Genomic DNA, 57,671 nt, shown 5'->3' with positions numbered 1-57,671 from the left:
TCCAATACTTCTTCTCTGTCTATCACAGAGATTGGCCATGGCATCAAGCATCCGGTTATTGGTATGCATTTCTTCAACCCGGCTCCTGTTATGAAGCTGGTCGAAGTTATTGCCGGCATCAACACCCCGGACGAGGTTGTCGAGAAGGTTAAGGCAATTTCCAAGGAAATTGGCAAGACTCCGGTACAGGTTAAGGAAGCTCCTGGCTTCGTTGTTAACCGTATCCTGGTCCCGATGATTAACGAAGGCATTGTTGTGCTGTCCGAGGGCACTGCTACTGCTGAGGATATTGATACCGCTATGAAGCTGGGTGCAAACCATCCGATGGGCCCGCTGGCTCTGTCCGACCTTATCGGCAACGATATCGTCCTCGATGTTATGGAAGTCCTGTACAACGAGACTGGCGATTCCAAGTATCGTCCGGCTCCGCTGTTGCGCAAGATGGTCCGTGGCGGCCTGCTTGGCAGAAAGTCCGGCAAGGGCTTCTACGACTACACGAAGTAAGTTTTACACGAAGCACTTTGTTTCCATGTAACGTGTAACGGAAATTTCCCCGTGCTGTTCTGGCGCTATGTGAAGTCGAGCATATCCATTAGGCATAAGTTTCTTCTCCTATATTCATCGGATTCATGCAATGAACACTTTCGCGGCAGGTATTGTCCCTGTCGGATTGTTCCAAGCTGCTGTTGACATACAGAAGACTTTTTGGTAGATGACGATGGGGCATCAAGCAGCTCCTACTGCTGCGGAAGAGAAATTCCTATAAAAATCCGGCTGTGAAGAGAAATCCTTGCAGCCGGATTTTTCTGTGTTATAATAAAAAATGAGAATAAAAAGGCAAGGGGTAAATGCAATGCTGGAAAATGACTGGGAAGAGAAACAGATTGACGTTGACGCAAAGCTGCTGGCAAAAATCATCTTCAATAAGGAAACACCCAATTATCTTCCGCTGGAGCATGAGCGGGATAAAAATGTGAATGCACTGTATGCGGAACTGAAAACACTGTGGCAGCAGAACCGGCTGAATGAGGCGGAGGACCTTCTGTACGAAAAAATGGATACCCGCAATTATCGATATCTGGAAATGGGTATTGACTTTTATATGAAGTTAAACCAAAAAACTGATGCAGAACTGGATGCGGCAGACTTTGAGAGGTCAGAAATCGCTGACGGTATGAAAGAGCTTGTTCATCGGTTCAACATTACATTGCCGGCATAAAAAATGACTCCCGAAACAGTCGCTTCGGGAGTCGTTTTTTATGAACAAATAAATGATTGGATGGCCTAATTAAATTTTATTGCTTCTGCGCCAGATGCCCTGTTTCTCAGCAGCTTTAATCAGCTGTTCACGGAAGTCCGGATGAGCAATGCTAATCAGTCTTTCAGCACGGCCCCAGGCGGAAACACCTTTCAGGTTAACCATGCCGAATTCTGTTACGACATACTGTGTGTTGGGACGTGTATCCGTTGTAATGGAGCCGGGCTCCAGTACCGGCAGGATACGAGAGTGAGCCTTGCCCTGTTTGTCCATGAAAGTGGAGGAGCAGCACAGGAAGCTTTTACCACCGTGGGAGAGATAAGCACCCAGTACGAAGTCGAGTTGTCCGCCGGCACCGGAAATCTGGCGGAAGCCGCTGGATTCACCGTTTGCCTGGCCATATAGGTCGATATTTACGATATTGTTAATGGAAATCATATTATCATGCTGACCGATGATACGGGGGTCATTGACATAGTCAACCGGCATTGCCATGCAGGAGGCGTTATCATCCAAATAGTCATACATTTCTTGATGACCGGAAGCAAATGCGTAGACCTGCATACCCGGGTTGACATTCTTTTTTCTGCCGTTGATGATGCCGCGCTCTGCCATTTTAACATAGGCATCAACATACATTTCTGTATGAACACCCAGGTCCTTCAGGTCAGACTCTGCCAGCAGGGAACCAACAGTGTTCGGCATGCCGCCAATACCCAGCTGCAGGCAGGCGCCGTTTGGAATCATCTTGACAATCTGTTTTGCCACGGCCAAATCCACTTCGGTGGAAGGCTTGGAGTCCGGCATACAGCGCACATATGGATCCTGCATTTCTACAATCGCGTCAACTTTGGAAATCGGAACACTTTCCTGATAACCGCCAAGGCAGCGCGGCAGCTTCGGGTTCACTTCCACGATGATGTGCTTTGCACGCTGGAAGACAGAGTATTGCATAGCACCGGAAGGACCAAAGCTGAAGTAGCCGTGTTTGTCCATGGGAGAAACCTGGCACATTGCTACATCGATGGGCGGCAGCTCATTGCGGTAGTAGCCGGGCATTTCAGAGAAGCGGTGCGGCACGGTGGTAATGAATCGTTTGGAAGCATAGTGACGCTCGGAACCTGTGTAGAACCAGGAATAAACGGAAAAGTGGTCCTGCGCGTCCGGAACATCAAAAATTTTCGGTGTTTCCATTTCAATGCCGACACGAACTTTTACGTCCTTCAGGTTTGGAATGTATTTTGCCAAAGCAATATCCAAATCGTGTACGGTACCGCAGTTAAAACCGTAGTCCACCCAGTCGCCGGATTTGACAGCCTGTACCGCTTTGTCAGCGGTCGTCAGTTTTTGTGCATATTCTTCTTGAAAACTCATGAATATCAACTGCCTTTCTTTTTTAAAGCAAAAATTGCGTTGCAGATGAACTGCGCTGCTTGTTAATAAAGTAACTATATTATAGCACTTTTTTACACAAAAGACAACAATCCGTTTATCGAATTGTTCTATATTTGTAAAAAAAGCACGACCTTTTTATACAAAAAAGCGAAGCTCTTTATGGCATTTTGTCGAACATATTTTTAGTCCTTGCACATGAATGCAGCGCTGCCGTACAATAAAAAGAGCAAACATTTATTTCCTGGAATAGGGTGAAAAATATGTCTTTGACAGAACGAAAAAATGAGCGGCTGCTGATAGTGCTGCAATTTTTAAGGCAGGAGGCTTCACCGGAACATCCACTGCCCATGCGTCGCATTCTGCTGGCACTGAAACGGAGGGGAATTGTCTGTGCAAGAAAAGCGGTTGGGCGGGATATAGCGGCTCTGCGCCGGTTTGGATACCCGATTGTGTTTACTCGTACACCGTACGCCGGCTATTATCTTACCTCCCGTGCGCTGAATACAGCCGAGGTGCGCATTCTGATTGATGCAGTGGATGCAGCCCCGTTTTTAACAGCGGATATGACAGAACAGCTTACCGAAAAATTACAGACATTGGTAAACCGGCGGGAACGTGCCGCACTGCAGAAACAAATCTATTATGACCCTAGCTGTAAACAGCAAAATACAGAAATCTGCTGCAGTATTGACGTTCTGCATCGGGCAATCGCGCAGGGAAGAAAAGTTTCCTTTTGGTACTACCACAGAACGCTGAAAAATAACCATATCCAGTTGAATGACGGGCGGCAGTTTGTCTTAAGTCCATATGCTCTTTTTTGGAAAAACGACCACTATTATTTGGCAGGCAATTACGAAAAATACAACACGGTCGGCAACTATCGGTTGGATCGCATGTACAAAGCCAAGATGCTGAAAAAGCCAGTCCGTCCTTTTTCAGAGGTTACCCCGTACCGTGAACGTTTCGATACAGCGGACTATCTGCACAGTGCGTTCTATTTGTATGGCGGCAAGGTGGAACAGCTGCTGCTGCGGTGTGACAGCAGTCTGTTGGACGTGCTGACAGACCGTTTTGGTTCGGAAGCAGAGGTGCTGGAAAGCAGCGGAGAAACATTCACCACACATGTACAGGTCCGTGTTAGTGAGGGTCTGTATGAATGGCTGCTGCAGTGCGGCGCGCGGCTGACAGTCTTGTCGCCGACTTATGTGCGGGACGAAATGCGCCACCGCATTCGTGATTTGTATAGCTTATATCGGCTTGCCGTGCCGGAAGAAGGCGGTGAGGAAGAGCCGCCGCAGGAAACGGACAGCTGAAACGCTTTACGAGAACCACATATGTTCTACAAAGATTTTGATGCCAATGCCAATCAGGACCAATCCACCGATAATCTGTGCTTTGCCTGTAAAGCGGTCACCGAATTTTTTGCCGATATATACACCGATATAGCATAAAACCAGTGTCACAACGCCAATTAAACAGACAGAAAGCAGCATCAACTGTGTGGTGGAGGCACCTACCGCACTGGGCAGCAGAATGCCGGTGGCCAGCGCGTCAATGCTGGTGGCTACCGCAAGCACCAGCAGCGTTCTGGTCGGAATGTTGTCCTGCAGACAGGCTTCACCGCCGTGACATTTGTGTGCCTCCCGCAGCATTTGAATGCCGATAATAGAAAGCAGAATCAGCGCAATCCAGTGGTCCACCGCATTGATGATGGAAGCGCCGGCCTTGCCAATCAGCCAGCCGATAATTGGCATTAGGGACTGAAACAGACCAAAGCATCCGGCAACTTTCAATGCAAAGGCGGGGCGCACTTTGCGGGTAACAGCGCCGTTTGCCAGGCTGACAGCAAAGGCGTCCATACTTAGCCCTACGGCAATGCCGATAAGGGAAACATAATCCATAAAAATCCTCCTTAAAAGGGACTTATTTCTTTATCATAGGAGGTGACATATCATTTGTCAATTCCTTTTATGTGGAAATTCGATATAGATATATATGTATAAAAGACAGCATACTTGAAAGCTTGTTTTTCGTCGTCGTCGGACAGTCAAAAATAGGGGAAGCAAATTGACTTTAGCACTGGAATATGCTAATCTATAGGACAATTAAAATGTTTGAATTAGAACAGGAGGCTTACCATGATAGCAGTCATTGATTATGGTGCGGGGAATCTGCAAAGTGTGCTGAAAGCCTTTCAGTACATTGGCAGCAGTGTACAAGTTACGGCAGACCCGGCTGTGCTGCGGATGGCGGATGCGGTAGTTTTGCCCGGTGTCGGTGCTTTTGCGGATGCCATGAGCCATTTGCGGGCGGCGGGACTGGTGGAAACCGTGCAGCAGCTGGCAGTTTCCGGCAAACCGTTCCTCGGCATCTGTCTTGGGCTGCAGCTGCTGTTTGAGAGCAGCGAAGAAGCACCGGGTGTGCCGGGATTGGGTATCCTGCGTGGGAAAATATGCCGCATTCCCGCCGGCCCGGGATTGAAAACGCCGCATATCGGTTGGAACAGCCTCCATGTATTGGATTGCTCCGGCATTTTTGCGGACCTGCCGAAAGAACCATATGTTTACTTTGTCCATTCTTATTATCTGAAAGCGGAGGACCGAAAAGTCGTGGCGGCCACTACACAGTATGGTGTGCGGATAGATGCGGCTGTACACAAGGGCAGCCTGTACGCGACACAGTTTCACCCGGAGAAAAGCGGCCGAGTAGGACTGCAAATGCTGCGGAACTTTGCGGCATTGGCAAAGGAGGGCAGATGAACGATGTATGCGAAACGAATTATTCCTTGTTTGGATGTGAAAGATGGACGAGTTGTAAAAGGCACTTCCTTTGTGCATCTGCGTGATGCGGGGGACCCAGTAGCGTGTGCGGCAGAATATGACCAGCAGGGAGCCGATGAGCTGGTTCTGTTGGACATTACTGCTTCGGCGCAGGCACGCGGCACACAGCTTTCTTATGTCAGCAGTGTAGCAAGCCAAATTTTTATTCCGTTTACGGTTGGCGGCGGTATCCGAACCGTGCAGGATTTTCAGGTTCTGCTGCGTGCCGGTGCTGACAAAGTGTCGGTCAACAGTGCCGCCGTACAGCATCCGGAGCTGATAACGGACGCGGCAGGGAAATTTGGCAGTCAGTGTGTGGTATGTGCCATCGATGCCAAGCGCAAGCCGGAGGGCGGTTGGTGTGTTTATATCAACGGCGGCCGCACACGCACCGATTTAGACGCCGTTGAATGGGCACAGAAGGCAGTTGCGCTGGGTGCGGGTGAGATTTTGCTGACCAGTATGGATGAGGACGGCGTGCAGCAGGGCTACGACCTGCCCCTGACCGCCGCAGTCAGTGAGCGGGTGCACGTGCCGGTGATTGCCTCCGGCGGTGCGGGAAAGCTGGAACACTTTTATGATGCCTTTACAAAAGGGAAGGCAGATGCGGTTCTGGCTGCCTCTCTGTTTCACTTTGGGGAAATCACCATTCCTCAGCTGAAGACGTATTTGAAGGAACGTGAAATTCCTGTGCGCATTTTGTAATTTATGCTTGCAACTTTTGTGCACTGTGCTATAATAAAATTCCGAAAGAGGAATAAGATGCGGCAGATGGTCTGACCACATCCTTTGCTTTACCCGGACATACGGGAATTTCTTCCCCGGTCAAATATTATATTATTCTGCACTGCATCTTTATAAAAGAGCGGTAGCAAGGAGGATTTTATGAAAAAGCAAAAAACGTTTCGTTTGACGCTGTTGGGACTCTTCAGCGCGCTCATCATTCTAATGGCATTTACTCCCATTGGGTATGTGTCTACCGGTGTTGTATCCATCACCATGGTACATATTCCGGTTATTTTGGGTGCTATTCTGCTTGGTTGGCAGGGCGGCGCCGTATTGGGTGCTGTTATGGGTGTGTCCAGTATGGTTCGTGCACTCATCGCGCCCGGCGGTGCCATGGATGTGTTCTTCCAGAACCCCATTGTCGCTATTCCGTCCCGTGTGGCGCTGGGAATTATCGTTGGTCTGCTGTATGCAGGACTTTCCAAGGCGATTCACGGCAAAGTGTCGCAGTCCGTCAGCATCGGTCTGGCGGCGGCGATTGGCAAACTGTGCAGTACGGTTCTGACACTGTCCATGCTGGTACTGGTGTACCACAATGAAATTGCAAAACTGACGCATGGCTCTGCCATTGCTTTCCTCATCGGCTCCATCATTACGGTGAATGGCCTGATTGAAATGGTCATTGGTGTTGTCATTGCCATTCCGGTGTGCGGGGCACTCTTTAAGGCGCGTCGTCAAATGGTTAGGGCCTAAACCGGTTAACAGGAACAAGGCAAAGAAAAAGGTTCGGCAGGTCGGAGAATTTCTCCGTCTGCCGAACCTTTTTGCTGTTTTCAGCGGTCCTCAAACTGCATGTTGTAGTATTTGGCGTACAGGCCATTCTTGGCCAACAGTTCCGCATGGGTACCGCGCTCACGAATGCCGTCGTTGTCAATGACAATGATTTCGTCGGCACTGCGGATAGTGGAAAGCCGGTGCGCAATGGTAATCGTTGTGCGGCCGTGGGCCAGCTTGTTCAAACTGTGCTGAATGTACCGTTCACTTTCGTTGTCCAGGGCGCTGGTGGCTTCGTCCAGAATCAAAATGGGTGGATTCTTCAGGAACACGCGGGCAATGGCAATACGCTGTTTCTGTCCGCCGGAAAGGCGTGTGCCGCGTTCGCCAACATAGGTGTCGTAGCCGTCCGGCAGTGACTTGATAAAGTCATGAATGTCCGCTTCCTTTGCGGCCTGCACGATTTCTTCCATGCCGGCTTTTGGTTTGCCGTAAGCAATGTTGTCTTTTACAGTGCCATCGAATAGGTAAACGTCCTGTTGTACAATGCCGATTGCACTGCGCAAACTTTTTTGTGTCAGTGTACGCACATCTTTGCCGTCAATGCACACGGCACCGCTGGTCACATCGTAAAAACGGGGAAGCAAGGAGCACAGTGTGGTTTTGCCGCCGCCGGATGGTCCAACCAATGCAACCGAACGGCCAGCGTCAACGTGAATGTTAATGTGTTCCAGAACGGATTCTTCGTCGTTGTACCGGAAAGTAACATTTTTAAAGTCCAGCGTGCCTTTTACATCGGTCAGTTCCTTTGCGTTTGGTGCATCCTGAATCTCCGGAACGGTGTCTAGCACTTCAGTTAGGCGGCGGAAACCGGAAACACCTTTTTGCAGCATTTCGGTAAATTCAATCAGTACCTCAATGGGGTGTACAAAAATATTGATGTACAGGGCATATACAGCGAGGTCTGCCGGAGAAAGAGAACCTTTCGCAATGAAAAAGCCGCCGGCGACCAGTACAGTTAGAAACAGCATTCCCTCGAAAAAGTTGTTGCCCGCGTGAAAAATGCCCATTCGCAGGTAGTTGCTTTCTTTGGAGTGCAGAAACTGCTGATTTCTCTTTCGAAACTTCTTCTGTTCCACATCTTCGTTGGCGAAGGACTTAACTACCCGAATGCCCGCCAAGCTGTCCTGCAAACTGGCATTTACATCGGCTATTTTGCGGCGGTTGTCCATAAAGGTACCCTGCATCTTTTTGTTTTGGTGAACGCTGAAAATGACCATGACCGCTACCACAGCGGAAAGAATGAGTGTCAGTGGTACATTTACCATCAGCAAAAGGATAAAGGAACCGATGATTTTAATGGCGGAGATAAACACGTTTTCCGGTCCATGGTGTGCCAGCTCGGAAATATCGAACAGGTCAGAAATCAGCTTGCTCATCATTTCACCGGTATTGCTGCGGTCGTAGTACGAAAAAGAAAAGCGTTCATATTGGTCAAACAGGTCCTGCCGCATATTGCTTTCCATCTTTGCGCCCATCACATGGCCCTGATAGGTGACATAAAAACGGCACAGCATACGAATGAAGTACATAAAAAATAGGGCAATGCCCAATTTTACAAGGCTGTTTAGGATAATGTCTGGCTGACGGGTAAAAAGTGTTTTTGTCAGGAAGCTTAGGATTTGCGGAAAGGCGAGGTCCACTGCGCTGACAATGAGGGCACAGAACATATCCATAAAGAATACCGCTTTGTAGGGCTTGTAGTACTGAATGAATTTTTTAAAAAGCCGCATAAAATCCTCCTCAATGGGTGGTTCCTGAAATTTGGCGTAAAAAAGCGGTGCAGCTTTTCCGGTGCACCGTTTTCCATATGTATCGCTTTAGCGATAGAGATGATAATTGCTTTTATAACGGGAACGGCGCTTGCTGTGATGTCCGCGCTTTGGCGAATAGCGTGTGGAACGGCGGTTCCAGCTGCGGCCGCCATATCCGCCGCCGCGGTGACCATGGCTGCGCAGAAAACGAATCAGCAGGAAGATAAGCACCGCTGCCGCCGCCACTATCACAATGATTGCCACAACCTTGAACCATGGCTGCAGATAAAACGGAATGTGGCGGGACACTTCCTGCGAAGCAACCAAGTCAACGTTTGCCATAGTCTGGCCATTGTACGAAACCGCAATCGTGCCGATTTTTTGTCCGGCTTTTACCGGGGCGGCAACGCTTTTCGGCAGGGAAACTTTCGTTGTAACTTTGCCGCCGTCTGTTGGCAGCATGGCACTGAAGTCCTGCGCTGGCATTACAGCAAGCTGCTGGCTGTGGTCCTTTGTCTGCTGTACGGTTACATTTGCGACCGATTTGGATTTTGACAGGACACTCTGTTTTTTCAGAGAGCTGAACGCCCAGTCGTACAGCTGACGGGAATCCTCGAAAGCACCGTTGGTAAGGACGCTTTTGCCGTTCTTTACACTAGGGGCACCCATGGCAACGCACAGGTAATTCATGCCGTTTTTGGAGGCAGTTGACGCCAGACAGTATCCCGCTTGGTCGGATGTGCCGGATTTGCCGCCGGTGCAGGAAGCGTCATAGTAGTTGCTGTTTTTAACCAGCAACTTGTTGGAGGCAGCTAGCTGGCGGGCTTTGCTGTAGTTGGTCGCCGGCACGGTGTAGGAAGCACAGGAGGCTATTTTCCGGAACAGCGGCAGGGAGTAGGCGTATTTATAAATTTTCTCCAGGTCATGTGCTGTGGTGTAGTGGTCCTTGTTGTAGTTGCCAAACACATTGGTGTAGTTGGTATTTGTACAGCCAAGTGCTTTGGCCTTTGCGTTCATCAGTTTGACAAACTGTGCCATGTTGCTGCCTGAGGCGGACTCTGCCAGCGCAATGGCGGCATCATTTCCGGAGGGAACCAGCATACAGTACATCAGGTTCAATGCGGAAATTTTTTCGCCGACCGCCAGCTGCACAGTGACAAAGGAGCGGTTCGGAAGCTGCTGTTGTACATCCGCAGAAATAGTTGCCATTGTGTTCGCCGGGTCGTGAATCAGTTCATTGGCAACGATAAATGTCATAACTTTCGTAGTAGAGGCCTGACTGACTTTTTTATCTGCATCTTTTGCATAAATCGTACCGCCGCTATCCAGGTCAATCAGCTCCAGGGCACTGCTCTGGGGAATAAAGCCGGGGTCCAGTCCAGTGGCTGCCTGTCCAGGTATGACCGCCGCGGCAGCGACCAGAACCGCCGCAAACGCGGCGCAGGCCCATCGCATTAGTTTCTTTTTCATCATGTTTCTCCTTCCAGCATATACACCTAATAATATACCACGGAAAGAAGAAAAGGTAAAGACACCATCGGGAAAAAGGAAGAAGCCGGCAGAAAGGGCCATCTAAAAGCAGATATCTGCCTTCTGCGGAATGGAAAACGCCTTGAAATACTGCTCTTCCAGCGGAATCCAGCGGTCGGCGAAAATCTGTGCCGCTTTGCTGCCGTTTCGTTTAAGGATACGCTGCATCTGTTCCTGCGGACCAATGTCAGAGAAAGCCAGCAGGTCCGCATAATCACCGAAAACAGGATGAAAGCTGTAGGCACCTTCCACAATCTGCCACTCACTTTCCGGTACAGTCCGTCGGCCGGAAAGACACATCTTTTGGCAGGAAAAGGCCGTGTAAGAAAACGCTTTCCGCAGACCAAGGTGCGGCAGTACCTCTTTTTGAAAGCGTTCATAATGAACGTTGCCGCCGGGCTGGGAAAGGCGGCTGTCTGTACGCAGCTGCGGAGGAAGAAAGAAATCGTCCATATGAATAACTGACGCACTGACAATTTGTTCCAACAGTGATGCAGCTGTGGTTTTGCCGGAGGCGGAGCGTCCATCTATGGCAAGAACACGGGTGCCATCCGTCTTTGGGAGGGCCGCCATTCTTTCAAGCAGCGGGAAAAGACGGACAAAGCGCTTCTGTACCAGCCGGTAAGACGGGTGTTCCTTTTCACGGTAAATGGAACTGTGATGTACCGGATGACAGCCGACGGTCCAGTACTGTGTCAGATACTGCTGCCACGCGGCGGGCGAAAAAGAAAGCCTGCCTGCGCTGACCAGTTTTCCCGCTGTTGAGAGAGCCTGTTCAAACAGCTGACGGTTGTTTGTCATTCTGTCGGCGGAGAGTACAAACAACGGAAACAGCCACTACGGCGGAAGCCCGTGTCCTTTCCATGAGGGAAGGCTGACACGACATATTTCCGGGGAAATCTCCTCATACAGCGCTGCATTTTCGGCAGGCACAGCGGAAAATTCACGCATCAGGTACGTTTGCGCGATGGCCTTGTCCTTCAGCAGATGTTCCCCGCCGAAAGCAGCCTGATAGCACAATTTGACCACGTCCTGCGGCTGAAGAGAGGGGTGGAGCTTGTTCTGCAGCAGTAGGGAATCCTGAACAGTCATACAATCATTCCTTTAAAAGTTTTTTGCCGGATACAAGTGTAAAAACGCACATTGGAACGGACAATGTCGGCTTTCATAGCAGGCGGGCGTCCCATGTTGGTACAAGATTCAAAAAAGAAAACTTTTGTTTTATCTATAATTTGAACTGCACCCCATTTGTTAGACAGTATGATATACTGAAAACAAATGGGGTGTTTTTTATGCCGTTAGGCCCGCTTTGGGTAGCGGGCAGGAATGAAGCGGGCCTTCTCGGGCGCAAATACGTATTATAATGGAATAAAAGCAATAAAAGTCATGCGAGATTTTTAATTTCGCGGATGGCATCCTGTACCAGCCGGCTCATCGGCATATCGCCAATTCCAGCAATCAGATTGTCGCAGTGGTTCACGGGAATCAGTACGCGGGTGGCACTGCTCTGCCCAACTGCCGACGCCATAGCAGGTGTGATTTCACCGAACAGGGAATCCGCAATGACAATGCCGATAGGGCCGGCAATAACGTCCGCTTTGCGGCAGGCAACAAGCACCGCGTTTTCGCCGGTGGCAGTGCAGTTTGCGCCGGCTTTGCGCATAGCGGCAGTAGCGGCACTGTTGGTGCCTACGGCATTTACAGAAGCCTGCGGCAGAGCAGATTTTATGGCGGTTACAAGCTGCTTTCCAATGCCGCCGCCCTGTCCATCTATAATCAAAATATTCATAAAATTACGACCTTTCCTGCAAAATTTTTCCGTCCGGTCCCTTCTGTTTTTCGTCGGATAAATTATAACATAGTGCATAAAAGCTGGCAACTGTTCCGCGATAGCGGGCCGTGGAAAGGTTGCATTTCCATGCGGTACAGCGTAAAATAAATACGGAGAAATTTGATCTGATTTTGTCACTGCCCAGGTCTGATGCGGGGCAGCTTGTAGGAGGGAATTTTTTGTATACACCATTTTCTTTAAAAGGTGTTTTGCTCGGCTGTTCCACTTCCGCTACACAAACAGAGGGCAGCCCAACCAGAAACAGCTGGTACGACTGGGCAGCAAAGCCGGGAAGAATGAAAGATCGTTCCAGTCCCTGCAATGCCAACCAGCACTGGCAGCGCTGGCGGGAGGACAATGTCCTCATTCAGCAGCTGGGCCTGCAGGTATACCGTATGGGTCTGGAGTGGAGCCGCATTGAACCAACGCCAGGCCGTTTTTGCCGGAAAGCAATGAACCGCTACCGGGAGGAGATACTGGACCTGCAAAAAAGAAACGTAAAAGTGCTGGTGACACTGCATCACTTTTCCAACCCAACTTGGTTTGAAAGTCAAGGCGGTTTTCTGCGTAAAGACAGCCCACAGATATTTCTGCGTTATGTCACCTATGTAGTGGAATCTATCGGGGATATTGTCAGCGATTATGTTACGCTGAACGAGCCAAACACTTATGTGACGCTCAGTTATTTTTTGGCACAGTGGCCGCCGGCAAAGCATAATCCGGCGATTTCTATCCGTGTCATGCGCAATCTGGTGTACTGCCATCTGGCATCCTATCGCCGTATTCACCGCATTCGGGAGGAGCGCGGATTCTCCGGCCGCACCATGGTTGGTTTTGCGGAACATATGCGGGTCTTTTCGGCGGCGCGTCCCAAGGACCGCCCGCTGGCCAGTGCCATGGACTATCTGTTTCAGGGCTTAACCAATGCTATGTACACAGGGCGGCTTACGGCTCCGCTGGGTGTAGAGGCGCCTTTTGGTGATGGCCGTTTCTATGATTATATTGGCATCAATTACTACACTCGTTTATGGGTAAGCGGCAAATATATTGGCAGCAAGCCGGACAGTGAGCAAACGGACCTTGGTTGGGAAGTTTATCCGGAGGGACTGAGCCTCCTTATGCGCCGGCGTTACCGCCACCTGTGTGCTCCTATTTGGATTACGGAAAACGGCATTGCCGCGCGGAACGACAAACAGCGCTGCCGCTTTATTTACGAACATCTGCGGCAGATTGCTATTAGCGGCCTGCCGGTGGAGCGGTACTATTATTGGACATTGATGGATAACTTTGAATGGGCGGAAGGCGAAACCGCTGCCTTTGGCCTGATAGGCTGCGATTTTAAAACGCAAAAGCGCTCCATTCGTCCCAGTGCGCACTTTTATCATGAGATTATTCAGAACGATGGCATTACACAGTCTATGATTGACCGTTACTTAAAATAGCAAAGCACTTTATACAATTCGCTTTACGTACCCCATACACCACACATTTTATTATTCAGTATTTGCTTTCGCACTGCAAAAAAACAAGAAAGAAACGGAAAAAATCCGCTTCTATTTCGGAACTGTGCGGAAGGTGGACTTTTTCCGGAATACATATCAAATAAAAAAACAGCGGACACTGTCAGTTATCCACACTGACAGTGTCCGCTTTCTATATTATTTTATTTGTTGTGCTTATAGTTTTGCACCGCCAAATTCACTTAGCTGCAGGCCGTGATTATGCTGCAGGGCCCATGTGATGTTCCACTCGCTGACAAAAATAAGCAGGTGGTTGCCCTTTAGGTCCTGAATGCAGCGCGTGTCGCTGGTAAGGTCCAGTGACTTGGGGTCGAGGCCCTCATTTTCAATCCAGCGGATATATTCGTGCGGCAGGTTTTCCATGCGGATGTCCACTTTGTATTCGTTTTCCAGCCGGTATTCCAGCACTTCAAACTGCAGCTGACCAACCGCACCAACGACAACTTCTTCCATGCTGCCGTTCAGTTCCTGAAAAATCTGGATAGCACCTTCCTGTGCAATCTGTGTCATGCCTTTTACAAACTGCTTGCGTTTCATGGTATCTTTTGGGGAAACACGGGCAAAGTGTTCCGGCGCAAAGGTGGGAATGCCGCCGAAACAGAACTTTTTATCGGAGGCACACAGGGTGTCGCCAATGGAAAAGACGCCTGGGTCAAAGACACCGATGATGTCACCCGCATAGGCATGGTCGATAATTTCCCGCTGCTCCGCCATCAGTTGCTGTGGCGCCATCAGTTTCATCTTGCGTCCGCCCTGCATATGCACAACTTCCATGCCACGGTCAAATTCACCGGAGCAAATGCGCAGAAATGCAACACGGTCGCGGTGGGCCTTGTTCATATTTGCCTGGATTTTAAAGACAAAAGCGGAGAAATGGGAATCCATCGGGTCAATTTCACCGATGTCCGCTTTGCGCGGCAGAGGTGTCGTAGTCATGCGCAGAAATTCCTGCAGGAATGGTTCTACGCCGAAGTTCGTCAGTGCAGAGCCGAAGAATACAGGTGAAAGCTTTCCTCGGCGCACATCTTCCAGTGAGAAGTCTGCACCGGCACCATCCAGCAGCTCCACATCGTCTTTTAAAGTAGAAAGCAGGTCTTCCCCCAGCAGGTCGGAAAGCTTCGGGTCTGACAGGTCACTGGCGGATTCTTCTATTTGATGTTTTCCGTTGGCGGTTTCCTCCGCCGTGAAAGTCAAAATCTTTTTTGCTGCACGGTCATACACGCCCTTAAATTCACGGCCGCTGCCAATTGGCCAGTTCATGGCATACGTTTTAATGCCCAGTTCCTGTTCAATTTGGTCCGTCAGGTCATAGGGACTGCGGGCATCGCGGTCCATTTTATTGATAAACGTAAAAATTGGAATATGGCGCAGTGTGCAAACCTTAAACAGCTTACGTGTCTGTTTTTCTACGCCCTTGGCGGCATCAATCACCATGACGGCGCTGTCCGCGGCCATCAGGGTACGGTAGGTATCCTCGGAAAAATCCGCATGCCCGGGGGTATCCAGGATATTGATACAATAATTGTTGTATTCAAACTGCATGACAGAAGAAGTGACCGAAATGCCACGCTGTTTTTCAATATCCATCCAGTCCGAAACTGCGTGGCGCATGTGGCGCTTGCCTTTAACCATACCGGCCTGCTGAATGGCACCGCCGTACAGCAGGAGCTTTTCCGTCAACGTTGTTTTGCCGGCGTCTGGGTGAGAGATGATTGCGAACGTGCGCCGGCGCTCAATTTCCTTTTTATAGTCTGCCATTTATGAAAGTCCTCCATTGGTATTTTATAAAAATGCGGTAATATATTCTGCTCTACAAGGGGGACCCTCCCATATTTCTAAATTTTACAGTATTCTATAGTATAACAAAAAAGCCGTCTTACTGCAAATTTTTTTGCATCTGTCAAAGGACTTGTGTTATAATCGTTTCTGTTTTTAGTTTTGCTGCGGCAAGCAGAAAGAAGAGTTTTTAAGAATGACAGCAACAGAGCAGAAAGCACTTGCTTTTTTGGAGCAGGACGCTTTAGAAAGCATAGATATGCAGGAGCCGCTGCGGCGCGGTTTTGCGCGGGTATTGTATGTTGGAAAAGACGGCGTACAGCTGGACGTGCACGGGACCATTATGCAGCGCGCGGCGAATGAACAGGCGGCCGACCGGCTGGTCCGGCGCCTGCAAAAGGCACCGAAACTGTTTACGGCGCACAAGCTGTGGGATAAAGCAGCCTTTGAAAAGTACTTTTGCGGAGCAGACACATTCGGCGGCCTTAGCTGCAACCCCTGCCGCTTTGCCGTCTATACGTCCAAAAAGCCGCTGCCGGTTTCTCCGGTGTTTTCAATTCGGCAGCTGACACTTCACTATGCGCCGGCAGTCAATCAGCAGTACCATTTGTTTAACGACTCGCCGTATATTGAAAAACTGGTGCGTGCGGGCGTCTTTTACGGCGCCTTTGTCGGGGAGGAGCTTGCGGGATTTATCGGGAAGCACGCAGAGGGTGCGCTGGGTATGCTGGAAGTATATCCAAAGTTCCGACGGCAGGGTGTCGGTATTGCCCTGGAAGCAGACGCGGTGAATCGCAGCCTTGCAAAAGGACAGGTCCCTTTCGGCGATGTGATTCTCGGCAATGACGCTTCTTTTGCTTTGCAGCGGTCCATGGGATTTTCCATTCCCACGGCGGAACATTACTGGCTGATGACGGAGCCAAAAAAATAGCCCGAATGCCGTTGCGTATGCGGAATTGTTGACTTTTTTTGTACCGCTGTCTATAATTGCAGGTAGAAAGCGGACAGCGGGGAGGTGTACCTATGGCAGACGAAATGCTGAAAGCCAAAGAACTGAAAACGACATGCCGGCGCGAGGCAATTTTGACGGTCCTGCGTACGGCGCAGAAGCCGCTGACAGCGGAAGAGGTTTATCTGGCGGTCCTGCCGAATATGCATATGAGTGTGTCAACCGCTTACCGCACGCTGGCAACTTTGTTCGAAAAGGAAATTGTCATGAAAGAAGTGGGACAGGACGGCAAGGCGTATTTTCGCCTGAATGACCACCGGCACTGTCACATTCTGCGGTGTACGGGGTGTGGGGAAGTGCTCGAACTTTCCGGCTGCCCGATAGAACCGCTGGAAAAACAATGGGCAGAAAAGACCGGCTATCAGATAACCGGCCACAGATTGGAGCTTTCGGGATTGTGCCCGAAATGCGCGGCAAAGAAGGATGAAAAACCAGATGATAAATGAATTTTCACGGACCGAGCTGCTTTTGGGGCGGCAGTCCATGCAGAAACTGGAGGATTGTTCCGTATTGTTGTTTGGCGTCGGCGGTGTTGGCGGATTTGCGGCTGAGGCACTGTGCCGCTGCGGCGTGGGCCAGTTTACACTGGTAGACAGTGACACCGTCAGCCTGACAAACCTGAACCGACAGGTCATTGCCCTGCACAGCACCATTGGGCAGTATAAAACAGATGTCATGGAGCGGCGAATGCAGGACATTAACCCGATGGTGCAGGTAGAAAGCTGCCGCTGTTTTTACACCGAGGAAAACGCAGAACAATTTGATTTTACAAAATACGATTATATTATAGATGCGGTGGATACAGTCAGCAGCAAGCTCCTGATTGCGCAGACAGCCTACCAGTGCGGTATACCGTCTATCAGCGCCATGGGTGCCGGAAACAAATTGGACCCCACACGTTTCCGCATTGCGGATATTTTTGAAACGCAGGCGGACCCGCTGGCGCGTGTTATGCGCCGGGAGTTGCGGAAACGCGGTGTGCCCCGTCTAAAAGTTGTTTACAGTGATGAACCGGCAAAAAAGCCGCTGCAAAGTAAAGAAACGCCGGCACCTGGCCGCAGGGTAACACCTGGCAGTGTCAGCTTTGTGCCCAGCGTGGAGGGCTTGGTGCTTGCAAGCGCCGTTATCCACGACCTGACAGCACCGTCGGAGGAAAAAGAATGATTACTGCAGTCCTTTTTGATATGGATGGAACACTGTTCGATACCGAACGAGTTAACCACGACGCATGGGTAGCGGTTGGTTTGCCGGAAGGGCTTTATTGGCACTGCATTGGCCGTGACCGCACAGAGATTCTTTCGCTGATGAAAGACCGTCTGCACCAGGAGCCGGAGCCGCTGTATGCCCGCTACCATGAGGAAGCAGCCCGCCACCTAAAGGAAACCGGAATTCCTCCCAGGCCAGGTCTGCATCAAATGCTGGATGCCCTGCAGAAACAGGAATACCGCATGGCTGTGGTGACATCTTCGTATGAATCGCGGGCTAAAGATATTTTAAACGGTTCCGGCACGGTACCGTATTTTCAAAGCCTTGTTACGGGGGATCAGATTACCCATGGTAAACCCGCACCGGACATCTTTCTGGAAGCGGCCCGCCGCCTTGACTGTACGCAGGACCAGTGTATGGTTGTAGAGGACAGCTTTAACGGTGTTCGCAGCGGCCACGCTGCCGGTATGTACACCGTGATGGTGCCGGATTTAATGCAGCCAAATGTGGAAATTCGTGTGTTGGCGGATGCAGTGCTACCGTCACTGCGGGAAGTACCGCCGCTTTTAACACGTTTAAACAACGGACAGCTGGGCACCAATGCTTGACAATGCGTTTGGCTGCGCCTATAATAAATTTATATCGATAAAAGCAGTGATGGGAACAAGGTATCTGTATATAGCCGCAGAGAGCAGGCATTTCGGTGGAAACCTGTGCGTGTGCAGATGCGTATGCGTCGCCCCGGAGCTGGCTGCCTAAAGCCAAAAGGATAGTAGGGCAGTCCGTGTGCCAGCGTTACCGGCAGAGAGGGCCCATATAGGGCCAAATGCGGGTGGTACCGCGGAATTTGCAAATTTCGCCCCGGACAGGAAGAAACCGTTCCTGTCCGGGGCTTTTTTGTATCTTACGCTTTGTTAAGCCCATGGTATCCAAAATTGCAGGAGGAAAATCAAATGAGCAGACAACTTGCAAAAACGTATAATCACGGCGAAGTGGAGGATCGCATCTATGACTTCTGGATAAAAGGCGGTTATTTTCACGCGGAGCCGGACCCAAAGAAAAAGCCATACACCATTGTTATTCCACCGCCGAATATCACCGGGCAGCTGCACTTGGGCCATGCAATGGATGAAACACTGCAGGACATTCTTACCCGCTGGCGCCGTATGCAGGGCTACAGCGCCTTGTGGGTGCCCGGAACGGACCACGCTTCCATTGCCACCGAGGCAAAGATTGTAGAGGCTATGCGCAAAGAGGGCGTGACCAAGGTACAGATAGGCCGGGACGCTTTTTTAAAGCGTGCGTGGGCATGGAAGGACAAGTTTGGTGGCCGCATCGACCAGCAGCTGCGCAAATTGGGTGTTTCCTGTGACTGGCAGCGGGAACGCTTCACGCTGGACGAAGGCTGCAGTAAGGCCGTACGGGAAGTTTTTGTACGTCTGTATGAAAAAGGACTGATTTACCGCGGCGAACGGATTATCAACTGGTGTCCGCACTGCAAGACAACCATTTCTGACGCTGAAGTGGAGTTCGAGGAAAAGGACGGTTCCTTCTGGCACGTTCGCTACCCCTTTAAGGACGGCAGCGGATACCTGGAGCTCGCTACTACCCGCCCCGAAACAATGCTGGGTGATACGGCCGTGGCAGTGCACCCGGACGATGAGCGCTACAAAGATATTGTTGGCAAAACGCTAATTTTGCCGCTGGTCGGCCGTGAAATTCCGGTTGTGGCGGACGAATACGTTGAAAAGGATTTTGGTACTGGTGTTGTAAAAATCACACCGGCACATGACCCCAACGACTTTGAGGTTGGCCGCCGTCATCATTTGGAAGTCATCAATATGATGAACGAGGACGGCTCCATTAACGAAAATGGCGGCAAATACGCGGGACTGTCCGGCATGGAGGCCCGTAAACAAATCGTCAAAGAGCTGGACGAGCAGGGCTATTTGGTCAGCATTGAGCCCATCAAGCATAACGTGGGTACCTGCTACCGCTGCCACAGCACCATTGAGCCGCGCGTTTCCAAGCAGTGGTTTGTTAAAATGGAACCGCTGGCAAAACCGGCAATCGATGCGGTTCGCTCCGACAAAGTTCGCTTTATTCCGGAACGTATGGAAAAAATTTATTATAACTGGATGGAAAATATCCGTGACTGGTGCATTTCGCGTCAGCTGTGGTGGGGCCACCGGATTCCGGCGTGGTATTGTGACGACTGCGGTGAAACAGTTGTTGCCCGTACGGACCCGGACACCTGCCCCAAGTGCGGCGGTCATCATCTGCACCAGGACGAGGATACACTGGATACCTGGTTCAGTTCCGCGCTGTGGCCGTTTAGTGTGCTGGGCTGGCCGGACAAGACCAAAGATTTGGACTATTATTTCCCAACCAATACACTGGTAACCGGCTACGATATCATTTTCTTCTGGGTTGCGCGCATGATTTTCTCCAGTTTGGAGCAGACCGGTGAGGTGCCGTTCCATACGGTATTTTTCCACGGCCTTGTGCGGGACAGCCAGGGACGCAAAATGAGCAAATCCCTTGGCAATGGCATTGACCCCATTAAGGTCATTGACCAGTATGGCGCGGATGCCCTGCGCTTTACACTGATTACCGGCATCAGCCCCGGTAACGATACCCGTTATTCGGACGAGCGTGTGCAGGCCAGCCGGAACTTTGCCAATAAGATATGGAACGCTTCCCGCTTTATCCTGATGAATATTGAAGGGAAGAATGTGCCAAATGCACTGCCGGATACCCTGACCATGGAGGATAAATGGATTCTTGACTCCTTCAATCGCCTGGCACAGGAAATTAACGATAATCTGGAAAAATTTGAGTTTGGCATTGCTGCACAGAAGCTGCACGACTTCCTGTGGGACGAGTTCTGCGATTGGTATATTGAGATTTCTAAAATTCGTCTGCAGGGCAGTGATGAGGCTGCCGCACAGCAGGCACGGCAGGTTTTGGTGTGGGTTATGACGCGCACGCTTGCGCTGCTGCATCCCTTTATGCCGTATATTACCGAGGAAATTTGGCAGGCACTGCCGCATACAGGGGAAGCGCTTATCATGGCACCGTATCCAGCCTATGATGCACAGCTGGCATTCCCAGAGGAAGCCGACAAGATGGAAAGCATTATGGCTGCCGTGCGTGGTGTCCGCAACCGCCGTTCCGAGATGAACGTAGCTCCTTCCCGCAAAACAGCACTGTATATCGCAACGGAAAAGCAGGACACATTCCGTTCTGGCGAGGAGATTTTCAAACGCCTCGCTTACACAACGGAGATTCAGGTTGCACCATCGTTTACGCTAGATGGCGCCGTGACCATTGTCACTTCGGACGCCAAAGTCTACATTCAAATGAACGAATTGGTAGATAAAGAAGCGGAAAAGAAGCGGCTGAACAAGGAACTTGCTTCCGCACAGAAAGGCTATCAGAACGCGCAGGCAAAACTACAGAACGAAAAGTTTATGACCAAGGCACCGGAGAAAGTGGTGGCCGGTGTTCGTGCCAACGCGCAAAAACTAAAAGAACGTATGGATTTGATTTCGTCCAGCTTGGAAGCACTGAAATGACTTACGAAGAGGTTCTGCAGCAGATTCACGCCCTGCACCGCTTTAAAAAAGTGCCGGGGCTTGCGCATCTGCGGACACTGCTGCACACACTGGGGGACCCGCAGGACTACCTGCGTTTTGTGCATGTGGCTGGGACGAACGGCAAAGGTTCTACCAGTACTATGATTGCCGCCATGCTGCAGCACAGCGGCTTCCGTACAGGGCTGTTTACTTCTCCATTTGTGGTGGATTTCCGGGAACGCTTTCAGCTGAACGGCAGAATGATTCCGCGTAAAGAGCTGGTACGGACAGCGCAGGCCGTCCTGCCGCCGCTGATGGAAATGGAGCATAGGGGAGAGGATCTTTCCGAGTTTGAAGCTGTCACAGCACTGGGGCTGTACTGGTTTGCCCAAAAGAAATGTGATGTAGTGGTACTGGAGGTGGGCCTTGGCGGCCGTTTAGATGCCACCAATGTGATAGCGGCGCCTCTGTGCGCGGTCATTACGCATATCTCCTATGACCATACCGAAATACTCGGCAGTACACTGACGGAGATTGCAGGGGAAAAGTGTGGTATTCTGAAAGAGGGATGCGATGTAGTCTGTGCACCGGGACAGGACCCGGAAGCATTGGCGGTTATTCGCCGCACCGCGAAAGAGCGGCACTGCCGTTTGACAGAAGCGGATGCTTCTTTGCTGCATGTGACAGCCGAAACACTTTCCGGTACCGCCATGCAGTATCGGGGACAGCCGCTGCAGATGCGTTTGCTGGGAGATTATCAAGTGGTGAATGCTTCGTCAGCACTTGCCTGTATGGAGGTCCTGCACCAATATCATGGCTTTTCCGGCATCAGTGCGAAAGGGTGTGCGGATGGGCTGGCTGCTGTGCGTATGCCTGCCCGGTTCGAGATTTTTTCGGGCAGTCCGCTTACGGTAGTGGACGGTGCGCATAATCCGGACGGTGCACAGGCACTGGCCGCGTGCCTGCGGCGGTATCTTCCAAACCGGCGGTTGGTGGCATTGTCCGGTATGTGTGCGGATAAAGACACCGCACAGTTTGTGCGTACCCTTGCGCCGCTCTTCTTCGGGGCGGTGACGGTGCCGTTGCAAAATCCGCGTGGAATGCGTCCACGGGAGCTTGCTTCACTCTGGCAAAGGGAACGTGTGTTAACCCAAATGGCATCTTCTCCGTGCACTGGGCTGGAACTTGCGCGGCAGCTCGCCGGACCGGATGGCGCGGTTATTATGTGCGGTTCGTTGTATCTTGCCGGAGAGGTGCGGCCACTGCTAACAGGACCGCTTCTGTAAGAATAGAATATGGGAATGAAGTTCTCCCATGGTGAAAAACCGGAACTGCTTTCAAAAGAGCTGATGACTTCTGCGGTTTTGTGCAGAGTCATTAGCTCTTTTGCTGTCAAAATTTTGATTGAGGGGGTCTTATCATGAATGTACTGCTGAACTGTCTGTTTGTTGGTTGTGGCGGAATGCTGGGGGCTGTGGCGCGTTACCTCATGGGATTTTTACCGCTGAAACCGCAGAATGGCTTCCCCGCCGGGACCATGCTCATTAACGTTATCGGTGCTTTCTTCATTGGGTTGATTGCTGCGCTGGCGGGGAAGTATGGCACGCTGAATCCGCATTTGGTGCTGTTCTTAAAGGTTGGCATCTGCGGCGGATTTACAACGTTCTCTACTTTTTCACTGGAGGCGCTCGGCCTTCTGCAGAGCGGCAAGTGTTTGCTGGGGGCAGCCTATATGGTACTCAGTGTAGTGCTTTGTGTAGCAGCTGCCGCCGGTGGGCAGGTATTGGTACAGTAAAAAGAACATAGTAAAAGGACCGGACAGCCGCCATTTTGGTGAACTGTTCCGGTCCTTTTGTTTGCACATTTCTGTCACAGTACGGAGATTAGGACTTTGCGGCAGGTATTGCTTTCTTCGGTACCAGCATAACGGTCAGGCAGTGACGCGGGCACTCTTTTGCGCATAGACCGCAGCCTACGCACTTTTCAGGGTCAACCTTCGCACGGAAGTTTTCAATCGTGATAGCGCCCTTTGGGCAGACCTTCACACACTTGCCGCAGCCAATGCAGCCAACCTTGCAGACCTTGTTGGTTGCAGCGCCCTTGTCGCAGTTGCTGCAGTGATTGACAGCCTGGCGCTTTTTAGGCACCATAGTAATCAGATGGCGCGGGCAGGCTTGTGCACACATGGTGCAGCCGACGCAGCGAGTGACATCGACAGAGGCAGCACCGTTGCAAATTTTGATAGCATCATAGTTGCAGGCACGCACACAGTCGCCGATGCCTAAGCAGCCATACTGGCAGGAAGTTCCGCCGCCGGCTACGTTATTGGCAGCCGCACAGCGCTCGATGCCCTCATAGGTATCTGCTTTGGTCGTATTGTCATCATTGCCAAAGCACTGTACGCAGGCAACCTTTTCTTCGATACCGGCATCGCCAACACCCAGATAGTCACTGATTGCTTTTGCAACAGCAGCACCGCCGGGTGCGCACAGGCCGGGCTTTGCTTCACCCTTTGCCATGGCAGCCGCATAGCCGTCACAGCCGGAAAAACCGCAGGCACCGCAGTTGGCGCCGGGCAGCAGGGCTCGAATATCCTCTTCTTTCTGGTCTTTCGGCACTGCCATAAAGGTAGAGGCAACTGCCAGCATTACGCCGCAGATAAGGCCGATGATACAGACGATGAGGATGGCAAATAAAATCGCATTCGTATCCATTATTCTTTTCTGCCCCCCTTAATAACCCAGCATGCCTTTGACAACGCCGGCAAAGCCAAGGAAGGACGCTGCCACAAGGGATGCTGCAATCAGGGTGCTGGGCAGACCTTTCAGGAACTTCGGGTAGTCATTGTTCTCAATGCGCTCACGCACACCGGAGAAGATGACCATAGCCACCAGGAAGCCAACACCGGAACCAATGGCGTTTACCAGCGCCTGGGTATAATCTTCACCTTTGCTGATAACCAGCTGTGTAATACCCAAAACAGCGCAGTTGGTGGTAATCAGCGGCAGATAAATGCCCAGGGCCTTATACAGGGACGGAATGTACTTTTTCAGGATTGTTTCAATCAGCTGTACCAGTGCAGCAATGACCAGAATGAACACAACGACCTGCAGATAGTCCATGTCGTGTGGCTGCAGAATCTTGCTGTAGATAGGATAGGTAACAGCGGTTGAAATGAACATAACCACAATAACGGCAAGGCTCATGCCCACGGCTGTTTTCAGCTTCTTGGAAACACCCAGGAACGGGCAGATGCCGAGGAACTGGTTCAAAATATAGTTCTCTGTTAAAATAGCAGAGAGGAAAATAGACAGCAGTTGAATTGCGTATGCACTCATTTCGTGTCACCATCCTTTGGCTGCGTGTCGTCCTGCAGCGGCGGTACGGAACCTCTCAGAAACTTGTTCTGTGCGGAGCTGCCGTTCCGCTCACATTTTTCGGAGGGCTGCTTAGAACCGACCTCAACATGACCACAGGCAACGGCCATTGGGCAGCAGGCACAATTGATGTCCTCTACCGGCTTGCCGCCGTGATGTTCGGTGATGCGGTTTGCGACCGCCATCAACATACCGAAAACGAAGAAGCCACCGGGAGGGAGTAGGAAGATGATGATGCCAGGATACATGGATGGGGTAACCTGCATACCAAAGAAAGTACCGGAACCGATGATTTCACGAATGGTGCCCATAACCAGCAGCGTAAATGTGAAACCTAGGCCCATGCCTAAACCATCCATAATGCTTGGCAGAACCTTATGCTTGTTTGCAAAACCTTCTGCACGGCCCAGAATGATGCAGTTAACAACAATCAGGGGCAGGTAAATACCCAGGGCGTCTTTTAGTGCGGGGGAGAATGCTTCAATCAGCATCTGCACAACCGACACAAAGCCGGCAATAACTACAATGTAGCAGGGAATACGAACCTTGTCGGGAATGACGTGGCGCAGGGCGGAAATAACGGCGTTGGAGCAAACCAAAACAAACGTGGTAGCAATGCCCATGCCAATGGAGTTGCTGGCAGCGGTAGAGAGCGCCAGCGTAGAGCAGCAGCCGAGGACCAGACGCAGGACCGGGTTCTCTTTAATCAGTCCTTTTGTAAATTCATGCCAAAGACTTGTCTTTTCTTTCCCTTCTGCCATCCTCAGGCGCCTCCTTTCACAGTTTTATAATAGGTGGAAACAGCCTCATTTACTGCGGTTGTGACCGCTTTGCTGGAAATGGTCGCACCAGTCAGCGCGCTGATTTCTCCCTGACCGGCCTTGCCGTTCTTAATAACGGTGAAAGAGCCGCTGGCGGGAACCGCCTGTTTGTACTGGTCACGGAAGGATTCTTTCTTTGCGTTCAGGCCCAAGCCGGGGGTATCGCTGGTTTTCAGCAGATTGACACCGGTCACTTTGCCGTCTGCGCTGATGCCGGTCATCACTTTTACGTCGCCGCCGTAGCTGGTGCTGGTGGTCGTAAAGACATAGCCGGTAACTTTGCCGTCTTTGCTGCCTATCGCATAGGTCTTGTCACCACTAGTCTTTTTTGTAAAAGAATTTGCTGTGGGCAGCACCTGCTGTTGGCTGGCATTTTCGGTTTGCTGGTTCATCTGCAAAATTTTGTTTTTGGTTACCTGGTTTGTAACAGCCAAGGCCAATGTAACAATCAGGCAAATAAGAAATAGCACGACGATGGGTTTTACAATTTCTTTTTTAGTATCAATCTTTTCTTTCATTGCCGTGCCGCCTCCTTCTTAGTTTCTTTCGATTTGCCGAAAGCACGGGGATGCGTGCCGCGTTCAATCAGCGGGGTAAGAATATTCATAATGATAATTGAGAAGGAAACACCTTCCGGCAGGGAGCCAAAACGACGGATAATCATCGTCAGGCAGCCGCACCCAACCGCATAGATAATCTGACCTTTAAAGGTAATGGGGCTGGTGGTGTAATCAGTTGCCATGAAGATAGCGCCCAGCAGCAGGCCGCCGCACAGCAGGTCCATCAGCGGGTCGCGGCCCATCAGGAGGGACAGCAGCATGGCGGTGCCTATGTAGCACAGCGGAATGGTTGGGGTGATTACCCGGCGAATTAGCAGATAGGCAAAGCCAATCAGCAAAGCCAGTGCACAGGTTTCACCCAGGCAGCCGCCGCGGTAGCCAAGGAACAGCTGCAGGTAGTTCGAGTTATAGTGGCCGCCCTCTTTCAGCAAACCCAGCGGAGTAGCGGAAGTTGCCGCATCTGCCGCCATCGGCTTTGGCCAACTGGCCATCGGGCCAGGGAAAGAGTTCATCAGAATGATACGGGCCATCAGGGCCGGGTTCACAAAGTTTTGACCAATGCCGCCGAACATCTGCTTGACAACGACAATGGCAACAATGTCGCCGAACATCAGCATCAGCGGGTTGAGTGAAGACGGAACATTCATTGCCAGCAGAACGCCGGTGACCACGGCGGAAAGGTCACCAACCGTGTTGTCCCGCTTCATAACCTTCCGGCAGATGTATTCGCACAGCACACAGGTCAGTACGGAAATGACAAGGAGGCACAGGGCACGCCAGCCAAACAGAATGACTGAAGCAATCATGGCTGGAATCAGTGCAATGATAACATCCGCCATAATGCGCCGTGTGTTCGTCGCTGTGTGCAGGTGCGGGGAAGAGGATACAATCAGTTTCTCCATTATTTTTTAGCACCTCCTGCTTTGACGAGCGATTTGCCCAGCCGAATCGCCTGTACCAGCGGCCGGTGAGCGGGGCAGTTGTAGGCGCAGGTGCCGCATTCCATGCAGTCCATTACGTCAAATTTCTGCAGCGCCCCCACATCCTGGACTTTCACATACTCTTCCAGTTTCGTGGGTATTAAGTGCATGGGACAGCCCTGTACGCAGCGCCCGCAGCGGATGCAGGCGGTTGGCTGCGGCAGATGAGCTTCCTCTTCCGAAAGGAAAAGCAGACCATTGTTCTGCTTTTGTACGGGTGCGTCTATAGTAGCCGCAGCCATACCCATCATTGGACCGCCGATAAGGACCTTTGCCGGTGCTTTCTTGGTACCGACAAAATCCATAATGTCGTGAATGCTTGTGCCGATTGGAACAATGGCATTCTTGGGGTCCTTTACTGCGCCGCCGTCAATGGTCAGACGCTTTTTCACCAGCGGCATGCCGGTCTTCAGGTAATTGGCCAGCGTAGCAATACTGGTGACGTTCATGACAATACAGCCGACATCTGCCGGCAGCTTGCCCATGGGAACGACACGGTCCGTGCAGGCTTTAATCAGCACTTTTTCAGCGCCCTGTGGGTAAGTGGCCTTCAGGGGCATTACATGGACAGTCTGGCCGTCGTTGCGGCTGTCAGTTGTCAGCAGGGTGTTCAGCTGGCTGATAACCTCCGGCTTGTTCTTTTCCACGGCAATCATTGCACGAGAGAGGCCCAGCATTTTCTTTACGGTGAAAACACCGTCCAGAACATTTGCTGTGTCTTCCAGTGCTTCGCGGTTGTCCGCGGTCAGGTAGGGTTCACACTCTGCAATGTTGACAATCAGGGTATCTACCTTTTTTCCTTCTGGAACGTTCAGCTTGACGTGCGTTGGAAAACCAGCGCCGCCAAGGCCGACCAAACCAGAATCACGTACGGCCTGCAGAAAACTCTTTAGGTCAGTGACTTCAGGGGCCTTCAGGTCAGGACAAGGCTCCATTTTTCCATCGGATTCAATGATGACTGCATCACCATAGCCGCCGTTGGACAGCTGAATCTTCTGGATTGCCTTTACCTTGCCGGAAACACTTGCGTGAATCGGCGCACTGACAAAGGCCTTGCTATCACCGATTTTCTGACCTACCGTTACCAGGTCACCGGGTTTTACCAGCGGGGAGCAGGGGGCACCCACGTGCATTTGCATGGGGATGGCTACTTCCTTTGGAGCCGGCATAACCACGGACTGCACCTGGGCGGTGTTCTTCCGGTGAGGAACCGCAGCGCCGCCGTGCGTTCGGAACGGCTTTGTTGGAAAGCTCAATTCCATAATTTTCCCTCCAATACTACATCACTTGAGTCTATATCCACTGCTCTTTTTGTGGGGCAGGAACATACAAAATGAAAAAGATGTTGTTAAAGATTGAATAAATGATGAACAGCCTGATATAATATCGCACAAAAGAGATGACTTGTAAATGCCTTTTAATAAAAATTAATAAAGAAAATAAAGCGGTTGCAGCCGATTCCGTCAGGGATGAAAACGTTCCAGCAGCGGGGCAACCGTACGCAGTACCAAGCCGGTCACAATACCGGCACCTATACCAAACAGCAAAAGCCACGGTGCATAGTAACCGATGGCTGGTGTAGTCAGCAGGGCCGCTACGCCTAGCTGGGCCATATTGTGCGTCAGTGCGCCGGCAACACCCAGCCCCAATAGACCGAAAGGCTTTTTTTTCGGCTGCAGCAGCAGCCACATAACCAATGTGCTGGCCAAACCGCCAGCGGTGCTCATAAAGAAGGCAATGGCCCCCTGTATGCTGCCGGTAAACAGACCTTTTAAAAGGGCAATACATAGCGCCGGTACCAGACCAACTGTACCGGCGGCGTACATCGTTACAATATTGGAAAGGCCCAGCTTGGCCCCGGGGGGCAGCATGGGCAGCGGCGGAATCATCGCCTCCAGCGCGGAAAGAACCAGCGCCAGTGCGGCAAGCATCCCGATAAAGGCAACGCGCCGAGTTGTCCGGGAAATACGCAGTTTATCTTTCATAACGTTTAGCCTGTGGTGCCGTCCACCTCATTTCCGCTGCTCCGAATGTGCACACTTACCCTTGCGGGCAGACATACAGCGGTCTGTCCCGCTTTTGCCAGCTTACCGGTGCGCACACAAATTTGGTCCGGACAATCCGAATGGGAAAAAGAAATTTTTCCCGGTTCCACCAGCAGCTTTACATGGTAGCTGCCGCCGATATCAACCACCTGTGCCGTCTGCTGACAGGAAAGGTCATAGGTATGTGTTACACGGCCGTTTTCCTCCACCACTGCTGTCAGTTCCTGACCGGAGGAGCGAAAGGTATTCCAGAGAAGCAGACCCACTGCCACTGCCAATATAGGCAGAATCAGCAGCAGGTCTTTCTTTTGAAACAGTTTCTTTTTCATAATTATTTCATCAGCCGATAAGAAGTGGTGTTGGTCAGCTGAAAGCGGTTTTTCAGCCCGGGGGAAACCGTTACATTTCCGGCCGTATCAATATAAATGGTTTCAGCACCGTAGCTCTTTGCCAGTGCGGAACCTTTCTCTTTGCCGAGGACAAAGCAGGCAGTGGAAAGTCCATCACTCAAAGCACCGTTTTTACAGACAATGGTTACAGAAACCAGCCCATTGCTTTCCGGTATTCCGGTTTTTGGGTTCAGCAGGTGATGATAGGTCTTTCCATTTTGAGTAAATGCTTTTTCATAGGTACCGGAAGTGGACACATATTGTCCGCCCTCCAGCGAAAGCAGGCCAACACTGCCGGCATTGCTGTCATTGGTTTTGGGGTCCCGCACGGCGACACTCCAGCCGGAGCCGTCCGGCTTGTTGCCATACAGGCCAATACTGCCGCCAGCCGCTACCACAGCCGCTTGAATTTTCTTTTTGGAGTAGGCTTCCACAACCTTGTCACAGGCAGCGCCCTTTCCAATCGAGCCGAGATCCACTCCTTCATAGTGCATCTTTAGGGAAGCTGTGTTGTCCTTGGTGTTAATACGCAGGTCCTTATAGTTGATACGCGGCAGAATGGATTTCAGTTCAGCGGCCGTGGGAACGTGCTTCTTGCCGTCAAAATCCCACAGGGCTGTCAGTGGAAGAACTGTTGGGTCAAAAGCACCGTCGGTTTGCTGTGCCAGCTTTAGGGACATCTGCAGCAGCGATATGGTGTAGCTGTCCTGTGTTTTCCATACCGTTCCGGCAGCATTGTTGAGGTTGGCGATATCGCTGTTGTCTACCCGCCAGGAGATTTTGTCCTCCAAATCGGTCACAGCCTGTGCGCCTGCTGTTGCAGCGGCCTGTGCTTCTTTGCCATAGGTTGTTTGCTGGATATAGGTGCCCATTGCGTAAGAAGTGTTGCTGTAGCTCTGTGCACGGTATCCGTAACGTGCCCATAGTACAGCCAGCACAACGACAACACCGGCCAGAATACAGCTTAGTGTGACGACGATTTTTTTTTGCTTGGACATATTCTCGTTACCTCAGTTATTTATATTAGAAAGGAATTTTCTCATTCCGGTTTGCCGCAGAGTGCGGCAAAAAAGCGAGCCAAAAATGAACATCCACATTATAGCACAACTAAAAAAATTGTCCAGAGGCCGAAAATAATACTTATGGAATCCATATATAAGTACGGGATGCTCCGGTCAGCTGACTTTTTGCTCTCACATTCCTTTTTTCGTCAAACTGTGCTATACTATTTTTTATGCAGGGCTGCCTGTACGGCAGTCTGAAAGGAGAGAAAAAATTGGCGCCGGAACTTCAGAAAGTACAGAAATACCTTGCCGGCTTTGGCTTGGCCGACCGTGTAAAAGAACTTGACCAGACCAGTGCCACGGCACAGCAGGCCGCGCAGGCACTGCAAGTGGGACCTGGCTGTATTGCAAAGACAATCTCGCTGAAAAAAGGGGACGGCTGTGTCCTGATTGTCACCAGCGGGGACCGCAAAATAGACAATGCCAAATTTAAGCACACGTTTGGCCTGCGGGCAAAGCTGCTTTCCACCAATGAGGTGCTGCCGCTTACGGGGTATCCAATTGGAAGCGTGTGCCCGTTCTGCTGCGCGGATACGGCACAAGTTTGGCTGGATGTTTCCCTGCGGCGGTTCAGCCGTGTTTATCCGGCGGCAGGAACCTCCAACTCTGTTGCAGCGCTTACTTGTGCGGAACTGGAGCGTGCCGGCCACAGCACCGGCTGGGTGGACGTCTGTAAACCAATGACACCGCGGAAAGAGGGGACAGTCCAATGAGAATGCGTGCAAAACCGTGGGCCGGTCCGGAACTGGACGCCTGCCCGTTTTTTCTGCGTAACCCACAGAGAATGAAAAATCAATGGCTGCAGTGGTTCCCGCGCCAGCAGCCGCTGCATGTGGAGCTTGGCTGCGGCAAAGGCTGGTTTTTGGCCGGACTTGCGCCGCTGCACCCAGAAATCAACTACCTCGGTATCGATATGAAGGATGCGGTCCTTGCCCCGGGCAAGAGGCTGATTGAAGAGGCTTACGACGAAAAGCCAATTGATAATCTGGTGCTTACCGCTTATGATATTTCCCGTCTGCCGAACATTATGGGCCCACAGGACCGCATTTCGCGGCTGTATATCAACTTCTGCAACCCATGGCCGCGACCACGTCACTATAAGCGCCGCCTGACACACCCGCGTCAGCTGGCCCTGTATCGGCCGCTTTTGGAACCAGATGCGGAGCTGTGGCTTAAAACAGATGATGAGCCGCTTTTTCGGGCGACACTGTGTTACCTGCAGGAGTCTCACTTTGAGGTGCTGGAACAGACACAAGACCTGCATCAATTCCCGCACCCGCAAAGCCCCATTGATGTCATGACCGAACATGAAAAGATGTTTACCGAAAAGGGTGTGCCGATTAAGGCCCTGCGAGCGCGGATGCTGCCGGACGATGATCAAACGAAAACGGCAACCAATTATTTTGGATAATCCAATCTAACAAAAACGAAGCCGGTACAGACCTGTAGAGGCCTGTATCGGCTTTGCTTTTCTATAAAGAATTATGCAGTGCGGCCAAAGCGGTCCAGCCTTGACCGCACAGAAAACAGGGAAAACTTAGTTGCAAAATTATGATTTCTTGTGGTGCCATCCGGCTCGCTGTGGTTTCTCGCTTGACAAGATTCATCATACTGGGACATATGGACAAAATAAAAACTCTAGCACTCATAGAAAGCAAATGCTAGACAAAGAGGCTTGCCCTTCCGCCATGGGTGGATTATAATAGTCTACAGTAAAAACATACGAATGGGCAGGAACTTGGGTTCCTGCCCGGGTACATTTGTACCCTAAAAAGGAGGTCTTGTAGAAATGAAGCCACTGGAACTGCTGCAGGCTGCGCAGCGGGCACGCAAAAATGCCTACACACCGTATTCCAATTTCCGCGTAGGTGCAGCGCTGCTGACCAAAGACGGCCGTGTCTTTCTTGGTGCCAATGTGGAGAACAGCTCGCTGGGGGCCACTATCTGTGCAGAACGTTCCGCACTGGTTTCCGCTGTCAGCAGCGGCGCACGCAGTTTTGAGGCCATCGCCGTAGCCGGCGCACCGGGTGGAAAAGAAGCAGCTGCTCCCTGTCCGCCCTGCGGCATTTGTCTGCAGTTTATGTCTGAGTTCTGCGGGCCGGAATTCCCTGTTTATTTGGCGGACGGGCAGGGAGGCGCACGAAAGTATATGCTGAAGGAACTGTTTCCGCATGCCTTTTTAAATACAAATATGCAAAAATGATAAACAAAAAAGCTGCCGGATATGCGTAAAACGCTGGCCCGGCAGCTTTTTCATATATTTATTATGTGGTAGCAGTTAAGATTGACCTGCAGCGGAACTGGCAGGGACGGGCAGGCGGCTGTGCTTTTCGGCCGGCATTTCCGTCAGTACAATGGCGGCGAAAATCAGCACAAATCCAATGACTGTCTGTATGGTCAGCGTTTCTCCCAGCAGCAGAATGCCGGAAAGGCAGCCGAAGACACTTTCCAGCGACATCAAAAGGGAAGCCTTGCTGGTTTCCACATACCGCTGGCAGACACTCTGCAGGCCCATGCCGATGGCCGAACTGAAGATGGAAAGGTATCCCAGCGAAAGGACCGCCTGTTGGTTCAGCGTTGGCGGCGGCTCGGTGAACGCGCCACACAGCAGTGCCAGCACGCCGCAGACTGCGAACTGAACGGTATTGACAGCCATAGGGTCGCCGGACGTAATGGCAGATGAGGTAATCATAATATGTACCGCATACAGAATGCCGCTGACAATGGACAGCCCCTCACCCAGACCCAGTCCGAAGTGTCCTCCGGCCAGGGACAGCATTCCGATACCGGTCAGACACAGCACAGCGGCAAACAAATTGACTGCACCGGGGTGTGCACGGTGCAGACCCCACGACAAAAATGGAACAATAACCACATAAATAGCAGTCAAAAATGCATTCCTTCCGGCTGTGGTGTATTTTACCCCGATGGTCTGTACCAAATAGGCGATAAACAAAATGGTACCCATGAGGATACTCAGCAACAGTGCCTTCCGGTTCATGCTTTTCAGTCGCTTATGAAACAGCAGCAGCATCAATGCCGCCGCAAAGGTGAACCGGATGCCTATCTGCCAGGAAGGCGGCATCAGATGATTGGTATCTTTTACCACCGCGAATGCCGTACCCCATAGGATGGCCGCCAACACCAGCCCCAGTTCACTCAGACGGATGCGCCGTTTTTCTTTCAAGATTTTTCCCCCTCTTAAAACATGCATACTGAAATACCTCAAATTTCCGCAGAACAGCCCCAAAAGTGGCTGAAAATGAAGTCGTTTTCAGTATAGCACAGCCTGACTGCCGCCCGCAATACCGGAGAAAGCTTTTTTGTACAAATGCAAGAATATGCAAATTCACAGAATATTCAAAGCTTCCTTCCTTTTCACACCTGACCTTGTGTGATATAATAAAGAAGTTTGCAAAAGATTGAAACGGATTAAACGGATTATATTTTTAAATAGGAGATGACCCGCTTTATGAACAAAATCGAGCAGTCTATGCTGCACGAGGGCGTCCATTTCAGAAGCGTCTGTAATACGAAGTTTAAGACTTTCCGCATATCGGTGAATTTTCTGCTTCCGCTGCAAAAGGACACGGCGGCACCCAACGCACTGCTGCCGTTCCTGCTTAGCCGCTGTTCGGAGGAGTATCCGGATTATACCCTGATGAGCCGGAAGATGGCTTCTCTGTACGGTGCCACTCTGGGCGCGGATGTAGGAAAGCTTGGCAATATGCAGATGCTGACCGTTTCTGCAGGCGGTATTGCTGACCGCTATGCCCTGCATGGGGAAAGCGTAACCGCCGAACTGACGCGTGTGCTGTGCGGCGCACTGTTTCATCCAGCTCTGCAGGACGGCCTCTTCCGGGAAGAAGATTTCCGGCAGGAACAGCGCCAGACACTGGAGCAGATTGCTTCCGAATACAGTGATAAGCGCATTTTTGCACTCAATCGCTGCGCGGAGTCCATGTGTGCCGGGGAGCCATATGGCATCAGCCGCTTTGGTACACGGGAGCAGGTGCAGGCACTGACCGGCGAGCGTGTGACACAGGCATGGAAAGATATGCTGCGTACCGCACGGGTGGAAATTCTGGTATTGGGCGATATCGACCCGGAACCAGTTGCCAAAATCTTTTCACAGGCATTTGGCTGTGTACAGCGGCAGTACAAACCACTGACATTGTCAAAGCCGATTTCTCATAACACGGAAATTTCCTATGTTATCGACCACCAGAACGTTGCACAGGGCAAAATGGTCCTCGGCATGCGGGTAGAGGTTTCTCAGCTGACACAGCCGGAACTGGTGCCGGCTGCACGTTTGATGAGCGCTCTTTACGGCGGCACCCCCAACAGCCGCCTGTTCCTCATCGTCCGCGAGAAGATGAGCCTGTGCTATTACTGCGGTGCCGGGTACAATTCCACGGCCGGACTTCTTTTTGTTCAAAGCGGCGTAGAGTTTGGCAATATGAAGAAAGCGGAGCAGGCAATCCTGGAACAGCTGAAGGCAGTGCAGGACGGCAGCTTTACTGACGCGGACATCGCAGCGGCCAAGCTGGCGCTGGAAAACGGTTACTGCACAGCGGAAGATTCTCTTGGTGCATTGGACAGTTGGTACCTTTCACAGTCCTTTATGAAAAAGGTATATACACCGGAAGAATATGCGGCACTGGTGGGTGCTGTCAGCCGTGAACAAATCATACAGGCAGCCAAGGGCGTTCGCCCGGATACGGTGTATTGCCTGAAGGGGCAGGAGGGGGAAAACCATTGAGCACAATGCAGGAAAGAAAGATTGACCGGGTAGGCGAGTCTTACTATGAGGTACGTCATGCGTCCGGTTTGCAGATATTTGTTTATCCAAAGTCGCAGAGCCACTCGACCTATGCCATTTTCGGCACCAACTACGGTTCCATTGACAACGCGTTCCGCCGTTCGGGCGAAACAGAGGTTACCCGTGTGCCAAACGGCATTGCCCACTTTCTGGAACACAAGATGTTTGAAAATGAGGACGGCGTGGATACATTTGCCCGCTATGCACAAACCGGTGCCAATGCCAACGCCTACACCAGTTTTGATAAAACCTGTTACCTGTTCTCCTGCAGTGACCATGTATATGAGTCATTGGAGATTTTACTGGACTTTGTGCAGAAACCGTATTTTACGGCCCAGACAGTGCAGAAAGAGCAGGGGATTATTGGCCAGGAAATTCAGATGTATGACGATGATCCCGGCTGGCAGGTCCTGTTCAATATGCTGGGCGCCATGTACCACACGCACCCGGTCAAGCTGGACATTGCCGGCAGTGTGGAAAGCATTGCGAAAATCACACCGGAGCTGCTGTATGAATGTTACCATACATTTTATAATCTCAATAATATGGCCCTGTGTGTGGTCGGCAATGTGGAGCCGGATAAAGTGCTGGCTTTATGTGACAAGTTGCTGAAACCAAGCCAAGATATGCAGGTGCAGCGCTATTTTGAGCCGGAGCCTCCGTCCGTCCTAAAACCGCGGGTGTGTGTGAAGGGCAGCGTTGCCAACCCGATGTTCTACTTTGGCTTTAAGGAGGACGCCGCTCACCGGCCAACGGTACAGCAGATGGCTGAAACCGAGATCTTGCTGCAGACAGTCAGCGGCGACTGCTCTCCGCTATTTCGCCGTTTGCTGGACGCTGGCCTTATTAACGAGGCGAGCTTTGACAGTGAATACTTTGAAGGCCCGGGCTATGCCAGCGTCTTGTTCAGCGGCGAATCCAAAGACGCGGACGCAGTTGCTGCGCAGATTCTGCAGGAGCTGGAACGTGTCCGTCAGGACGGGTTGGACCCAGAGCTGTTTGAGAACGCCAAGCGGTCCGTTTATGGCCGCATTATTTCCGGGTTCAACAGTGTGGAAAGCCTTGCAAATGGCATGATAGCCGACTGTTTTGCGGGCCGCAGTTTGGTAGCAGATGTAAACGCAGCGGCTGCTGTGACCAAAGCGGCGGCGGAAAAGCGGCTGCAGACACAGCTGCTGCCGCAGAATGCGGTTCTGTCCATTGTGGAGCCGTAAACTATGAGAAAAGCCCTGCCTGCCGATGCATTTTCGGCACTGGCACTGCGGGAGGAGAGAGGATAAATGATGTATCACGTTCAGTTCCCTGGACTGGGGATTTACCTGACGATACAGCGTGCCGCATTCAGTATTGGTTCATTTCATATTTACTGGTACGGGATTCTGATTGCTGCCGGGTTCCTGCTGGCAGTTTTTTACGCCATGAAAAGCGCCCGCAAGTTTGGGCTGGACCCCGACAAGTTGATGAACTGCATTCTGGTAGGCATTCTGTGTGGAATTGTCGGTGCACGCCTTTATTTTGTTCTCTTTTACCCAGGCGATATGTACCTGCGCAATCCCTCTGAGATATGGAATATTCACGACGGCGGACTGGCCATTTACGGCGGTATTATCGGGGGCCTGCTGGGCGGCTGCATCACAGCAAAAATCTGCAGGCAGAAAATCACGTCCCTGCTGGACATTGCGTCGCTCGGGTTCCTTATTGGCCAGAGTATTGGCCGCTGGGGAAACTTTATCAATCAGGAAGCGTTTGGTGTACAGACGGACTTGCCGTGGGGTATGGCGAGCGAGAACACTAGCTTTGTTACAGTACATCCATGCTTTCTCTATGAATCCATGTGGTGCCTGCTGGGTTTCATTCTGTTGCACTTTTTCAGCCGCAAGCTGCGCCGTTACGACGGACAGGTCTTCCTGTTGTACCTATTGTGGTACGGCATAGAGCGCTTCTTTGTAGAAGGCCTGCGTACAGATAGCCTGCTGCTGCCGGGAACGTTGCTGCGTGTGTCACAGGTGCTGGCGGGCACTTTGGTCATCTTCAGCATAGCCTTGCTGGTCATTTTCCGGCGCCGTACTGTTTTGACCGGTGCCGGCAGCCCACGTGTCGTAGCGCTGAACGCCATTGACGACAGCATTCCGGAGGATTTGGTAACGGATGATACGGTACAAAAACTGATAGACGGCACACAGCCTGCCACTAAACAGCAGACCGAACCGGTCAGTGAAACGGATATACCGGAACAAAAACAATAAAAATCGGGAGGCTACCACAAATGGGCAAACGGATAGACGGAAAAGCAATTTCTGCCGAAGTGCGCGCCAGGGTGAAAGAAGAGGTTACGCAGATGAAAGCGGCGGGCATTACGCCCGGCCTGGCAGTTGTGCTGGTCGGCGATGATGCCGCCTCTCATACTTATGTACGCAATAAAAAGAAAGCTTGTGTGGAAACTGGCATTTACAGTGAAGTGTACACGCTTTCTGCTGCGGCAACGCAGCAGGAGCTGATGGCACTGGTGCAGAGCCTGAATGCCCGTCCGGAAATCGACGGCATTTTGGTACAGCTGCCTCTGCCGAAGGGATTGGACGAGGATGCGGTCATCAATGCCATTGACCCCACGAAGGACGTGGACGCATTTCATCCCTCCAATGTCGGCCACATTATGATAGGTGACTATTCGTTCCTGCCCTGTACACCGGCGGGCATTATGGAGATGCTGCGCCATGAAAAGATAGACATACAGGGAAAGCGCTGTGTGGTTGTGGGCCGCAGCAACATTGTCGGCAAACCAATGGTCATGCTGCTTCTGCACGCCAACGGCACTGTTACAGTATGTCACAGCAAAACGCGGGATCTTGCGGGCATTTGCCGGCAGGCGGATATTTTGGTGGCAGCTGTCGGGAAGCCGAAGTTCATTACCCGTGAAATGGTCAAGCCCGACGCCGTAGTCATTGACGTGGGCATGGACCGGGACGAAAACGGAAAGCTTTGCGGCGATGTGGATTATGACGCCGTGGAACCGATTGCTTCTTATATTACGCCGGTGCCGGGCGGTGTCGGCCCCATGACGATTTCCATGTTGCTTCAAAATACTTTGACAGCGGCGCGCCTGCACCACGGCGTAACAACGGCCAGATAAAACGGGGGAGCAGAAAATATGTCCAAGCTCCTAGATCATATTGATTCTCCGGATGACCTAAAAAAATTGAATTTAGCGCAGCTGCAGCAGCTGTGTTCCGAGATACGGTCGGCCATTATTCATACTGTTTCCAAAAACGGCGGACATCTCGCCTCCAACCTTGGCTGTGTTGAGCTGACAGTGGCGCTGCGCCGGGTGTTCAGTTCACCGGACGATGCCATTGTTTGGGACGTTGGCCATCAGTCCTATACACACAAGCTGTTGACCGGCCGCCGGAAACAGTTCCCAACCATCCGCTGCAAAGGTGGCCTTTCCGGATTCCCTAATCGGCAGGAAAGTAAGTGGGACACTTTTACCGCCGGACACAGCAGCACTTCTATTTCGGCCGCGTTCGGCATTGCCGAGGCAAAGGCGCTTTCCGGCAAGCCGGGGCACGTCATTGCGGTGATTGGTGACGGAGCGCTGACCGGCGGCATGGCCTATGAGGGCCTGAATAATGCCGGCCGCTTCGGTAAAAATTTTATTGTTATATTAAATGATAATAAAATGTCCATTTCCCGCAGTGTGGGTGCAATGGCACGGTATCTGGCACAAATTCGGACAAAACCAGCTTACCTGCGGGCAAAATCCCATGTAGAGGACGCACTGCAGCATATTCCCGTTATCGGCGGGCCGGTGTGTGACAGCATTACCGTGGCAAAAACCATGGTGCGTTCGGTGCTTTACAACAGCACCTTTTTTGAGGATATGGGCTTTAACTACTATGGCCCATTTGATGGGCACAACTTGCCGCAGATGATTGAAGTGCTGGAAAATGCCGGACAGATTGACCACCCAATCTTATTGCACGTTGTTACCAAAAAGGGCAGGGGATACTCTTATGCAGAGGAAAATCCGGACACCTACCACGGCGTTTCCAGTTTCAATATTCTGACGGGTAAGCCAAACGCCAAAGGCGGTGACAATTTCAGCAGTGTGTTTGGCAGCACACTGTGCAGCCTGGCGGAAAAGGACAGCCGCATTTGTGCCATTACGGCTTCCATGAAAACCGGTACTGGCCTAGAGACTTTCAGCCGGCGCTTTCCAAAGCGCTTTTTCGACACCGGCATTGCCGAGGAACATGCGGTCACCTTTTCAGGCGGCCTTGCCAGCCAGGGAATGCTGCCGGTTTTTGCGGTGTATTCTACTTTTTTACAGCGCGGATATGACCAGATTATCCATGATGTAGCGATACAGAAAGTAAAGGTCGTTTTTGGTGTGGACCGTGCAGGTATTGTCGGGGAGGATGGCGAAACGCATCAGGGCATTTTTGATGCTGCCTTTCTCAATACCATTCCCGGTATTACGATATTTTCACCTTGCTACTACGACGAACTAATCACGGACCTGCACCGCGCGCTGTATGAAGTGCCCGGCGCGGTGGCGGTGCGTTATCCGCGCGGTGCGGAACCGTTCCGTCCGGCAGATTTTCTGCGTACCGGCCGTGACTACGACCGCTATGGCCCGGCAGATGCTTCCTGTGCCATTGTTACCTATGGGCGGTTGTTTGCCAATGCCTGCCGTGCACAGCAGGCACTGCAGGAGAAAGGCATTCCCGTGGAAATCATTAAGCTTAACTGCATTAAACCGATTGCCGACGGCGCTGTACAGGCGGCAGCGGATAAACAGACGGCCTTCTTCTTCGAGGAAGGAATGCAGCAGGGCGGTATCGGTGAACATTTTCTGTACCTGCTGTTTAGCAAACAGTTTTGTGGGCATGCTTACCTGCATGGCATTCAGGATTTTGTCCCGCATGCCACGGCGGCCCAGTGTCTGCAGTCCCTGGGACTGGACGCGGACGGTATGATACAAACCATAACAACGGAGTGTAAAAATTGAGTAATAAAGTTAGGCTGGACGTTTTAATGACACAGAACGGCTTTGCGGAAAGCAGAGAAAAGGCCAAGGCCATTATCATGTCCGGAGATGTATTTATTCAGAATCAGCGGTATGATAAACCCGGTATGCTGGTGCCAGCAGACGCAAAGCTGGACGTGCGTGGCGGACCGCGCTATGTCAGCCGCGGCGGACTGAAGCTGGAAAAAGCCATGGCCTCGTTTCCGATTACATTGACGGGAAAGGTCACGATGGACATTGGGGCCTCCACTGGCGGCTTTACGGACTGCATGCTGCAAAACGGTGCCAGCCGTGTTTATTCTGTGGATGTTGGCTATGGGCAGCTTGCGTGGAAACTGCGTACGGACTCTCGTGTAGTGAATCTGGAACGCACCAATGTGCGCTATCTGACACACGAACAGGTGCCGGAGCAGGTGGACTTTTTCAGCGTGGACGTAGCTTTTATCTCTCTGCGGCTGGTTTTGCCGGTTGCCCACGGCTTTTTGAAGGACGGCGGACAGGCTGTATGCCTGATTAAACCGCAGTTCGAGGCCGGCCGGGAAAAGGTGGGGAAGAAAGGTGTTGTGCGTGACCCGGCAGTTCATGAGGAGGTCATTGCAAACATTACGGATTTTGTCCTGCACAACGGTTTTTCCGTGCGGGGCCTTACTTATTCGCCGGTGCGCGGGCCGGAGGGGAACATTGAGTACTTACTCTATTTGCAGAAAGCGGACACACCTTCTTCGGTGCCGCTGGATATTCCCGCACTGGTTGCTGAGTCACATCGTGTACTGAATGGTGGTGGAAAGAAATGATTATCGCTCTGCTGCCCAATCTAAGAAAAGCGCATGCTCCGCGCTGCACACATGAAATTATCAAATGCCTGCATGAGCTGGGTGCAAAAATATATATGCGTGCTTCTGACCGGCAGCAGGCCTATGACGCGGACCGCTGGGTTGACGATTTTCAGGAGCTGCTAGGTTCCTGCAGCGCAGCCATTGCGGTCGGCGGCGACGGCACCATCATTCATGAAGCGCGGCATACCGCTATTGCGGGCAGGCCGATTCTTGGTGTCAACACTGGCCGGCTCGGTTTTGTGGCTGGGCTGGAACCAAATGAACTGGGCCTGTTAAAAAATCTGGTGCGGGGCAATTATACACTGGAAAACCGCCTGATGCTGCGTGCCCGGTTTGAGACGGACGGCGTTACCCGCCAAACAGACGCTTTAAATGATGTTGTGATTGCCCGTGGTACGCGCTCAAAGATTATTGATTTTGAAGTTGGTTTTAACGACAATGAAATGACACACTACCGGGCAGACGGCCTCATTTTTGCAACACCGACCGGCAGCACCGCCTATTCGCTTTCTGCAGGCGGTCCAGTATTGGACCCGGGCGTCAGTGCCTTTCTGCTGACACCCATCTGTTCCCTTTCGCTGGCAAGCCGTCCGGTGGTTTTCAGTCCGGACGCCTGCCTGACTGTAAAGACTTTTTCCGCAGCAGAGGAGCAAAACTACCTGACGGTGGACGGCGACGACGCCATTCCGCTGCAGGCGGGCCAGCAGGTAATAGTCAGTCGTTCCCCCTATACAGCACAGTTTATTAAGCTGAAGCAAAATCATTTTTACGAAGTTGTCAATAAAAAACTGATAGAGAGGAGGACCTAATATGAAGGCACGCCGCCATGCGAAAATTTTGGAACTAATCAGCCAATATGATATCGATACGCAGGAGGAGCTTCTGCGCCGTCTGCGTGACACCGGATTTGAGGTGACACAGGCCACCGTTTCCCGCGATATTAAAGAGCTGCGTCTGGTGAAGACGCTGTCGACGGACGGACAGTATCGGTATTCCACCGGCAAAGAGGACAATCGGGATATTTCCTCCAAATTTTACTCGCTGCTGCAGGATTCTGCTACATCTATCAACTGTACCGGGAACCTTGTTGTTATCAAATCGGTTTCCGGTATGGCACAGGCTATTTGCGCTGCAATGGACACCATGCACTGGGAAGCAGTGGTCGGTACGCTCGCCGGTGATGATACCATTTTTGTTGCTGTGCGCAGTGAGCACGCCGCCCAGCAGTTTGCGGCAGAACTCACCAGAATGATGGGGTGATTCCATGCTGGATGAACTGTATATTGAAAATATCGCCGTGATTGAAAAAGCAACGATTGATTTCGGTCCCGGTTTTAATGTTCTCACCGGTGAAACCGGCGCGGGCAAATCCATCATCATTGACGCCATTCATGCGGTGCTGGGCCAGCGGACTTCACGGGAACTGGTGCGTGCCGGTGCGAAGGGCGCCTTTGTCAGTGCGAGTTTTTCCGGCCTGACACCACAGGTTTTGCAGATACTGGACCAGCTCGGCTTTTCACCGGAGGAAGACGGCACTCTTCTGCTGCAGCGGCAGATACGCGAAGACGGGCGCACGGTGTGCCACATTGGCAGCCGGCCTGCCTCTGTCGCAGCGCTGCGGCAGCTGGGGGCACAGCTGATAAATATTCATGGCCAGCATGAAAGTTATGGCTTGCTTTCGCCGGATAACCATCTGCGTTATTTGGACCGCATGGGCGTGCCGGAAACACTGCTGCAAAAGTACCGTGGGGCTTACCGCCAATGGAAGCAGGTGCAAAAGCAGCTGACGGCGCTGGATGTAGATGAAGCTGAAAAAGTTCGCTTAACGGATCTATTGACCTATCAGATAAACGAGCTGGAAAAGGCAAACATCAAGCCCGGGGAAATACAGGATTTGCAAAACCGCCGCAAACGTATTCGTTCCGGCGGAAAAATCACTGCGTCCCTGCAAAAAGCAGTGCAGATACTGGATGGTGACGGCGAGATGCCGGGTGCCTGTGCGGCGGTACAGGAGGCGTCACGCCACTTAGCAGACGCCGCCGAGCTGCTGCCGGAACTAAGCGGCTTGTCCGGCCGGCTGGAAAGCCTTGGATACGACTTGCAGGACTGCATGGAGGAAATTCGCAGCCAGTGCGAGACGGATGCTTATGACCCGCAGGAGCTGGAGGAGATTGAGACACGGCTGGATGTGTACTATCATTTGTCGCTAAAGTACGGCAAAACAGAAAAAGAAATGCTGCAGTTTTTGCAGAAGTGCCGCCAGCAGCTAAGTTCCATTCAGCACAGCGGGGAAGAAATGCAGCGCCTGCAGAAAGAGAATGACGCTGCCGAAAAACAGGTCCGCACGCTGGGCCGGCAGCTTTCGTCCAGCCGCCGCAAAGCCGCCGCTGGATTTTCGGAACAAGTGCGGCGGGAGCTTACCTATCTCGATATGCCGGGCGTCATTTTTACCGTACAGCAGACACCCTGTGTGCCAAGCCCCAGTGGCTGTGATGATGTGCAGTTCCTCATTTCCGCCAACCCGGGTGAACCCGCGCGGCCGTTGGCAAAGATTGCTTCCGGCGGTGAATTGTCGCGTATTTTGCTGGCGATACAGTCGGTCCTTTCCGGCAGGGACAGCGTTGGAACCCTCATCTTTGATGAGGTAGACACCGGCGTTTCCGGCAGTGCGGCCCAGAAAATCGGCCAAAAGTTGCGTCAGACAGCGCGCGGACGTCAGGTGCTGTGTGTCACGCATTTGCCGCAGATTGCGGCATTAGGGGACCGACAGTATAAAATTGAGAAACATACTGAAAAGGGACGTACTTATACACAGGTAACTCTTTTGGATCACAAGGGCCGCCGGCAGGAACTGGCACGCATTATCGGCGGTACGCAGATTACACCGCTGACACTGCAGAATGCCGAGGAAATGCTGCAGCTGGCCGCCAAAGATACCGGCTGCTGACACCGCATGGCGGCCTTCACCTTGACATCTGTGTTTAAAATCACTATAATATAATTTGAATAGCTGTGAAGGGAAATGAAGTAAGCGGGAAAAGATGCCTGCAGAGAGCCGGCGGCTGGTGTGAGCCGGTGCTCTTTTCCGCCCAAATTACATCCTGGAGCTGCCCGCCGAAAGCGTTTTGCCGTGTAAGCCGGGCCGTGTGCGCACGTTACCGCGCGGAGGTATCTTTTATTTGCTTGTCCTATAAAATGTACCCGTAAGGCCGTCTTCGTGAGGGGACGGTGAACTGAGGTGGTACCGCGGAATTTCCGCCCTCTGCAGATTTTATGTGCAGAGGGCTTTTTTGCAGCCTTCTGCCAGATATTCAGGAGGTATTTTTGTATGAAAGTGTACGAGGATTTAAAGGCGCGCGGCCTTATTGCGCAGGTAACAGACGAGGAGGCCGTGCGTGACCTGCTCGACAACCACAAGTGTACATTCTATATCGGCTTTGACCCCACCGCGGACAGTCTGCACGTTGGGCATTTTGTTACCGTTATGACCATGTCCCGCCTGCAAAAAGCCGGGCATACACCCATTGCGCTGTTTGGCGGCGGCACCGGCATGATTGGTGACCCGACCGGCAAAACGGATATGCGCAAAATGCTGACACGTGAAGAAATTGACCATAATGTGGAGTGCTTCCGCAAACAGATGGCACCGTTGGTTGATTTTTCAGACGGCAAGGCTATTATGGCAAACAACGCCGACTGGCTGCTGAGCCTTAACTATATTCAGTTTATGCGGGAAATCGGTGTTCATTTTTCCGTGAACCGTATGCTGGCAGCCGAGTGTTACAAGCAGCGGCTGGAGCGCGGACTGACCTTCTTTGAAATGAACTATATGCTGATGCAGGGCTATGATTTTCTGCAGTTGAACCGCCGTTACGGCTGTGTGCTGGAGGTCGGCGGTGATGACCAGTGGAGTAATATTATCGGTGGCGTCAATCTGATTCGCTGCAAAGAGAATCGGCCGGCTTACGGCCTGACACTGGGCCTTCTGACAAACAGTGAGGGCAAAAAGATGGGCAAAACCGAAAAGGGCGCCGTGTGGCTGGACCCCGCAAAGACCAGTCCCTTCGATTTTTACCAGTACTGGCGCAATATCGGTGATGCAGACGTGGAACGCTGCCTGAAGTTCCTCACGTTCCTGCCGGTGGAGGAAATCGAAGACCTGACAAACTGTGAGGGCAGTGCACTGAATAAGGCGAAGGAAGTTCTTGCTTATGAGGTGACAAAGTCCATTCACGGCATAGAGGAAGCAGACAAGGTCCGTGAAGGCGCGCGTGCGCTGTTTGGCGGCGGTGTCAATACCGACAATATGCCCACCAGTACACTGACGGCCGCTGACCTGACAGATGGTTCCATTGGTGTGCTGGACCTGCTGGTTAAAACAAAGTTGGTTTCCAGCAAGAGTGAGGGCCGGCGTTTGGTTCAGCAGGGCGGCTTGACCTTGAACGACAGCAAGGTGAAGGACCCTGCGGCCGTGTTGACTGCCGCTGATTTTCCGAATGGTGCAGCTATTATTCGGAAGGGTAAAAAAGCATATCACAAAGTTCTGCTTAAATAAAAAGGACGGCGGGGCAGCGAAGCGGTTTTCCAGTGGGGGGAAACGGCTCCGCTGTTTTTTGCCGCTAAACCACATTTTTATGGTATACTGAATGTACTTAGAATACACGGCCGGCATTGGTCCTATAAAGGAGATGAGCGCTTGCGAAAACGGAAAAAGTGGGCAGTTTGGGCGGCACCGCTGGCGGTGCTGGTCCTGCTTTGTGCCTGCTTTGCGTCTGCCGGACTGTACCCGTTTGGAACAAAAACCCTGTCTTGGTGTGACATGAATCACCAGACTGTCCCGCTGCTGATGGATTTTCAGGATATCCTGAGGGGAAAATCCTCTATGCTGCTGAACTTGCAGAATGCGGGCGGTATGAGCTTTTGGGGCGTCTTTTTCTTTTTTCTGTCCAGTCCGTTTACCTTCCTGATTTCCTTTCTACCCAAAGCATCTTTTTACCTGTTTATGAACGTGCTGGTGCTGTTGAAAATGTCCCTTTGTGCCTGCACGGCATCCATTTTGTTTCTGCACACGTTTTCTCGGCTGGACGGTGTGCGAATTTCCTGTCTTTCAGTTATGTACGCGTGTTCCGGCTTTGCACTGATGTATTATCAGAATATCGTCTGGCTGGACATTGCCTGTCTGTTTCCACTTTTAGTGTTGGGCGTGTGCAGGCTGCGGGAAGCGGAAAAACCAGCGCTGTTTCTTTGGACATTATCGGCGATTATTGTTGTGGACTATTACCTAAGCGCCATGGTGCTGTTCTGGCTGGTGCTGCTGTTTTCCATTTTGTCCTCTTTTGTGGTCAACCGTACCCGCTGCAGACGGCAGATAGTCCTATTGGGATTGAGTACCGGTGCGGCTTTGCTGCTTACAGCAGTAGTATGGCTGCCATCCTTGCTGCAGTGCGGCCGTTCCGGCCGTGTAGTGGACCTTATTTCCAGCCTAAGCAGCGGCAGCATCCTGACCGGTGTGCAGACCACGCTGCCAGTTTGGTACTGTACCGGTGCCGCCGTGGCAGCTGTACCGCTGTTTTTCCTACTGAAGCGTAAGGGCAGCCGGCAGCGTGCGCTGTTTGTCAGCTATTTGCTGCTGATTTTGCCGCTGTTTATTGACCCCATTGACCGGATGTGGCACTTGGGCAGTTATCAGGCGTTTCCGGTACGCTTTGGGTATATCCTTACGCTGACAGGGCTTCTGCTTACGGGCAGCTATTTAAGCGAAGTACAGCCGCTCCAGCCAGAGCAGAAAAGCCGTCCGCTGCCGCTGTTCTTTGCGGGGGCCGCTGCCGCCGCGCTGATTGCCATTGCGGGCGAGATGCTGTCACGGCCTGCCATGCGTACAATGCTTTCACATTATGTCAATAATCTTTGGAACGACCAAACAGCGCTGCAGCTGGGACTGCTTTTCGCACTGTCGGCGACCGGCGTTTATTTAGTCCTATTCCTGTTGTTTCATGCACAGAAAATCTCGGTTCGGGTGCTGTGTGTTCTGCTGTGCGTTGTAACCGCGGCGGAAGTCAGCTTTAACCTGCAGGTTTATGTTGCGCCTGCTGCATCGGACGGGCATGCCTATGATACAGCGCTGGACCTCAGCGGGCGGTTAAAGGACAGTTCCCTGTACCGTGTCAAGACGGATGGACTGTATTTTGATACCGACTTGATGGGTGCATTGGGATATCCGGTGCTGGACCACTACACTTCTTTGACGGACGGCACCTATATGGATACTCTGCAGAAGATGGGTTACTCCGCCCATTGGATGGAAAGCCACTCCAGCGGCGGTACGGCCCTGACCGATTCCCTGCTGGCACAGAAGTACAGCATTACCCGGCTGGGGGAGGAAAACGGCCGCACACCGCTTTACAGCAATCATCAGTATTCCCTGGTGCGTCAGCCGTACAGCCTGCCCTTTGGGTTTGTTGCCCAGAACTGCGGCAGCGCTCTTCCGGATGGTGACCGTTTTGGTGCACAGGATATGCTATACCATACTTTTTTCGGTCGGTCGGATTCTTTGATGACACGCTATTCACCGGATATTTCTGACTTTGCCCAAATGAGCAAGGCGAAGGATGGCAGTGTCACGGTTACTGGCGCGGCATACAGCAGCCTGCTGTATCATATACAGGTCACAAGGAAGACAGCGCTGTACTTCGACTGTTATACAAAGGCGTCGCGGGACCTTACCAGTTCCAACTATAATTCTCTCAGCATTTCCGTTAACGGCAGAATGATACGTTCATTGTATCCCTCAGCCGATGACAATGGATTGGTGGACTTAGGCACTTTTGAGAATCAAATGGTAGAAGTACGCGTATCGGTTCTGCACCCGGTTAACTGTCGTTCCTTCGGTGTGGCAGGGATGGACCTCACAAAGCTGCAGAGCGCTCTGCAAAATACACAGTCGCAGGCAGTGTCTCTTTCCGCGTCCGGCAATATGCTGTCCGGCACTGCTGCAGCCAGAAACAGCGGCTGGCTGGTGTTGCCTCTGCGCGGCGGCAGCGGCTTTACTGCTACGGTCAACGGCAAACCTGCACAGACAGCCGAAGCGGCAGGAATGTTCCTCGCGGTTCAGCTGCAGGCAGGGCAGAACCGTGTGGAGGTTCAGTATCTGCCGCCGGGACTTGCCGCGGGCGCCGTTTGCAGTATGGCTGGATTTGCGGCGGCGCTGCTGTTCCTGCGTCTGCTGAAAAAGAAGGGAACCAAATGCCTACGCAAGCTGGAAAAACCGGCACAGGTTGTGTTTGATATAGTCACTGCTGTGGTCAGCATTCTGCTGTATCTGTTCCCGGTTGCAGTCTATCTGGCAGCAAATCTGGAAGTCCTATTTTCCTGAAACAGGCGTATGGAATCGAAAAGAATATACAAACTAAAAAGCAGGACCGTCAACACATTTCGTGTCTGGTGGTCCTGCTCTTTCTATATTCGTGGCACAGTTTGATTTACAGGCTGCGCGTATTTTTTGTATAGCTGTGTTTTGCTTCCGCATAGGTATCTGCCATAATGGTAGCAAGGTTTTTATCCGAAAGGTTCATGGCACTTTTGCTGACCAGCCGCCGCAGGAGGACTTCGCCTTCCGAGTCCAGCTGTGTCAGAATGTACAGCTTTTCGCCGAACTGTTCGGCTGTGTCATATAGGAATCCGTTTACACCATCATGCACCAAGTCAGCATTGGCACACTGCCTTGGCAGCAGTACCGGCAGACCGGCAGCCTGAGCTTCCAGGGGAGAAGCCTTCACAGCGGAAGAAGTGGCGCCGCTGACAAAGGCCCGGCAGCAGGCATAGCAGCTATTCAAGTCACGCGGTGAAAGTTCACCGATAAATGTAACCTGATTGGAAAGGGAAAGACTGTTCGCCGTTTCAGCAAAATGAGCAGCTGCAGGCCCAGTGCCCACAACCAGCAGGTGTAGGCGGGCGTTGCCACCGGCTGCGTCGCTCCAAACTTTCAGCAGAGAATCGAGGCCGCAGTCTTCCATCAAACGGCCCGCATACACATAGCATAAGGCGTCTTCGGCAATATCCAGCCGCTTTTTAAAAGCGGGGGTAGGCTGTGTCGGCAAAAAGTTTGATAAATCCACACAGAAAGGCGAGCGCTTTACTTTGCACTGAATATCCAGTGTTTCCAAAAGGCTTTGCGTTTGTGCAGAGGGGGAACAGACCACATCGCTTTCCGTCAAAATCTTGCGCACTGTGCTGCGTACTTTCATTTTGGCAAGATTGTCATATGCTTTATTGGTGCCGTAACCTTTCAGTGCATCGTGCAGGTTATGAATAGTGGTAACCAACGGCAGCTGGTGGCGCTGAGCGTATTTTAGGCCGGCCAATCCCATTTCGTCCAGAGTAATGACGTGGATGATTTCCGGGCGGAAGCTGTTCAGCATTTTTTCCATAGGTCCCAGCAAACTGACCCGCACAGACATACCGTACAGGCTGGGAGTTACCTTTGCGGGACAGTAAATTTTGCCGTCCTGTGTAAAACAGTCGTCTATGGCCGGGTCGGCAGTTACCACCATTATCTGGTGCCCGGCTTTTTCCAGTCCGCTTTTCAGGACCGCAGTATATGTGGAGGCAGCGCATTTGACAGCGCCGGCCCCGGAAAACAAGGCAATTTTCATAAATGGACCTCCGGTAGGATTTCTGCCCGGGCACTTTGGGCAAAACAAAAAGGATACGTTTGCCCGAACAAAATCAGAATCAATTTACATTATAACACAATATTTGTATGGTTCAAGCTGAAACGAGGTGGATTCCTGCATCTTTTGCCGGATTTGGTCTTTAAACTTTTTCTGCTATAGGATATAATATAAACGATCATACTGTTTTTACCGTGCGCAGATAAGAGAAAGAGCAGGTGCTTATTAATATGGCTACAAAATTTAGTGTTTCACTGGACAAAGTAATGAAAGAGCTTTCTCTGAAAACCGTCTATATGCCCTGCGACCCGCAGAAGGTGCTTATCACCTCTACAGACGTCAACCGTCCCGGTCTGGAGCTGAATGGATTTTATGAGTATTACGATTCTTCCCGTATCATTGTCATGGGAAATGCGGAAACTGCTTTTCTAAACGACCGCCCACCCGAATACCGCGCCAGGGTGCTGAACGCTATTTTCAGCAAAAAGCCGCCGGCAGTCATCATCGCCCGCAGTTTAAGCCCTGTGCCGGAGCTGCTGGAGACAACCAAAAAATACGGTGTACCGGTGCTCGCTACTGCTGAAACAACCAGCAGCCTGGTGGCTTCACTGGTCGCCTATATGAACGTGGAACTGGCACCGCGCGTCACTCGTCATGGTGTGCTGGTAGAGGTATACGGCGAGGGAGTGCTGATTGTCGGCGACAGTGGTGTGGGCAAAAGTGAAACGGCTATCGAGTTGATTAAGCGCGGTCACCGGCTGATTGCCGATGACGCAGTCGAAATCCGCCGTGTGTCCGGCAAAACACTGGTCGGTCAGGCACCAGCCAATATTCGCCATTTCATTGAGCTGCGCGGCATTGGCATTATCAATGCCCGCCGCATTTTCGGCATCGGCGCTGTCAAAGTTTCCTCAAAAATCGACCTGATTATTAACATGGAGCTGTGGGATGGCCACAAAGTCTATGACCGTATGGGCATAGACAGTGAATACACGGAACTTTTGGGCATTAAGGTGCCGGTGCTGACTATTCCGGTCAAGCCCGGGCGGAACCTTGCTGTTATCATTGAGGTTGCTGCCATGAACAACCGGCAGAAGAAGATGGGTTATAATGCGGCAGAGGAACTGCTGCAGGGACTTGGCATGGACCTTTCCATGGTCAAGCAACAGGAAACTAAGCTGAAACTAGATATTTAACAAACTATAAATTAAAAACAGAGAGAAGCCCCGCAGGGCCATGCGGCAGGGTCCCGGGCAGGGCTTATGTGCAGGCGGAAAAACAGACGGTCAGAAACAGGGGGTATACAGCAGATGAATTTCATTGCGGATCTGCACACACACACGACAGCCTCCACCCATGCGTACAGTACATTGCAGGAAATGGTGGAAGCGGCAGCGCAGCGCGGCCTGGAGGCAATCGCCATTACGGACCACGGTGTGGCCATGCCGGGTGCGCCGGGCAGATGGTATTTTCATAATTTAGGTGTTGTCCCGCGTTATTATAAGGGCGTAATGGTATTGCGCGGGCAGGAAACGAATATCATTGACTATGAGGGACATACCGACCAGCAGGCCGACTGCGTTCATGACCTGGACTGGCTGATTGCCTCTATCCACGATGAGTGTATGCCGCAGGGGGAATCTCCGTCACCGGAAAAAGTGACGCACCTGTGGGAACAGGTATGCAGAAATCCGCATGTCAATGTCATTGGGCACTGTGGCCTGCGCCGCTTTGCTTTTGACTACGAGCGCGTTATTCCGCAGTTTGGTGCGGCAGGCAAGTTGGTGGAAATCAACGAAGGCACGTTTCGCAGCCGGCCGGATTCCATTCTGAACTGCCGGAAGATTGCGGCACTGTGCAAAAAATACCGTGTGCCGGTGGTCGTAAACAGCGACGCGCATTTTTCCACGCAGGTTGGCTGTTTTCCGCGGGCACAGCAGCTTTTGCAGGAGCTTGACTTTCCAGAGGAACTGGTGGTCAACTCCAGTGCGGAACAGCTGCGCGCCTATTTGACGAAATATACCGATGTGTTTCGCAGCTTTGTGTCAGAATGAATTTTAGGAGGATAATCCAATGGAAAAATTAGAGGCCCTGAAAAAAACGGCAGAAAATGCCGGCTGCCTGGTGCTGAGGGATGAGCCTATGAGCCGGCACACGACCTTTCAGATAGGCGGGCCTGCGGATTTATATATTGCCGCGAAGGACATCATTGCCCTGAAGGACATTGTACGCATGGCTTCCGCGCTGAACCTGCCGCTGCTGCCGCTGGGAAATGGCAGCAATGTGCTGGTAAGCGATGAGGGCGTGCGCGGCGTGGTCCTTTCCCTTACGGGGGATTTCCGCCGCATTACACTGTCTGACCCTACGACCGTTTCCTGCGGTTCAGGGGCAACCATGGCGGGGCTGTGCAAGTTTGCTCAGCGCAATGCTCTGAGTGGACTGGAGTTTGCATGGGGCATTCCCGGCAGCGTAGGCGGTGCAGCCTTTATGAACGCGGGCGCCTATGACGGCCAGTTCAGTGATGTGCTGGTATCCACTACACATGTGACCAGCACCGGCCATACGGATTCCCTTTTGGGACCGGAGATGGAAATGGATTACCGCAAAAGTGCCTACTTACAGAACAAATGCATCATTACTTCAGTGGTTGTTCGTCTGGAGCAGGGCAACAAGGAACAGATTTCCATGCAAATGGACGACAACTTCCGCCGCCGCAAAGAAAAACAGCCGCTGGAGCTGCCCAGCGCCGGCAGCGTCTTTAAGCGGCCGGACGGTGCTTATGCGGGCGCACTCATTGAGCAGTGTGGTCTGAAAGGGGAAAAAGTCGGCGGTGCCATGGTCAGCGAAAAACACGCTGGGTTCATTGTCAACACAGGCGACGCTACCTGCAGTGACGTACAGGCACTGATTGAAAAAATACAGGAAACCGTTCTGAAAAAGACCGGCGTATCCCTGGAGTGTGAAGTGCGGTTTATCTCATAAGGAAGTGTGCAGTCATGGATTTTATCATTGTTACCGGTCTTTCCGGTGCGGGCAAGTCCCGCGCGGTCCATGCTATGGAAGATATTGGGTTTTACTGCATGGACAATATCCCGCCAAAGCTTATTCCAGCCGTGTACGACCTGTGTATGCAGGCGAAGGATTCCCTTTCACGGGTGGCGGTTGTCACGGATATTCGCGGCGGCGGCATGTTCTCCAGCCTGTTTGAAACGCTGGAGGGCCTGCGTGTAGAACATAAGACCTACAAAATTCTTTTTCTGGACGCCGGCGATACGGTACTCATCAACCGATTCAAAGAAACCCGCCGGAAGCACCCGCTTTCGGAAGACACCACCAGTTTGGAACAGGCTGTCAAGCTGGAGCGGGAGATTCTGCGCCCGGTACGTGAGCGTGCGGACTACATTATAGATACCTCTCTGCTGTCGCCGGCCCAGCTGAAGGAGCGCATCTCCAGCCTTTTTCTGGGAGATGCCACTTCTGCGCTGCAGATTCACTGTATGTCCTTCGGCTTTAAGTTTGGTACGCCCACCGAAGCGGACCTCATTTTTGATGTGCGCTGTCTGCCGAACCCCTACTATGTGGAGGAGCTGCGGCACAAGACCGGTTTGGACGCCCCGGTGCGGGACTATGTGCTGAAATGGGAGCAGACTAAGGGTTTTGTTTCCCGCTTTTTAGACCTTATCGACTATATGATTCCGCTGTACTGCAATGAAGGCAAAAGCCAGCTGGTTATTGCCATTGGCTGCACAGGCGGCCACCACCGCTCAGTAACGATTGCGCAGCTTTTGTATGAACATCTGCTGGAAAAGGGCCTGCGCGCCAGTGTCAACCACCGGGATATTCGGAAGGGCTGAACAGTGGCCTTTCTGCAAACGCATAAAAGTGGGAAGTGATTTCCGTTGTCTTTTTCCTCCGATGTCAAAAATGAACTCTGTAAAACAAAGAATCGGCAGCCCTGCTGTGAAAAAGCAGAGTGCTACGGAATGCTTTTGTTTGGCCACTCTTTTTCCAGAAGCGCGGTTTCGCTGACGACCGAACACACACCTACGGCCCGGCGGGCGGCCCAGTTAACGGCAGCGCTCACCGGTGCTATTGTTTCCACCCGCACCATGCTGCGTCGTGCTTCTCATCCGGCAGGGACCGTGTCTGTAGAAGATGAGCGGGATCGAATGCGTGTACTCTCTGCGTTTGGGCACAGCGGCAGTGAAGTGCCGCTGCGGCTGAACCGTGCCAATTTGGAGGGGGAGTGCTGCCCAGCGTCTTTTTTACGCGGTGCGTTTCTCTCCTGCGGAACCGTTTTTGATCCGCAGAAAGATTACCGGCTGGAATTTGTAACACCGCATATGCATCTTTCCCGCGATATGTCGGCGCTGCTGGGGGAACTGCCGCTGGAACTGCAGCCTGGCGTGTCCCGGCGGCGGAGCTTGTATGTTGTATATATTAAGGGCAGCAGCCATACTGCGAATCTGCTGACACTGATGGGTGCGCCGCACGCCGCCATGCAGATGATGCAGGTAAAAATGCTGAGGGAAGTGCGCAACCATATCAACCGCCGCACGAATTTTGAAACTGCCAATTTGGACAAGACCGCCTCGGCGGCCGCGCGGCAAATTTACGCACTAAAGCGTTTGCAGGACTGCGGTGCCGGCATTTCTGCGCTGCCTGCCGAACTGCAGAATTTGGCCCGCCTGCGCTGCCAGAATCCGGAGCTTTCCCTGCGGGAACTAGGCAAGCAGCTGACGCCGCCGCTTTCCCGCTCCGGGGTGAATCATCGGTTACAGCGGATTACTGAACTTTCAGAAAAAATCTACCGGGAGCGCAACAGCGACTGAAGCGCTCCCTTTTTTATTGCCTATATTTCAAATTATCCGGTATGCTGCTGCCGGAAAGAAAGGGTGCCCTGCTCTATGTTTGTCCATTTACATCTTCATACCGAATACAGTTTGTTGGACGGTGCCTGCCGTATGGAACGGCTGCTGGATACCGCCAAAGCCCGTGGAGACCGCGCAGTTGCCATTACTGACCACGGTGTCATGTATGGCGCAGTTGATTTTTATAAAGCCGCCAAAGCCCGCGGAATTAAGCCCATTATCGGGTGTGAAGTGTATGTGGCACAGCGCAGCCGTATGGATCGCACACGGGAACTGGATGGCGAAAATTACCATTTGGTGCTGTTGTGCGAGAACAACGAGGGCTATCAAAATTTGATTCAGCTGGTCAGCCGTGCATGGCTGGAGGGCTTCTACCGCAAGCCCCGCGTAGATATGGAACTGCTGCGAAAATATCATAAGGGATTGATTGCATTATCAGCCTGCCTGTCTGGTGAGATTCCGCGCGTCCTTTCGGCTGAGGACTATCCGCGCGCCAAAAAAGCTGCTCTGCGCTATGCGGATATTTTTGGCAATGGTAACTTTTATTTGGAGCTGCAGGATCACGGACTACCGGAACAAAAACGCGTCAATGCCGGCCTGCTTCGTTTGGCCGACGAAACCGGTCTGCCGCTGGTGGTCACCAATGACTGCCATTATATCAATCAAGAGGATAGTGAGATGCACCGCGTGCTGCTGTGTATCCAAACCAACCACACCTTGCAGGAATCGGGCGGGCTGGAATTTGGCAGTACAGAATTTTACTATAAAACCGAGGAGCAGATGCGCGCGCTGTTTCCGCAGCATCCGGAGGCAGCCGACAACACTGTTAAGATTGCTGAGCGCTGCAATGTAACGTTTGAGTTTGGCAAAACGAAGCTGCCCCGATTTGACACCCCGAACGGACAGGATAATGTCGCTTATTTTCGTGAAAAGTGCTACGCTGGTCTGCACGAGCACTATGGGGAACACCCAAAGCCAGAAATTGTGCATCGGCTGGAGTATGAACTGAATACGATTGAAAAGATGGGGTATGTTAATTATTACCTTATTGTGCACGACTTTGTCCGTCATGCTAAAGAAGTAGGCATACCGGTCGGGCCGGGACGTGGTTCTGGTGCGGGCAGCCTTGCCGCGTACTGCATTGGCATTACCGGAATTGACCCCATTCAGTATGATTTGCTGTTTGAACGTTTTTTAAATCCGGAACGTGTCAGTATGCCGGATTTTGATATTGATTTTGCCGATGACCGCCGCCCAGAAATGATCGAGTATGTCACACAGAAATACGGTGCCGACCATGTGGCACAGATTGTCACGTTCGGCACCATGGCGGCGCGGGCCTCGGTTCGTGACGTGGGCCGTGTAATGGGAATGCCGTATGCCATGGTGGATTCCATTGCAAAAATGATTCCTACGGTGCCGGGCAAGAGCATTACGCTGGACCGCGCATTGGAAACGTCGCCGGAGCTGCGACGCCGATACAATGAAGACCAGCAGGTTCACCGCCTGCTGGATATGGCCCGCAAGCTGGAGGGAATGCCGCGAAATGCTTCTACGCACGCTGCCGGTGTTGTCATTACGGACAAGCCGGTTGCCGAGTACGTGCCACTGGCCAAAAACGGAGATGCGACAGTGTGTCAGTACACCATGACCACTTTGGAGGAACTGGGACTGCTGAAGATGGACTTTCTCGGCCTGCGCAACTTAACCATTATTCACGCGGCGGAGGAAATGATTCGCCAGCAGCAGCCGGAGTTTCATGTAGACAAGGTTCCGCTGGATGCACCGGAAGTATATGAAATGCTTTCTGCCGGCAGCACCGAGGGTGTGTTCCAGTTTGAGTCGGCAGGTATGCGCAGTGTGATTATGCAGCTGCGGCCGGAAGGAATGGAAGACCTCATCGCTGTTATTTCACTGTATCGCCCCGGTCCTATGGAGTCCATTCCGCGCTATATCCAAAACCGTCACCATCCAAAGCAGGTTACCTACGCACACCCGCTGCTGGAACCAATTCTAAAGGTAACATATGGCTGTATTGTCTATCAGGAACAGGTCATGCAGATATTCCGCTCCTTGGCGGGCTACAGCCTTGGTCGTGCTGACATTGTGCGCCGTGCCATGAGTAAAAAAAAGCACGACGTAATGGATAGGGAAAAGGAAATTTTCCTGCATGGCCTGCAGCGGGAAGACGGGACATGGGAGGTCCCCGGCTGTTTGAACAACGGCGTGGACGAAGCAACCGCACTGAAAATATACGGTGAGATGGAAAACTTCGCTTCCTATGCCTTTAATAAATCCCACGCGGCCGCGTATGCGTATCTTGCTTATCAAACAGCATACCTCAAGTGTTTCTATCCGCGTCAATACATGGCTGCCCTGATGACCAGTGTGCTGGACAATTCCGGCAAGCTTTCTTCTTATATTGCAGAGTGTTCCCGCCTGCATATCCGTGTTCTGCCGCCGGAAATCAACTCCAGTGAGGCATCCTTTACAGTTGTAGGGAATGACATTCGTTTTGGTTTGTTGGCGGTTCGGAACCTTGGCCGCGGGCTGATTGATTTCGTTTTACAGGAACGGCGGCAGGCCGGTCCGTTTCATTCCTTTTATGATTTTTGTAAGCGTACTTTTGATAAAATGAACCGCCGTGCGCTGGAAAGCCTTGTCCGCTGCGGTGCACTGGATGGATTGGGCAATAACCGTCGCGAAATGATGACAGCTGTGCCGTTGGTACTAGAAACGCTGGGCAATGACCGCCGGCGCAATGTGGAGGGACAAATTGGTTTCTTCAGCCAGATGAACGGTGGGGAAGATGAAGCCTTCCAAATAGCACCGATGCCGGACTACAGTCTGCAGGACAAGCTGAAAATGGAAAAGGAAGCAACAGGCATGTTCCTTTCCGGCCACCCCATGGCGGCATACGCCGATTTGTACCAAAAGCTGGGTGCTGTAAAGATTGGCGATTTGCTGGAATGCTT

The 57,671-nt window shown here is 51.9% G+C and carries 53 protein-coding genes, 1 riboswitch and 2 other annotated features (2 of these 56 running past the window's edge); of the genes, 34 read left to right on the top strand and 19 right to left on the bottom strand.

Going from position 1 to position 57,671, the window contains the following annotated elements; all coding sequences use genetic code 11:
• A protein-coding gene (locus tag ACIHKT_RS05800; RefSeq protein ID WP_174193045.1) for a 3-hydroxybutyryl-CoA dehydrogenase crosses the window boundary here: on the top strand, positions 1–504 show its 3' portion. The gene continues 336 nt to the left of window position 1, outside the view; 504 of the gene's 840 nt are visible here — the last part of the coding sequence; its start codon lies off the left edge, out of view; the stop codon is at positions 502–504.
• A 349-nt stretch (positions 505–853) separates the two neighbouring features.
• Positions 854–1,219, top strand: a complete 366-nt coding sequence (locus ACIHKT_RS05795) for a DUF6483 family protein (RefSeq protein ID WP_086035921.1) — start codon at positions 854–856, stop codon at positions 1,217–1,219.
• Positions 1,220–1,288: 69 nt separating this feature from the next.
• Here the strand turns inward: ACIHKT_RS05795 and ACIHKT_RS05790 are convergent, their stop codons facing one another.
• The gene (locus ACIHKT_RS05790) at positions 1,289–2,632 is read right to left on the bottom strand and encodes a butyryl-CoA:acetate CoA-transferase (protein WP_086035920.1); all 1,344 of its coding nucleotides are present in this window, start codon (positions 2,630–2,632) and stop codon (positions 1,289–1,291) included.
• A 281-nt stretch (positions 2,633–2,913) separates the two neighbouring features.
• Between ACIHKT_RS05790 and ACIHKT_RS05785 the strand changes: the two genes are divergently transcribed.
• On the top strand, positions 2,914–3,966 hold the full coding sequence (locus ACIHKT_RS05785; RefSeq protein WP_086035919.1) for a helix-turn-helix transcriptional regulator: 1,053 nt from the start codon (positions 2,914–2,916) through the stop codon (positions 3,964–3,966).
• A gap of 6 nt (positions 3,967–3,972) precedes the next feature.
• On the opposite strand, the gene ACIHKT_RS05780 is transcribed toward ACIHKT_RS05785, so the two are convergent.
• Positions 3,973–4,554 carry a manganese efflux pump MntP family protein gene (locus tag ACIHKT_RS05780; RefSeq protein ID WP_086035918.1) on the bottom strand — a complete coding sequence of 194 codons (582 nt, stop codon included), beginning with the start codon at positions 4,552–4,554 and terminating at the stop codon, positions 3,973–3,975.
• A gap of 237 nt (positions 4,555–4,791) precedes the next feature.
• Here ACIHKT_RS05780 and hisH point away from each other — a divergent pair, with 237 nt between their 5' ends.
• The 3 genes from hisH (at position 4,792) to ACIHKT_RS05765 (ending at position 6,951) form a co-directional block, all read left to right on the top strand.
• On the top strand, positions 4,792–5,412 hold the full coding sequence (hisH, locus tag ACIHKT_RS05775; protein ID WP_086035917.1) for an imidazole glycerol phosphate synthase subunit HisH: 621 nt from the start codon (positions 4,792–4,794) through the stop codon (positions 5,410–5,412).
• Between the two features lie 3 nt (positions 5,413–5,415).
• A complete protein-coding gene (hisF, locus tag ACIHKT_RS05770; RefSeq protein WP_086035916.1) occupies positions 5,416–6,177 on the top strand; it encodes an imidazole glycerol phosphate synthase subunit HisF in 762 nt (253 codons plus the stop codon).
• Positions 6,178–6,357: 180 nt separating this feature from the next.
• A complete protein-coding gene (locus ACIHKT_RS05765; RefSeq protein ID WP_086035915.1) occupies positions 6,358–6,951 on the top strand; it encodes an ECF transporter S component in 594 nt (197 codons plus the stop codon).
• Positions 6,952–7,031: 80 nt separating this feature from the next.
• On the opposite strand, the gene ACIHKT_RS05760 is transcribed toward ACIHKT_RS05765, so the two are convergent.
• The 5 genes from ACIHKT_RS05760 to ACIHKT_RS05740 form a co-directional block, all read right to left on the bottom strand.
• Positions 7,032–8,765 (bottom strand): ABC transporter ATP-binding protein, encoded by a 1,734-nt coding sequence (locus ACIHKT_RS05760; RefSeq protein WP_174402973.1) that lies wholly within the window; start codon positions 8,763–8,765, stop codon positions 7,032–7,034.
• Positions 8,766–8,852: 87 nt separating this feature from the next.
• The gene (locus tag ACIHKT_RS05755) at positions 8,853–10,256 is read right to left on the bottom strand and encodes a D-alanyl-D-alanine carboxypeptidase family protein (RefSeq protein WP_174193049.1); all 1,404 of its coding nucleotides are present in this window, start codon (positions 10,254–10,256) and stop codon (positions 8,853–8,855) included.
• A gap of 102 nt (positions 10,257–10,358) precedes the next feature.
• Positions 10,359–11,141: a hypothetical protein gene (locus ACIHKT_RS05750; RefSeq protein WP_404352013.1), complete on the bottom strand. Its 783-nt coding sequence runs from the start codon at positions 11,139–11,141 to the stop codon at positions 10,359–10,361.
• Between the two features lie 12 nt (positions 11,142–11,153).
• Positions 11,154–11,408 (bottom strand): hypothetical protein, encoded by a 255-nt coding sequence (locus ACIHKT_RS05745; protein WP_174193053.1) that lies wholly within the window; start codon positions 11,406–11,408, stop codon positions 11,154–11,156.
• A gap of 292 nt (positions 11,409–11,700) precedes the next feature.
• A complete protein-coding gene (locus ACIHKT_RS05740) occupies positions 11,701–12,105 on the bottom strand; it encodes a DUF3842 family protein (protein WP_086036858.1) in 405 nt (134 codons plus the stop codon).
• A gap of 221 nt (positions 12,106–12,326) precedes the next feature.
• On the opposite strand from ACIHKT_RS05740, the gene ACIHKT_RS05735 reads away from it, so the two are divergent.
• A complete protein-coding gene (locus ACIHKT_RS05735; protein WP_086035911.1) occupies positions 12,327–13,589 on the top strand; it encodes a glycoside hydrolase family 1 protein in 1,263 nt (420 codons plus the stop codon).
• Positions 13,590–13,823: 234 nt separating this feature from the next.
• Here ACIHKT_RS05735 and ACIHKT_RS05730 read toward each other — a convergent pair whose 3' ends face one another.
• Positions 13,824–15,425, bottom strand: coding sequence for a peptide chain release factor 3 (locus ACIHKT_RS05730; RefSeq protein ID WP_404352009.1), 1,602 nt, complete (start codon positions 15,423–15,425; stop codon positions 13,824–13,826).
• A gap of 214 nt (positions 15,426–15,639) precedes the next feature.
• On the opposite strand from ACIHKT_RS05730, the gene ACIHKT_RS05725 reads away from it, so the two are divergent.
• The 7 genes from ACIHKT_RS05725 (at position 15,640) to crcB (ending at position 23,031) form a co-directional block, all read left to right on the top strand.
• Positions 15,640–16,374: a GNAT family N-acetyltransferase gene (locus ACIHKT_RS05725; protein WP_086035909.1), complete on the top strand. Its 735-nt coding sequence runs from the start codon at positions 15,640–15,642 to the stop codon at positions 16,372–16,374.
• A gap of 92 nt (positions 16,375–16,466) precedes the next feature.
• Positions 16,467–16,898 (top strand): Fur family transcriptional regulator, encoded by a 432-nt coding sequence (locus ACIHKT_RS05720; protein ID WP_174402971.1) that lies wholly within the window; start codon positions 16,467–16,469, stop codon positions 16,896–16,898.
• The gene (locus ACIHKT_RS05715; RefSeq protein ID WP_086035907.1) at positions 16,888–17,616 is read left to right on the top strand and encodes a ThiF family adenylyltransferase; all 729 of its coding nucleotides are present in this window, start codon (positions 16,888–16,890) and stop codon (positions 17,614–17,616) included. Before ACIHKT_RS05720 ends, ACIHKT_RS05715 begins: the two co-directional genes overlap by 11 nt.
• On the top strand, positions 17,613–18,266 hold the full coding sequence (locus ACIHKT_RS05710) for an HAD family hydrolase (protein ID WP_086035906.1): 654 nt from the start codon (positions 17,613–17,615) through the stop codon (positions 18,264–18,266). Before ACIHKT_RS05715 ends, ACIHKT_RS05710 begins: the two co-directional genes overlap by 4 nt.
• 37 nt (positions 18,267–18,303) lie before the next feature.
• Positions 18,304–18,525 (top strand) — a binding site (T-box leader).
• A gap of 86 nt (positions 18,526–18,611) precedes the next feature.
• Positions 18,612–21,236: a valine--tRNA ligase gene (locus ACIHKT_RS05705; RefSeq protein WP_174193061.1), complete on the top strand. Its 2,625-nt coding sequence runs from the start codon at positions 18,612–18,614 to the stop codon at positions 21,234–21,236.
• Positions 21,233–22,522 carry a bifunctional folylpolyglutamate synthase/dihydrofolate synthase gene (locus ACIHKT_RS05700; RefSeq protein ID WP_404352002.1) on the top strand — a complete coding sequence of 430 codons (1,290 nt, stop codon included), beginning with the start codon at positions 21,233–21,235 and terminating at the stop codon, positions 22,520–22,522. The genes ACIHKT_RS05705 and ACIHKT_RS05700 overlap by 4 nt, the downstream gene beginning before the upstream one ends.
• Positions 22,523–22,524: 2 nt before the next feature.
• Positions 22,525–22,602, top strand: a riboswitch (Fluoride riboswitch).
• 54 nt (positions 22,603–22,656) lie between these two features.
• On the top strand, positions 22,657–23,031 hold the full coding sequence (crcB, locus tag ACIHKT_RS05695; RefSeq protein WP_338031367.1) for a fluoride efflux transporter CrcB: 375 nt from the start codon (positions 22,657–22,659) through the stop codon (positions 23,029–23,031).
• An 88-nt stretch (positions 23,032–23,119) separates the two neighbouring features.
• Here the strand turns inward: crcB and ACIHKT_RS05690 are convergent, their stop codons facing one another.
• From ACIHKT_RS05690 to ACIHKT_RS05650, 9 genes are all read right to left on the bottom strand, one after another.
• The gene (locus tag ACIHKT_RS05690; protein ID WP_086035903.1) at positions 23,120–23,950 is read right to left on the bottom strand and encodes an RnfABCDGE type electron transport complex subunit B; all 831 of its coding nucleotides are present in this window, start codon (positions 23,948–23,950) and stop codon (positions 23,120–23,122) included.
• Positions 23,951–23,968: 18 nt separating this feature from the next.
• Positions 23,969–24,574 (bottom strand): electron transport complex protein RnfA, encoded by a 606-nt coding sequence (locus tag ACIHKT_RS05685; protein ID WP_174193065.1) that lies wholly within the window; start codon positions 24,572–24,574, stop codon positions 23,969–23,971.
• Positions 24,571–25,374 (bottom strand): electron transport complex subunit RsxE, encoded by an 804-nt coding sequence (gene rsxE / locus ACIHKT_RS05680; RefSeq protein WP_174193067.1) that lies wholly within the window; start codon positions 25,372–25,374, stop codon positions 24,571–24,573. The genes ACIHKT_RS05685 and rsxE overlap by 4 nt, the downstream gene beginning before the upstream one ends.
• A gap of 2 nt (positions 25,375–25,376) precedes the next feature.
• The gene (locus tag ACIHKT_RS05675) at positions 25,377–25,952 is read right to left on the bottom strand and encodes an RnfABCDGE type electron transport complex subunit G (protein WP_086035901.1); all 576 of its coding nucleotides are present in this window, start codon (positions 25,950–25,952) and stop codon (positions 25,377–25,379) included.
• The gene (locus ACIHKT_RS05670) at positions 25,949–26,896 is read right to left on the bottom strand and encodes an RnfABCDGE type electron transport complex subunit D (protein ID WP_086035900.1); all 948 of its coding nucleotides are present in this window, start codon (positions 26,894–26,896) and stop codon (positions 25,949–25,951) included. Before ACIHKT_RS05670 ends, ACIHKT_RS05675 begins: the two co-directional genes overlap by 4 nt.
• Positions 26,896–28,236 (bottom strand): electron transport complex subunit RsxC, encoded by a 1,341-nt coding sequence (gene rsxC, locus ACIHKT_RS05665; protein ID WP_404351997.1) that lies wholly within the window; start codon positions 28,234–28,236, stop codon positions 26,896–26,898. Before rsxC ends, ACIHKT_RS05670 begins: the two co-directional genes overlap by 1 nt.
• Before the next feature lie 201 nt (positions 28,237–28,437).
• A complete protein-coding gene (locus ACIHKT_RS05660; protein ID WP_086035898.1) occupies positions 28,438–28,959 on the bottom strand; it encodes a Gx transporter family protein in 522 nt (173 codons plus the stop codon).
• 5 nt (positions 28,960–28,964) lie between these two features.
• Complete coding sequence (locus tag ACIHKT_RS05655) at positions 28,965–29,348, bottom strand: NusG domain II-containing protein (protein ID WP_086035897.1); 384 nt, start codon at positions 29,346–29,348, stop codon at positions 28,965–28,967.
• A 2-nt stretch (positions 29,349–29,350) separates the two neighbouring features.
• On the bottom strand, positions 29,351–30,406 hold the full coding sequence (locus ACIHKT_RS05650) for an FAD:protein FMN transferase (protein ID WP_086035896.1): 1,056 nt from the start codon (positions 30,404–30,406) through the stop codon (positions 29,351–29,353).
• Positions 30,407–30,684: 278 nt separating this feature from the next.
• Between ACIHKT_RS05650 and ACIHKT_RS05645 the strand changes: the two genes are divergently transcribed.
• From ACIHKT_RS05645 to cdd, 3 genes are all read left to right on the top strand, one after another.
• Complete coding sequence (locus ACIHKT_RS05645; RefSeq protein ID WP_236849736.1) at positions 30,685–31,185, top strand: YbaK/EbsC family protein; 501 nt, start codon at positions 30,685–30,687, stop codon at positions 31,183–31,185.
• Positions 31,182–31,883: a tRNA (guanosine(46)-N7)-methyltransferase TrmB gene (trmB, locus tag ACIHKT_RS05640; protein ID WP_086035894.1), complete on the top strand. Its 702-nt coding sequence runs from the start codon at positions 31,182–31,184 to the stop codon at positions 31,881–31,883. Before ACIHKT_RS05645 ends, trmB begins: the two co-directional genes overlap by 4 nt.
• 378 nt (positions 31,884–32,261) lie before the next feature.
• Positions 32,262–32,675: a cytidine deaminase gene (gene cdd / locus ACIHKT_RS05635; protein ID WP_086035893.1), complete on the top strand. Its 414-nt coding sequence runs from the start codon at positions 32,262–32,264 to the stop codon at positions 32,673–32,675.
• Between the two features lie 75 nt (positions 32,676–32,750).
• Here cdd and ACIHKT_RS05630 read toward each other — a convergent pair whose 3' ends face one another.
• Positions 32,751–33,659: a DMT family transporter gene (locus ACIHKT_RS05630; protein ID WP_174193071.1), complete on the bottom strand. Its 909-nt coding sequence runs from the start codon at positions 33,657–33,659 to the stop codon at positions 32,751–32,753.
• Between the two features lie 285 nt (positions 33,660–33,944).
• Between ACIHKT_RS05630 and yfmF the strand changes: the two genes are divergently transcribed.
• From yfmF to ACIHKT_RS05575, 11 genes are all read left to right on the top strand, one after another.
• Positions 33,945–35,234, top strand: a complete 1,290-nt coding sequence (yfmF, locus tag ACIHKT_RS05625) for an EF-P 5-aminopentanol modification-associated protein YfmF (RefSeq protein WP_157658942.1) — start codon at positions 33,945–33,947, stop codon at positions 35,232–35,234.
• A gap of 5 nt (positions 35,235–35,239) precedes the next feature.
• Positions 35,240–36,508, top strand: coding sequence for an EF-P 5-aminopentanol modification-associated protein YfmH (yfmH, locus tag ACIHKT_RS05620; protein ID WP_086036855.1), 1,269 nt, complete (start codon positions 35,240–35,242; stop codon positions 36,506–36,508).
• Between the two features lie 66 nt (positions 36,509–36,574).
• Positions 36,575–37,540, top strand: a complete 966-nt coding sequence (lgt, locus tag ACIHKT_RS05615; RefSeq protein ID WP_236849737.1) for a prolipoprotein diacylglyceryl transferase — start codon at positions 36,575–36,577, stop codon at positions 37,538–37,540.
• Between the two features lie 20 nt (positions 37,541–37,560).
• The gene (gene folD, locus ACIHKT_RS05610; protein ID WP_086035890.1) at positions 37,561–38,424 is read left to right on the top strand and encodes a bifunctional methylenetetrahydrofolate dehydrogenase/methenyltetrahydrofolate cyclohydrolase FolD; all 864 of its coding nucleotides are present in this window, start codon (positions 37,561–37,563) and stop codon (positions 38,422–38,424) included.
• 18 nt (positions 38,425–38,442) lie between these two features.
• Positions 38,443–40,302 carry a 1-deoxy-D-xylulose-5-phosphate synthase gene (gene dxs / locus ACIHKT_RS05605; RefSeq protein ID WP_174193074.1) on the top strand — a complete coding sequence of 620 codons (1,860 nt, stop codon included), beginning with the start codon at positions 38,443–38,445 and terminating at the stop codon, positions 40,300–40,302.
• Positions 40,299–41,114: a TlyA family RNA methyltransferase gene (locus ACIHKT_RS05600; RefSeq protein WP_086035888.1), complete on the top strand. Its 816-nt coding sequence runs from the start codon at positions 40,299–40,301 to the stop codon at positions 41,112–41,114. Before dxs ends, ACIHKT_RS05600 begins: the two co-directional genes overlap by 4 nt.
• A complete protein-coding gene (locus ACIHKT_RS05595) occupies positions 41,111–41,965 on the top strand; it encodes an NAD(+)/NADH kinase (RefSeq protein ID WP_086035887.1) in 855 nt (284 codons plus the stop codon). The genes ACIHKT_RS05600 and ACIHKT_RS05595 overlap by 4 nt, the downstream gene beginning before the upstream one ends.
• A gap of 1 nt (position 41,966) precedes the next feature.
• On the top strand, positions 41,967–42,416 hold the full coding sequence (locus tag ACIHKT_RS05590; RefSeq protein WP_086035886.1) for an arginine repressor: 450 nt from the start codon (positions 41,967–41,969) through the stop codon (positions 42,414–42,416).
• Between the two features lie 4 nt (positions 42,417–42,420).
• Complete coding sequence (gene recN / locus ACIHKT_RS05585) at positions 42,421–44,103, top strand: DNA repair protein RecN (RefSeq protein WP_404351986.1); 1,683 nt, start codon at positions 42,421–42,423, stop codon at positions 44,101–44,103.
• A gap of 56 nt (positions 44,104–44,159) precedes the next feature.
• Positions 44,160–44,422, top strand: a binding site (T-box leader).
• A gap of 62 nt (positions 44,423–44,484) precedes the next feature.
• Positions 44,485–45,711 (top strand): tyrosine--tRNA ligase, encoded by a 1,227-nt coding sequence (gene tyrS / locus ACIHKT_RS05580; protein ID WP_086035884.1) that lies wholly within the window; start codon positions 44,485–44,487, stop codon positions 45,709–45,711.
• A gap of 141 nt (positions 45,712–45,852) precedes the next feature.
• The gene (locus ACIHKT_RS05575) at positions 45,853–48,528 is read left to right on the top strand and encodes a YfhO family protein (protein ID WP_157658941.1); all 2,676 of its coding nucleotides are present in this window, start codon (positions 45,853–45,855) and stop codon (positions 48,526–48,528) included.
• Positions 48,529–48,634: 106 nt separating this feature from the next.
• On the opposite strand, the gene ACIHKT_RS05570 is transcribed toward ACIHKT_RS05575, so the two are convergent.
• Positions 48,635–49,807 carry a glycosyltransferase gene (locus ACIHKT_RS05570; RefSeq protein WP_086035882.1) on the bottom strand — a complete coding sequence of 391 codons (1,173 nt, stop codon included), beginning with the start codon at positions 49,805–49,807 and terminating at the stop codon, positions 48,635–48,637.
• Positions 49,808–50,055: 248 nt separating this feature from the next.
• On the opposite strand from ACIHKT_RS05570, the gene hprK reads away from it, so the two are divergent.
• From hprK to ACIHKT_RS05540, 6 genes are all read left to right on the top strand, one after another.
• Entirely contained in the window at positions 50,056–51,021 is a 966-nt protein-coding gene (gene hprK, locus ACIHKT_RS05565) for an HPr(Ser) kinase/phosphatase (protein ID WP_086035881.1), read from the top strand.
• 114 nt (positions 51,022–51,135) lie between these two features.
• Entirely contained in the window at positions 51,136–51,879 is a 744-nt protein-coding gene (locus ACIHKT_RS05560) for a phosphatase (RefSeq protein WP_086035880.1), read from the top strand.
• A 19-nt stretch (positions 51,880–51,898) separates the two neighbouring features.
• Positions 51,899–52,807, top strand: coding sequence for a UDP-N-acetylmuramate dehydrogenase (gene murB, locus ACIHKT_RS05555; RefSeq protein ID WP_086035879.1), 909 nt, complete (start codon positions 51,899–51,901; stop codon positions 52,805–52,807).
• 14 nt (positions 52,808–52,821) lie between these two features.
• On the top strand, positions 52,822–53,679 hold the full coding sequence (gene rapZ / locus ACIHKT_RS05550; RefSeq protein ID WP_086035878.1) for an RNase adapter RapZ: 858 nt from the start codon (positions 52,822–52,824) through the stop codon (positions 53,677–53,679).
• Between the two features lie 45 nt (positions 53,680–53,724).
• A complete protein-coding gene (gene whiA / locus ACIHKT_RS05545; RefSeq protein WP_086035877.1) occupies positions 53,725–54,657 on the top strand; it encodes a DNA-binding protein WhiA in 933 nt (310 codons plus the stop codon).
• Between the two features lie 75 nt (positions 54,658–54,732).
• Positions 54,733–57,671: the 5' portion of a DNA polymerase III subunit alpha gene (locus tag ACIHKT_RS05540; RefSeq protein ID WP_404351978.1), read on the top strand. It continues 562 nt past the right edge of the window; the window shows 2,939 of its 3,501 coding nt (coding positions 1–2,939); the start codon lies at positions 54,733–54,735; the stop codon falls past the right edge of the window.

This window comes from Caproicibacterium sp. XB2 (genome assembly GCF_044880635.1).
GTDB classification, from domain to species: Bacteria; Bacillota; Clostridia; order Oscillospirales; family Acutalibacteraceae; genus Caproicibacterium; species Caproicibacterium lactatifermentans.
This window is presented reverse-complemented; position numbering and strand designations above follow the sequence as displayed.

Bases quoted from the DNA above. Each gene is read 5' to 3' on its own strand.
- ACIHKT_RS05795 (WP_086035921.1), top strand. From the start codon at position 854: ATGCTGGAAAATGACTGGGAAGAGAAACAGATTGACGTTGACGCAAAG.
- ACIHKT_RS05790 (WP_086035920.1), bottom strand. From the start codon at position 2,632: ATGAGTTTTCAAGAAGAATATGCACAAAAACTGACGACCGCTGACAAA.
- ACIHKT_RS05785 (WP_086035919.1), top strand. From the start codon at position 2,914: ATGTCTTTGACAGAACGAAAAAATGAGCGGCTGCTGATAGTGCTGCAA.
- ACIHKT_RS05780 (WP_086035918.1), bottom strand. From the start codon at position 4,554: ATGGATTATGTTTCCCTTATCGGCATTGCCGTAGGGCTAAGTATGGAC.
- hisH (WP_086035917.1), top strand. From the start codon at position 4,792: ATGATAGCAGTCATTGATTATGGTGCGGGGAATCTGCAAAGTGTGCTG.
- hisF (WP_086035916.1), top strand. From the start codon at position 5,416: ATGTATGCGAAACGAATTATTCCTTGTTTGGATGTGAAAGATGGACGA.
- ACIHKT_RS05765 (WP_086035915.1), top strand. From the start codon at position 6,358: ATGAAAAAGCAAAAAACGTTTCGTTTGACGCTGTTGGGACTCTTCAGC.
- ACIHKT_RS05760 (WP_174402973.1), bottom strand. From the start codon at position 8,765: ATGCGGCTTTTTAAAAAATTCATTCAGTACTACAAGCCCTACAAAGCG.
- ACIHKT_RS05755 (WP_174193049.1), bottom strand. From the start codon at position 10,256: ATGAAAAAGAAACTAATGCGATGGGCCTGCGCCGCGTTTGCGGCGGTT.
- ACIHKT_RS05745 (WP_174193053.1), bottom strand. From the start codon at position 11,408: ATGACTGTTCAGGATTCCCTACTGCTGCAGAACAAGCTCCACCCCTCT.
- ACIHKT_RS05740 (WP_086036858.1), bottom strand. From the start codon at position 12,105: ATGAATATTTTGATTATAGATGGACAGGGCGGCGGCATTGGAAAGCAG.
- ACIHKT_RS05730 (WP_404352009.1), bottom strand. From the start codon at position 15,425: ATGGCAGACTATAAAAAGGAAATTGAGCGCCGGCGCACGTTCGCAATC.
- ACIHKT_RS05725 (WP_086035909.1), top strand. From the start codon at position 15,640: ATGACAGCAACAGAGCAGAAAGCACTTGCTTTTTTGGAGCAGGACGCT.
- ACIHKT_RS05720 (WP_174402971.1), top strand. From the start codon at position 16,467: ATGGCAGACGAAATGCTGAAAGCCAAAGAACTGAAAACGACATGCCGG.
- ACIHKT_RS05715 (WP_086035907.1), top strand. From the start codon at position 16,888: ATGATAAATGAATTTTCACGGACCGAGCTGCTTTTGGGGCGGCAGTCC.
- ACIHKT_RS05710 (WP_086035906.1), top strand. From the start codon at position 17,613: ATGATTACTGCAGTCCTTTTTGATATGGATGGAACACTGTTCGATACC.
- ACIHKT_RS05705 (WP_174193061.1), top strand. From the start codon at position 18,612: ATGAGCAGACAACTTGCAAAAACGTATAATCACGGCGAAGTGGAGGAT.
- ACIHKT_RS05700 (WP_404352002.1), top strand. From the start codon at position 21,233: ATGACTTACGAAGAGGTTCTGCAGCAGATTCACGCCCTGCACCGCTTT.
- crcB (WP_338031367.1), top strand. From the start codon at position 22,657: ATGAATGTACTGCTGAACTGTCTGTTTGTTGGTTGTGGCGGAATGCTG.
- ACIHKT_RS05690 (WP_086035903.1), bottom strand. From the start codon at position 23,950: ATGGATACGAATGCGATTTTATTTGCCATCCTCATCGTCTGTATCATC.
- ACIHKT_RS05685 (WP_174193065.1), bottom strand. From the start codon at position 24,574: ATGAGTGCATACGCAATTCAACTGCTGTCTATTTTCCTCTCTGCTATT.
- rsxE (WP_174193067.1), bottom strand. From the start codon at position 25,374: ATGGCAGAAGGGAAAGAAAAGACAAGTCTTTGGCATGAATTTACAAAA.
- ACIHKT_RS05675 (WP_086035901.1), bottom strand. From the start codon at position 25,952: ATGAAAGAAAAGATTGATACTAAAAAAGAAATTGTAAAACCCATCGTC.
- ACIHKT_RS05670 (WP_086035900.1), bottom strand. From the start codon at position 26,896: ATGGAGAAACTGATTGTATCCTCTTCCCCGCACCTGCACACAGCGACG.
- rsxC (WP_404351997.1), bottom strand. From the start codon at position 28,236: ATGGAATTGAGCTTTCCAACAAAGCCGTTCCGAACGCACGGCGGCGCT.
- ACIHKT_RS05660 (WP_086035898.1), bottom strand. From the start codon at position 28,959: ATGAAAGATAAACTGCGTATTTCCCGGACAACTCGGCGCGTTGCCTTT.
- ACIHKT_RS05655 (WP_086035897.1), bottom strand. From the start codon at position 29,348: ATGAAAAAGAAACTGTTTCAAAAGAAAGACCTGCTGCTGATTCTGCCT.
- ACIHKT_RS05650 (WP_086035896.1), bottom strand. From the start codon at position 30,406: ATGTCCAAGCAAAAAAAAATCGTCGTCACACTAAGCTGTATTCTGGCC.
- trmB (WP_086035894.1), top strand. From the start codon at position 31,182: ATGAGAATGCGTGCAAAACCGTGGGCCGGTCCGGAACTGGACGCCTGC.
- cdd (WP_086035893.1), top strand. From the start codon at position 32,262: ATGAAGCCACTGGAACTGCTGCAGGCTGCGCAGCGGGCACGCAAAAAT.
- yfmF (WP_157658942.1), top strand. From the start codon at position 33,945: ATGAACAAAATCGAGCAGTCTATGCTGCACGAGGGCGTCCATTTCAGA.
- yfmH (WP_086036855.1), top strand. From the start codon at position 35,240: ATGCAGGAAAGAAAGATTGACCGGGTAGGCGAGTCTTACTATGAGGTA.
- lgt (WP_236849737.1), top strand. From the start codon at position 36,575: ATGATGTATCACGTTCAGTTCCCTGGACTGGGGATTTACCTGACGATA.
- folD (WP_086035890.1), top strand. From the start codon at position 37,561: ATGGGCAAACGGATAGACGGAAAAGCAATTTCTGCCGAAGTGCGCGCC.
- dxs (WP_174193074.1), top strand. From the start codon at position 38,443: ATGTCCAAGCTCCTAGATCATATTGATTCTCCGGATGACCTAAAAAAA.
- ACIHKT_RS05595 (WP_086035887.1), top strand. From the start codon at position 41,111: ATGATTATCGCTCTGCTGCCCAATCTAAGAAAAGCGCATGCTCCGCGC.
- ACIHKT_RS05590 (WP_086035886.1), top strand. From the start codon at position 41,967: ATGAAGGCACGCCGCCATGCGAAAATTTTGGAACTAATCAGCCAATAT.
- recN (WP_404351986.1), top strand. From the start codon at position 42,421: ATGCTGGATGAACTGTATATTGAAAATATCGCCGTGATTGAAAAAGCA.
- tyrS (WP_086035884.1), top strand. From the start codon at position 44,485: ATGAAAGTGTACGAGGATTTAAAGGCGCGCGGCCTTATTGCGCAGGTA.
- ACIHKT_RS05570 (WP_086035882.1), bottom strand. From the start codon at position 49,807: ATGAAAATTGCCTTGTTTTCCGGGGCCGGCGCTGTCAAATGCGCTGCC.
- hprK (WP_086035881.1), top strand. From the start codon at position 50,056: ATGGCTACAAAATTTAGTGTTTCACTGGACAAAGTAATGAAAGAGCTT.
- ACIHKT_RS05560 (WP_086035880.1), top strand. From the start codon at position 51,136: ATGAATTTCATTGCGGATCTGCACACACACACGACAGCCTCCACCCAT.
- murB (WP_086035879.1), top strand. From the start codon at position 51,899: ATGGAAAAATTAGAGGCCCTGAAAAAAACGGCAGAAAATGCCGGCTGC.
- rapZ (WP_086035878.1), top strand. From the start codon at position 52,822: ATGGATTTTATCATTGTTACCGGTCTTTCCGGTGCGGGCAAGTCCCGC.